Below are 57671 nucleotides of genomic sequence, written 5' to 3'. Positions count from 1 at the left end.
TGAGATAGCCGTTGGCGAAGATGTAGTAGAAGGCCAGCGGCATGGCGAACAGGAACGAGCAGAAGAAGAACACCAGGAAGTTTTTGTCGCGCAGCAGGACCAGCGCATCCAGCCCCAGCATCACTTTGAAATCCAGCTTGCCGGTACTTTTCGGCGGCGTGTTTGGCAGGAACAGGGCAAAGACGCCGAGCAGGGCGGAGCTGGCTGCGGTCATCAGCAGCGGAATATTGGTATCGGAAATATCGCTGTAGCCGAGCATCTGTGGCAGGAACCCGCACGCCAGCCCCGAGGCGATCCAGCCGATGGTGCCCATCACGCGGATACGCGGGAAATCAGCCTCAACGTCGTCCACGTTCGCGAAGGCAATGCTATTGGTCAGCGCGATGGTCGGCATATAGGTCAGGGAATAGACCAGCAGCAGCGGGAAGAAGGTGCTGAACTGGGTTTGCTGCGCGGCGAAGTACATCAGGATCGCGCCGGCGAACATCAGCACCGACAGTACTTTCTGCGCGGCGAAGAAGCGGTCCGTCAGCGAGCCGACCAGGATAGGAGAGAGGATCGCGGCAATCGCGGTACAGGCGTAAGACCAGCCAATTTCCCCGGCGGTAAACCCGCTTTTGCTCAGCCACAGCCACAATGGCACAAACCACGCGCCCCAGATAAACCATTCAACAAACATCATGAATGACAGTTGGACTTTCGTTTTCATTTTTTAATCCTGCATGTCAGATAAGGTACGCCTTTAACATACCACTCAATAATACCTTTTAAATACCTTTGTGGCGATTGTTTGATCAATGTAACAGTTTTGTTGTACACGAATCGAGCCAGCAGATTGTGCTGAAAAAAAATGCATATGGTGGAAAATCTGTTAAGTCGGTACCAGGCTTAGTCTGCCCATAAAAGATGGGACTGGATAAACACACACCGACACGACGTCGGATTTACGGGAGTATCACATGACTGATATTGCGCAGTTGCTTGGCAAAGACGCCGACAGCCTTTTACAGCATCGTTGTATGACCATTCCAGCCGACCAGCTTTACCTGCCTGGTCACGACTACGTTGACCGCGTGATGGTGGATAACAACCGTCCGCCTGCGGTTCTGCGAAACATGCAGACCCTCTACAACACCGGGCGACTCGGCGGCACCGGGTATCTCTCTATTCTGCCGGTGGACCAGGGCGTTGAGCACTCGGCGGGCGCCTCTTTCGCGGCGAATCCGCTCTACTTCGATCCGAAGAATATTGTTGAGCTGGCGATTGAAGCTGGCTGTAACTGTGTAGCCTCCACCTACGGCGTGCTGGCTTCGGTTTCGCGTCGCTATGCCCACCGCATTCCGTTCCTCGTGAAGCTGAATCACAACGAAACTCTCAGCTACCCCACCGAGTATGACCAGACCCTCTACGCCAGCGTCGAGCAGGCGTTCAACATGGGGGCGGTGGCCGTCGGGGCGACGATTTACTTCGGCTCTGAACAGTCCCGTCGTCAGATTGAAGAGATCTCCGCAGCGTTTGAGCGCGCGCACGAGCTGGGTATGGTGACCGTGCTGTGGGCGTACCTGCGTAACTCGGCGTTCAAAAAAGACGGGGTGGATTATCACGTCTCCGCCGACCTGACCGGCCAGGCGAACCATCTGGCGGCCACCATCGGCGCGGACATCGTGAAGCAGAAAATGGCGGAGAATAACGGTGGCTATAAAGCGGTGAACTTTGGCTACACCGACGATCGCGTTTACAGCAAGCTGACCAGCGATAACCCGATCGACCTGGTGCGCTACCAGCTGGCGAACTGCTATATGGGCCGCGCGGGGCTGATTAACTCGGGCGGCGCGGCGGGCGGCGATACTGACCTGTCCGATGCGGTGCGTACGGCGGTTATCAACAAACGCGCGGGCGGCATGGGGCTGATCCTTGGCCGTAAGGCGTTCAAGAAATCAATGGCCGACGGCGTGAAGCTGATCAATGCGGTTCAGGACGTCTATCTGGACAGTAAAGTCACAATTGCCTGACGTCTCCATCTCCCTCTCCCCGTGGGAGAGGGTTGGGGTGAGGGCATCATCGCGCACCGTGTGAAACATCAGCGCAAAAGCACACAGTCCGGCGGCAGCCTGCACTCCAGCGCGCCGGGCAATACCTCAATGCGGAACTGCGTCCCGCTAAGAGGCTCTCCGTCGAGGTTAAACGTCATCCCGTGCGGAGCATTCACCTCGAACCACGCCGATTTACCGTCAATGATATTCGGGCTCTCTTCCGGCTGCGTCAGCGTGGTAAACAGCGCGGGCAGCAGACCGTCGCCGGTGAAAATGCGCAGCTGTAGCTGACCATCGTTAATCAGCGCCTCCGGGCAGAGCTGCTGTCCGCCGCCTGCCTGACGTCCGTTGCCAATCCCAATTACCAGCGCGTCGCCCTGCCACTGAAAATCCTCACCGCGAATTTCGCATCGGTCCGGCTTGAGGGTGTCCATACGCATCAATCCGTGGATCAGGTACGACACGCCGCCCAGCGCCGCCTTCAGTTTTTCCGGCGTTTCGCTGGTAATGCGCGTGCCGAATCCACCCGTCGCCATATTGATAAAGCAGGTTTTGTCATTCACCTGGGCGATATCCACGGCGGTGGCTTTGCCGAGGATCGCCAGCTGAAGCGCCTTCTCTAAATCTTCTGGGATCCCGGCGCTGGTGGCAAAATCATTGGCGGTGCCGAGCGGTAATATGCCCATCACCGGGCGATCTGCCGGTGGCAGGTCGATAAGCGCAGAGGCGATCTCATTGATGGTGCCATCGCCGCCGCCGGAAATGATGGTGCTGATACCTAACGCTAAGCCTTCGTTGATATAGCGTGCCGCGTCGCCTTTTTCCCACGTCACGCGCACGTGGATACGTGCGCCGTCGTCACGCAAACCCATAATCGCCTGACGCAACGGATCGTTGCCTGCACTTTTGCCATTGAGAATCAATAAACTGTCTGGATAGGTTGCCATCCTCGCTGCTCCCTTTTTTAGCGTTAGTAAGAGTGTATAGCAGAGAGGGAAAAAGCGGGTAAGAACAGGATGAAAGGAACAAAATATGCCCGAAAGCGCGTTACACTCCAGCGATGATATTAACGTAATCACAGGAAAGTGATGATGAATAAAATTTTGGTAAGCGCGTGCCTGATGGGCTTCAGGGTCCGTTATAACGGAAGTGAAAAAGCGAGAATGAAAGCGCAACTCGCTCGCTGGCAACAGGAACAACGTCTGGTTATCCACTGCCCTGAATTGGCTGCCGGGCTGCCTGTACCGCGTCCTCCGGCAGAGATTATGTCCGCTGATGGCAAAGACGTAATGCGCGGCCAAGCCAGAATTATTGAAAATACCGGGCAGGACGTTACTGAGCAGTATCAGCTTGCAGCCTGGCTTGCGCTACGCGCTGCTCAGGAGTCGGGGTGTAGCGCTGCATTGTTAACCGATGGCAGCCCAACGTGCGGCAGTGAGTTTATTTATGACGGATCGTTTCGCGGTATACAGAAAGCGGGGATGGGGGTTGCTGCATCGTTGCTCGCTGAGAATGGGATCGCCGTGTTCTCAGAGAAGCAAATCGACGAACTCATTGCCTGGGTTGAGGAGAGAGAAGGCAAAAAATAAGCCCGCGTAAGGGAGATTACGCAGGCTAAGGAGGTGGTTCCTGGTACAGCTAGCATTTATGGGTTATGTTTTTCAGCGGGGGGATAATACCCGTATTGAACGAAGCGGTATGTGATCCGATTCTAAGAATTATCCCAGCGCGAAAAAATTTCCCTGATTGACTATTTGCCGTGTGGATTACGTGTGCTTTCACCGTTGAAGTTACGCATCAGCAGCGCGAACTTCAGCTCCACTTCTTCCGGAACCGGCAGCCAGACGGTATGCCCGTCGCCCGGCGCAACCTCAATCGCTTCGCCTTTGCCGTTTTCCAGATGCTCCAGCGTGAAGTTCATGTTGCCCTGCGGGGTCATCAGCTCCAGGCTGTCGCCTTTGGTGAACTTGTTTTTCACCGCCACGGCCGCCAGCGCGCCTTTGCGCTCGCCGGTGAAGTCGCCGACAAACTGCTGGCGCTCGGAAACGGAGTAGCCGTGCTCGTAGTTCTGGTAGTCGTCGTGGGTATGACGGCGCAGGAAGCCTTCGGTATAGCCGCGGTGCGCCAGGCCTTCCAGCGTTTCCAGCAGGCTGGTATCGAACGGTTTACCGGCGGCCGCATCGTCGATGGCTTTACGGTACACCTGTGCGGTACGCGCGCAGTAGTAATAGGATTTGGTGCGGCCTTCAATCTTCAGGGAGTGCACGCCCATCTGAGTCAGGCGCTCAACGTGGGCGATGGCGCGCAGATCTTTCGAGTTCATGATGTAGGTGCCGTGCTCGTCTTCAAAGGCGGTCATGTACTCGCCCGGACGTTTGGCTTCTTCAATCATAAACACGCTGTCGGTTGGCGCGCCGATGCCCAGCGTAGGCTCAACGTTGGTCACCGGAATAGGCTCGTGCTTGTGGACGATGTTGCCGATATCGTCCTCTTTGCCTTCCTGGACGTTATATTCCCAGCGGCAGGCGTTGGTGCAGGTGCCCTGGTTCGGGTCGCGCTTGTTGATATAGCCAGAGAGCAGGCAGCGGCCGGAGTAGGCCATGCACAGCGCGCCGTGAACGAAGATTTCAATTTCCATGTCCGGCACCTGAGTGCGGATTTCTTCAATCTCTTCCAGCGAAAGCTCGCGGGACAGAATGACGCGGGTCAGCCCCATCTGCTTCCAGAATTTTACCGTCGCCCAGTTGACGGCGTTAGCCTGTACGGAGAGGTGAATATCCATTTCCGGGAAGTTCTCCCGAACCAGCATGATTAAACCCGGGTCTGACATGATCAGCGCGTCCGGCCCCATATCCACCACCGGCTTCAGGTCGCGGATGAACGTTTTCAGCTTGGCGTTGTGCGGCGCGATGTTGACCACCACGTAGAATTTTTTACCCAGAGCATGCGCCTCGTTGATGCCGAGCTGCAGGTTCTCGTGGTTGAATTCGTTGTTACGCACGCGCAGCGAGTAGCGTGGCTGGCCCGCATACACGGCGTCGGCGCCATAGGCGAAAGCGTAACGCATATTTTGCAGCGTTCCCGCCGGGGAAAGGAGTTCCGGTTTAAACATGTTTGTTCTCGTTCTGATGACAGGTCAGATCCGCATGCACCAGGTGCAGCGGTAAGGGGAGATCCCCTACTTTAAGGGCGGGCATTGTAGCGCTGCGGGGCAGGGAGGTAAACCATAACTATGGTAGTATTTAAAAAACTAATACTCAGACGAGTTAGTATGATTAAATTTGATTTACAATTTAATGGGGCAAAATTCACCCCATTTATAATAAATTGATTTCAATCTAGTTTGGTAAGTAAAGTAGCGAAACTTTTTAAATATGTAGTCTTACTCTTTTCATTAAAACCAGAAACGATAGTGTGACTCAGTAAATCCACTAGGGTTTCTTTGTATTTTGCATCGGAAAATAGTTTTCTCACTTTTTTCATTTCATTTTTAAATTCTTTATGAGTAAATAAAAGCACTTGACTAATTATATTGTATTTTTCGATGTCTATTTCATTTTGGTCAATGTTTTCACCAATTACTTTACGTTTTAATCGGGTGATTAGATTAACTATTTCCCCTTGCTCAGCAGGGTTGTCACCTACAATGATTGAAAGAGTGTCGATCAAACTAGTTGTATTTTCTTTAAAGAAATACTCTTCTGAAATTGTAGCTAACACTCCATCTTTCAAAGATGATGGTGAAATTTTCATTCCAAGCATTGAAAGACGTTCTATTGCTCTTTGTGGTGTATACACCAACCATTCATATGATGGATAAAAACTTCGTACAACGTTTCTCAATTCATACTGTGTTGAATCTAGAGTTACAATCATTGGTGTACTGAAATAACCTTTATCATCACAGTGTAAACGGTTATCACCAAGAACTGCTGAGCAAATAACGTCATTTTCAATTGCCTTCGGAGCACGATTTTTTAAAGCAATTTCACGTGAAAATTTGCTCTTTACTTTGTAGAGATAGTCAGTTGGCAAATTATCAAAATAATCAATTATTTCAATGTTACATATCTGAAGAAAATCATGTACACAAGCAGCGTAGGCATCAAAACGATTTGTAATTGGTATATCTTCATCTTCAATCCCAATAAATTCAAACAAGAAATTATGAAACCCAAATCTATCAGGTTGGTCAGCCTTCCATTTTAAATATATATTTAAAAATACATTTTTGGTTCCGCCAAGCTCGTTGATTAAATCAGCTGTAGCGAATTGGCTAATTTTATCAGCCTGTTCGAGGTGTCTAACTGTTTCTTCAAAATGCTCAATAGTTGCCCTTATTTTTTTATTTTTAAGGCCATTGATGCTTTCTCGCATAATATTGACATTCTTAAGTGATCTATCTAATAACTCTTTCTTTGAAAATCGTGTTACTGCGAGATAAGGAATTAAGACGGGGGCATCTAGATAAATGAAGAACATTTTTTCTTCGATGTATTTCTCTAGTTTTCTATTGCTTAGCAAGTTTAAACAAAGTTTAGCAGAGCAGTGTTCAGATAAATAATTACTTTCATTGGCTAATTCTACTAAATGTTGTGATAATGCTTCAGCTGAAATATTATTAGAATCGAGATTGCAATGTTTGGTGATTAACACGCTTAATTCGTTAATAATTGTTTTTATTATTTGTGCTTTTGGTGGCTGGAAATCCAGTTCAGTTATTTGAACATCTACTGAAGCTTCATACGCTTTTTTTATCAAGTCAAGTATCTGCGTCGCTAGTTTTTCCCCTTTATACTGTGTAAGTTCCCGTTCAAGTAATTCTATTAGTTCTACTTCTTGGGCTGTCTCTCTTAGCAAGGTATTCTCAATTCTTATTTTTTCTTGTAAAGAAAGAGAGTAGTTAGGTGAGTTGAATATAATTCTGCCATTTTTTGAAAGATAATTTAATCTTCCAATTAGAGCTCCTCTTTTTATAGAGATGCCATCAATATTTTCAAGGATTTCATCGAGTGTCTTATCCCCTTCAGAAAGAAGGGATAATATATTGGCATCGGTGATTGAGTTTTTTAAATTGGCGCTATCTTTGCTTAATAGTAAATATTCATAAAAAGTTCTTTGTTTAATATCTAAGATTAAATCGGTGTTAGCACTTAGTTTATGTATGTCTTTGATTAGAAAATTAAGTAGATCAGGATAGTTATTTGTTATATCTTGTCCAAGTCGTTTTGCATCAAAAAATTCCAGTGTTATTCCATATTCTTTCTTTGCTTTTGTTTTTATTTTGTCCAATGTAAATTCGGATGCTGGGTGACTCCAAAAGAAATTCAGAGTGGCTGGGTAATTGTGTTCATCGACCAAAACGGTGATTTTCTTTAAATCGGCTTCGATTTTTTCCTCTAGTCGATTTTCTTGTATAGAAATCTGAGTTGCTTCTTTTATTTCTTTGTTTCTAATCTTGTAAACAAGATCTTTTCCATTATCCCAGGGGCCGCCAATGAGATAGGCTTCTACACCGAAAGCATGGCTAACATATCTCCGGACCAATTCTTCGAAATCTGTTTCATTTTTTATAGTACTAATAAATTTCTGATTGTTTTCCATTTTATTTCTCAGCTGTTTTTGTTATCAAAGTTGTCAATGCGTTATCTATTTAAAATATAACATTTTAAGAAAGAACTTCAATAAATGAACTATATATGTTAATGTCAGAAAAAAGGTAAGCCATCAAAGTCACACAATCCTGCACGCATCCGCTTCCCAGCGATATCCCACGCCATACACCGCGCGAATAAATGACTGCTCGGCGTCCAGCGCCTCCAGCTTGCGGCGCAGGTTTTTGATGTGGCTGTCGATGGTGCGATCGGTCACCACGCGGTAATCGTCGTACAGGTGGTTCAGCAGCTGTTCGCGGGAGAAGACTTTTCCCGGCTCGTGGGAGAGGGTTTTCAGCAGGCGGAACTCCGCAGGGGTGAGGTCCAGCAGCTTGCTGCGCCAGCTCGCCTGGAAGCGGCTCTCATCCACAATCAGCGGGCTTTCGGCGTCCAGCATCTGAAGCTCGCGCTTCGGCCTGCAGCGGCGCAGAATGGTTTTCACGCGGGCCACCACCTCACGCGGGCTGTAGGGCTTGCAGATGTAGTCGTCCGCGCCGATTTCGAGCCCCAGCAGACGGTCAATCTCTTCGATTTTAGCGGTAACCATGACAATAGGCACGTCGGAGAAGCGACGAATCTCCCGGCACAGGGTCAGGCCATCAACGCCAGGCAGCATTAAATCCAGCAGGATAAGATCCGGCGGGGTCTGGCGCACGTACGGCAGCACCTGGTCGCCGTGGCTGATCAGTGACGGGGCATAGCTGGCCGCGCGTAAATAGTCGATCAGCAGCTGTCCCAGCTTGGGTTCGTCTTCGACGATCATAATGCGCGGCGTGTTTTCGTCAATCGGTAACTCGGTCATACTTCTCTCGATAAATCCCGTTCCAGAGGTAACTCTACTGTAATGCTAACCCCGCCAAAAGGCGAATGGGCGGCGCGAATGGTGCCATTATGCGCCTCGACGATGTTAACGCAAATCGCCAGCCCCAGGCCGGAACCGCCGCTGGCGCGGTTGCGGGAGCCTTCGGTGCGGTAAAAGCGCTCGAACAATTTTTCCAGCTGCGCGTCCTGCACGCCGGGGGCGGAATCCGCGAAGGTGAGGGCGAAGCGCCCGTTGTCCTGCCTGCCGGAGATATGCAGCCCGCCACCGCTGTCGGTGTAGCGCAGGCTGTTCTCCAGCAGGTTGTTGAACAGCTGCATCAGCCGGTCTTTGTCGCCAAATACCACCGCGCTGTCCGGCAGGGAGAGGTCGATTTTCAGGTTGCGACTGGCAAAGCGCTCGCGGAAGGCGCCGCTGGCAACTTCGAGCACGTTAATCACATCAACGGGCGCCTTCTGGTAGGCCAGCGCCCCTTCGTCGGACATGGATAGCTGGTGGAGATCGTCCACCAGCTTGGTGAGCGTGCCCACCTCCGCCTGCAGAGAGGCCACCGATTCGGGCGTAAACTGGCGTACGCCGTCCTGAATCGCCTCCAGCTCGCCGCGCAGCACTGCCAGCGGGGTGCGCAGCTCGTGGGAAATATCGGCCATAAAGTCGCGGCGCATCTGCTGGTTTTTCTCCAGCGTGCTGGCGAGCTGGTTAAAGTCCTGCGCCAGCTTGCCCAGTTCGTCCTGGCTGCGGGTGTCGACGCGGGTGGTGAAATCCCCGGCGGCCAGCTTGTGCGTGCCTTCCACCAGCCGTTTCACCGGCGCGAGCAGACCGCGCGCCAGCGGGAAGGTGGCGAGCGCGGCGAGCAGGGTGGAGAGAGCGACGATCAGCCAGCTGGTCCGGCGCTGCTGGCGGTCAAAATTGATATCGGTGTTGCGCGTCAGGCGCTCCACCGGTGAGGCGATAACCCAGCCGACGGTCGCGTTATTCACCTTAATCGCCCGGCGGGTGCCGTCCGGCGGTATCGGGGCGCGCGGCCCAACCAGCGTGCGCATATCCTGATCGATTACCCAGAACTGGGTGCGCCAGCCGTGTGGCGGCATGCCCGGGCCAGGCCGATCGTCGCCGGCATCGTGCTCCAGCGAGCGCAGGATCTGGAAAATAAAGCGGTCGTTATTGCGCAGAAAACGCCAGTTGCCGTGCTGGGCGTACTGTTCACTCAGCGCATCGCTTAAGCCCTGTAAACGCTGTTCATTGCCATGCTTGATGTAATCAATAAAACCGCGCTCAAAGCTGATCCGCACCGCCCAGTGCATGGTGATCAGCAGGACGATACAGGTGGCGAAGATCGCCACGAAGAGCTTGCCGGTAATACCCGGACGCCAGAATTTCATGAGCCACTCCTTTTGCCGCGCCTAATCACGACGTTCTTGCTGGTATCATCCGGCACTCTGGCGAAGATGAAAGCGGGCAGGGCGATAATCACCGCCATGCTGAGATAGGTATACAAAAAGACCTGATGCGCCACCGGCGTGTCGACGCTGAGGTGATGCTGACCGTACATGCCGAGCAGTAACCCCGCGATAGTCACGCCCACGCTCATGGAGAGCTGCATGATCATCGACAGCAGGCTGTTGCCGCTGCTCGCCAGATCGTCCGGCAGGTCTTTCAGCGTCAGGGTATTCATCGATGAGAAGCGCATGGAGTTGATCATCCCCTGGCAGAACAGCACCAGTGGCAGGACGTAGTACCAGCCCATCAGCGCCACGGTCATAAACAGCAGGCTCACCAGCGACAGCCCCAGTGTGGCGGCCACCAGCACGTGACGGTAGCCAAAGCGGTTCACCACCTGCACCACGATGCGCTTCATCCCCATGCTGCCGAGCACCATCGGGATCATCATCAGGCCCGCGTGAAACGGCGAAAACCCCATGCCAATTTGCAGAAACACGGGCGTCATAAACGGCAGCATGCCGCTGCCGATACGTCCGGCGAAGCTGCCGAACAGGCCAAGGCGGTAGGTGGGATTTTTAAATAAGTTCAGGCTGAACAGCGCCTGGTCATTCCCGCGAGCGTGCCACAGATACCACAGAATGGCGGTGATGCCGATAACCACCAGCACCCCGAGCGTCAGGGCGGAGATCCCCAGCCCCTTTTGCCCGTCGAGCGCCAGGGTGAGCGTAGCCATGCCCGCCGCCAGCAGAATAAAGCCTAAGAAATCAAAGCGCCGCGTCTGCATTTTGTAATTCGGCATCAGCGTCAGGGTGGCGATGGCGCCGATGATGCCCACCGGCAGATTGATCAAGAAGATCCAGTGCCAGGAGGCGTACTCCACCAGCATCCCGCCCAGCGCCGGTCCCAGCAGCGGCCCCACCTGGCCGGGCAGGGTGACGAAGGTCATCGCCGCCATGTACTGCTCGCGTGGCACAATCTTCATCACCGTTAACCGCCCGACGGGCACCATCATCGCCCCGCCGACGCCCTGCAGCACGCGCGCCGTTACCAGCTGGTCGAGGGTGCTGGCCTGGGCGCAAAACAGCGAGCCAGCGGTAAACAGCACAATAGCCGTGAAGAAAATATTCCGCACGCCCACTTTGTCCGCCAGCCAGCCGCTGGCAGGCAGCATCACCGCAACCGTCAGCACGTAGGAGACAATCACCATGTGCATATGCAGCGGGCTCTCCCCCAGGCTTTTCGCCATGGAGGGGAGGGCGGTGTTGACGATGGTCGTATCCAGCGACTGCATAAAGAAGCCGAAGGCGACTATCCACAATTGCCAGCGAACGTTGCTGGGAAGCTCAGTCATTTACCCGGTCACCGTGGTTCTGTTTTTACGCGAAAAGCGCAGCCGCAGGCGGTCGAAGAACAGATAGACCACCGGCGTGGTGTACAGCGTCAGCAGCTGGCTCATCACCAGGCCGCCGACGATGGTGATCCCCAGCGGCTGGCGCAGCTCTGAGCCGTCTCCGCCCGAGATAACCAGCGGCAGTGCGCCAAACAGCGCCGCCAGGGTGGTCATCATGATCGGACGAAAACGCAGCAGGCAGGCCTGGAAGATCGCCTCCTCCGGCGAGAGGTTGCCGTTGCGCTGGGCGTCCAGCGCAAAGTCCACCATCATGATGGCGTTTTTCTTAACAATGCCGATTAACAGCATAATCCCGATAAGCGCGATCAGGCTGAACGGCGCGCCGAACAGCTCCAGCGCAAGCAGCGCTCCCACGCCCGCCGACGGCAGCGTCGAGAGGATGGTCAGCGGATGAACGTAGCTCTCATACAGGACGCCAAGCACAATATAGACCGTGGCGATGGCGGCCAGAATCAAAATCACCTGCGAGTTCATCGTCTCCTGGAATACCTGCGCGGTCCCGGCAAAGCTGCCGCGCACGGTGGACGGTACGCCAAGCTGCGTCATCGCGCGGTTGATCGCGTCGCTGGCCTCGGAAAGCGACGAACCGGCGGGCAGGTTAAAGGAGATGGTCGACGCCGCCGACAGCCCCTGATGGTTCACCGACAGCGGCGCGTTGGCTGGTCGCCAGCTGGCAAAGTAGGAGAGCGGTATCGCCTTGCCGTCGCTGTTAATCACAAACATTTTATCCAGCGCACTTATGTCCTGGGTGTAGCGCGGGTCAACCTCCATCACCACCTTGTACTGGTTCATCGGCTGATAGATGGTGGAGATCTCCCGCTGGCCGAAGGCGTTATTTAGCAGGCTGTTGGCGGCTTCAACGTTGATGCCCAGCCGCGACATGGTTTCACGGTCGTAGGTCAGGGCCATCTCCGCGCCGTTGTCCTGCTGATCGGAGTTCACGTCCGCCAGCTCCGGCAGGGCGGCCAGCGCCTTACGGATCTTCGGCTCCCACTCGCGCAGGGCGGCTAAATCATCTGAGAGCAACGTGTACTGATAGCTGGCGTTCGCCTGCCGCCCGCCGACGCGGATATCCTGAACGGCCATCAAAAACAGGTTTGCGCCCGGCTCTTTGGCGAGCTTCACACGCAGGCGGTCAATCACCTGCTGCGCCGTTTCGTTGCGCTCGCCGCGCGGCTTAAGGGTAATGAACATCATCCCGCTGTTAACGCGCGAGCCGCCGGTAAAGCCAGTGACGTTGTCTACAGCCGGATCCTCACGAATGATCTTCATAAAGTCCTGCAGCTTGCCGCGCATCGCCTGGAATGAAATGCTCTGGTCCGCCTGAATGCCGCCCATCAGCACCCCGGTGTCCTGCTCCGGGAAGAAGGTTTTCGGGATGGTGATGTACATCCAGACGTTGAGCCCAATGGTGGCGATCAGCACCAGGCCGACCAGCCGCGTGTGGTTCAGCACCCACTTCAGCGATTTGCCGTAGCCTTCCTGCATCGCCATCAGAAAACGACCAAAGCCTTTGCGGCGCGGCTGCGAGTGAGGCTTGCTGCGCTTGAGCATCCAGCCGCACATCATCGGCGTCAGCGTCAGGGAAATCACCAGCGAAATCCCGATGGCGACCGAGAGCGTGACGGCAAACTCCCGCAGCAGCCTGCCCGGCAGCCCGCCCATCAGCAGCAGTGGCAGGAATACCGCCACCAGCGACAGGCTCATGGAAAGTACCGTAAAGCCCACCTCGCGCGTGCCCTGCAGCGCGGCCTGCAGCGGTTTCACGCCCGCTTCAAGGTGGCGGGAAATGTTCTCCAGCACCACGATGGCGTCATCCACTACGAAGCCCGTCGCAATCGTCAGGGCCATCAGCGACAGGTTGTTAAGGCTAAAGCCACACAGGTACATGGCGGCAAATGTCCCAATCAGCGACACCGGCACGGCCACCGCCGGGATCAGCGTCGCGCGGCCGGAGCGCAGGAACAGGAACACCACCAGGATCACCAGCGCGACGGAGATAATCAGCGTTTGCTCCACCTCTTCAAGCGAGGCGCGGATGGTCGGGGAGCGATCCTGGGCAATCTGCAGATCGATTGCTGCCGGGATGGTCTCCTGTAGCTCCGGGAGGCGGGCGCGAATGCTGTTCACCGTCTCAATAATGTTCGCCTCCGGCAGCTTGCGGATCATCAGCAGGATGGCCGGTTTAGCGTTGGTCATCCCGGCGTTGCGCACGTCCTGCACCGAGTCGGTGACGCTGGCGACGTCGCTCAGGCGTACCGCCGCGCCGTTGTTGTAGTGAATAATCAGCGGCTGGTATTCCGCGGCGGTTTTTAGCTCGTCGTTAGTGTGGATCTGCCAGCGGTGGCTGCCGTCCTCAATCGCCCCCTGCGGTTTACGCACGTTGGCGCTGCTGATGGCGGAGCGCACGTCGTCCAGCGACACGCCCTGATTGAACAGCGCCTGCGGGTTCAGGCCCACGCGCACGGCGGGCAGAGAACTGCCGCCAACGCTCACGTCACCCACGCCGTTGATTTGTGAGATCGTCTGCGCCAGCTGGGTCGAGGCAAAGTCGTAGAGCTGCCCCTGAGAATAGGTGTCCGAAGTCAGCGTCAGGATCATGATTGGCGCGTCGGACGGATTGGCCTTGCGGTAGGTCGGACGGCTCGGCATCCCGCTCGGCAGAAGGCTTTGCGCGGCGTTGATGGCCGCCTGCACGTCACGGGCGGCACCGTTAATATCCCGGTCGAAGCTGAATTCCAGAATGATGCGCGTGCTGCCCAGCGAGCTGCTGGAGGTCATCTCGTTGACCCCCGCAATCCGCCCAAGAGAACGCTCCAGCGGCGTGGCAACGGACGAGGCCATGGTCTCCGGTGACGCACCCGGCAGCGAGGCGCTGACCATGATCACCGGGAAATCCACCTGCGGCAGGGGGGCAACTGGCAGCAGCCGGAAGCCCAGCACGCCGCACAGGGTAATGGCGACGGAGAGTAAAATCGTCGCCACCGGACGGTAAATGAAGAGGGCGAAAAACTTCACTTACGCCTCCTCTTCACGTTTCGGGAAACGGCTTTTGGTCCACAGCGCCAGGCGGTCAAACAGCAGATAGATCACCGGCGTGGTGAAGAGCGTCAGCACCTGACTCACCAGCAGGCCCCCGACCATACCGATACCCAGCGGGCGGCGCAGCTCCGCGCCGACGCCGGTGCTGAGCATCAGCGGCAGCGCCCCCAGCAGGGCGGCCAGCGTGGTCATCAGGATCGGGCGGAAACGCAGCAGGCAGGCCTGGAAGATGGCATCGCGCGGCGACATGTCCTGCTCGCGCTCGGCGGCCAGCGCAAAGTCGATCATCATGATGGCGTTTTTCTTCACGATCCCGATAAGCAGGATGATGCCGATGATGGCAATAACGTCCAGCTCGCTGCCCGCCAGCATCAATGCCAGCAGCGCCCCCACGCCCGCCGTTGGCAGGGTAGAGAGGATGGTGATTGGGTGGATAAAGCTTTCGTACAGCACGCCAAGCACGATGTACATCGCCACGACCGCCGCGACGATCAGCCAGACGGTGTTCCCCAGCGCGGCCTGGAACGCCAGCGTGCTGCCCTGGAACTGGGTCTGAATGTCGGACGGGAAGCTGAGCGCTTTTTCAGCAGCCTGGATGGCTTCCACCGCCTCGCCCAGCGAGTAACCGTCCGGCACGTTGAAGGAAATGGTGGTGGACGGGAACTGATCCAGGTGGTTAATCGACAGCGGGGTATAGCGCTCCTCCACCGTGGCGATGGCGCTCAGCGGCACAATGCCGCCGTCTTTGCTGGTCAGGCGCACCGAGTCCAGCGCGGCCAGGCCGGGGGTGTTCTCGGTGTTGTGTTCCAGCACCACGCGGTACTGGTTCGCCTGGGTGTAGATGGTGGAGATCAGGCGCTGTCCGAAGGCGTTGTACAGGGCGTTGTCCACATCAGACATGGTGATGCCCAGACGGCTGGCGGTGTCGCGGTTAACGTTCACGTACGCCGCCAGCCCTTTGTCCTGCCAGTCGCTGCTGACGTCGACGAGCTGCGGCAGGGTGTTAAGTTTTTCAACCAGCTGCGGCACCCAGGTGCTGAGGGCGTCAAGCGACGTAGCCTGGAGCGTGAACTGATACTGCGTGCGGCTGACCTGGGTATCAATGGTCAGATCCTGAATCGGCTGCAGGTAAAGCTCAACGCCCGGCACGCGGGCCACGGCGCTTTGCAGGCGCTCGATGACGGCGTTCACGCGGTCGTCGCGCTCATCCAGCGGCTTGAGGTTGATCTGCAGACGCGCGCTGTTGAGCGACGGATTGGTGCCATCCACCCCCACGTAGGACGTCAGGCTCTCCACCGCCGGGTCTTTCATGATGATCTCAGACACCTGCTGCTGGCGCTGCGCCATGTTCGCGAAGGAGACCGACTGCGGAGCCTGAAGCGTGCCCTGAATAATGCCGTTATCCTGGATGGGGAAGAAACCTTTCGGAATAAAAATCCACAGCATTACGCTGAGCGCCAGCGTGCCCAGCGCCACGCCAAGCGTTGCCCACGGATGGTTCAGCACTTTCGCCAGCACGCGACCGTAGGCGGCAATAATTCGCTCGAACATCCGCTCGGAGGCGCGGGAGAAGCGGTTTTGCTTGCGCAGGGACTCGTGGCTTAGCATGCGGGCGCACATCATCGGCGTCAGGGTCAGCGACACCACGGCAGAGATCAAAATGGCGACCGCCAGCGTCACGGCAAACTCGCGGAACAGCCGCCCGACGATGTCGCCCATAAACAGTAGCGGGATCAGCACCGCAATCAGCGAGAAGGTCAGCGAGATAATGGTAAAGCCGATTTCCCCTGCGCCCTTCAGCGCGGCGGCCAGCGGCTTTTCACCTTTCTCGATATAGCGCGAGATGTTCTCGATAACGACGATGGCGTCATCCACCACGAACCCGGTGGCGATGGTGAGCGCCATCAGCGTCAGGTTGTTAATCGAAAAGTCGAGGAACACCATCACCGCAAAGGTCCCGACCAGCGAGAGCGGCACAGCGACGGCGGGGATAATGGTTGCCGGAACGTTGCGCAGGAACAGGTAAATGATCATTACCACCAGCGCAATCGCCAGCATCAGCTCGAACTGGGTATCGGTGACCGACGCGCGAATGTTGGTGGTGCGGTCGGAAAGGACTTTTACGCTGACCGATTTCGGCAGGCTTTCAATCAGCTGTGGCAGCATGGTGCGGATGCTGTCGGCGGTTTCGATGATGTTGGCGCCCGGCTGGCGCTGCACGTTCATCACGATCGCCTGCTGCTTGTTCGCCCACGCGCCGAGCCAGCTGTTTTCCGCGCCTTGTTCCACGGTGGCGACATCGCCCAGGCGGATCGGCGCGCCGTTCTGGTACGCCACAATCAGCTGACGGTATTCGTCGGCGGACTGCATCTGGTCGTTTGCCGAGAGGGTGACCGCACGGGTCGGGCCGTCCAGCGAGCCTTTCGCCGAGTTGACGTTGGCACTGCTGATGGCGGTGCGGATGGTTTCGCTGGTCAGCCCCAGCGCGGCAATCGCCTGTGCGTTAAGCTTCACGCGCACGGCCGGGCGCTGGCCGCCCGCCAGCGTGACGAGGCCGACGCCGGAGACCTGAGAAATCTTCTGCGCCACGCGGGTTTCGACCATGTCTTCGACCTGGGTCATCGGCATGGCGGAGGAGGTAACGGCCAGCGTCATGATCGGCGGATCCGCCGGGTTCACCTTGCTGTAGACCGGCGGGTTAGGCAGGTCCGACGGCAGCAGGTTGGTGGCGGCGTTGATGGCGGCCTGCACTTCCTGCTCGGCGACGTCCAATGACAGCGTTAGCTGGAACTGCAGCGTCACGACGGATGCCCCGCCGGAACTCTGGGAGGACATCTGTTTTAACCCGGACATCTGGCCAAACTGGCGCTCCAGCGGGGCGGTAATGGCGGACGTCACCACGTCCGGGCTGGCGCCAGGATAGAGAGTGACAACCTGAATCGTTGGATAATCCACCTCCGGCAGCGCCGACACGGGCAGGAAGCGGTAGCCAATGATCCCGGCCAGCAGGATCGCCACCATCAACAGCGTGGTGGCGACAGGGCGGAGGATAAACAGGCGTGACGGCCCACCTGTAGAGCTCGGGGGCATAACCTGCATCAGGAGGTCGCTCCCTGTTTCGCAGGTTCAACCACCTCAACTTTCGCGCCTTCGGTGAGGCGGTCGATGCCGTCGGTGACCACGCGGTCGCCGGCGGAGAGCCCGGCGCTGATGACCACCGTCTGGCTGTCCTGAATCCCGGTTTTCACCAGATGCTTGCTCACTTTATTGTCGCTGTTCAGCACCCAGACAAAGCTTCCTTCGTTACCCATCTGCAGCGCTGCGGTGGGGATCACCACCGCGTTCTCTTCGGTAGCGACCAGCATTCGCGCGTTGACGAACTGGTTCGGGAAGAGGGCATCGTCCTGGTTGTTAAAGCGCGCCTTCAGCTTGATGGTGCCGGTGGTGGTATCGATCTGGTTGTCCAGACTGAGCAGGGAACCCTCGCTCAGCTTCTGCTTGTTGGTGCGGTCCCAGGCTTCCACCACCAGGCCTTTACCGGCTTTTTGCGCCTGCATGACGGTTGCGATATCGCTTTCCGGCAGGGTAAAGACTAAATCAATCGGGTGGGTCTGGGTGATCACCACGATGCCCGTGGTGTCGCCGCTGGAGATCTGGTTACCGATATCGACCTGCTTCAGGCCCACACGTCCGTCAATCGGCGCGGTGATGCGGCTCCAGTCCAGCTGCAGCTGCGCGCTGGCGACGGCGGCCTCGTCGGCTTTGATGGTGCCCTGCGTTTCGCTGACCAGCGACTGCTGGGTGTCCAGCTCCTGACGAGAAACGAGGTTGGTTTTCACCAGCTGCTGGTAGCGCGCCAGATCGCGACGGGCGTTGGCGAGGGTGGCTTTGTCTTTCGCGAGCTGCCCCTGCGCCTGAGCGAGGGCGACTTTAAACTGGCTCGGGTCGATTTCCGCCAGCAGATCGCCCGCTTTGACCTGCTGACCTTCCTGGAAGTGGATCGCGATGAGCTGACCGTCAACGCGGCTGCGCACCGTGGCGGTGTTGGCGGCGGTAATGGTTCCGAGCCCCGTCAGATAACGCGGAACGGCTTTGCTCACCGCCGTCGCCGCCTGAACCGGTGCCAGCGCGCCGCCGCGCATGCCGTGACGGCCGCCGCCAGCCGGGCGCTGGGCCTGGCTGCTGGCGCCAGCGGGAGCGGCGGAGTTCGCAGATTGACTGTGCCAGTACCAGGCGGCGGCAAGGACCACCACAATGATGCCAGCGGCGATTGCCCAGCGGGATTTGTTACTGCCTTTCATCGTTATACGTTCTCATCCTGAATACTTCGGGGAATGATACTAGTTTAGTCAGCTAACACAGCGGAAAAATGGAGGAAATATGGAAGACTGTCAGGAATGGTCTGAGTGTGGCGATCGTTTTAGCCGGGTAAGGCGAAGCCGCCACCCGGCACAACCGCATTAGCTAAACATCACCTGCGCCCAGCGCGCCAGCCCTGCGGTAACGGAGCCAAAGTCATCCCCACCGGCAATCGGAATGCCCGGCAGTTGTTCCGCCAGCGCTTTCTTGATCAGCGGCGAACGGGCGCTACCGCCGGTCAGGTAGATCACATCCGGCTTCTCTTTGCCGTTCTCCAGCGCCAGCTGGACCTGCTCCAGAATGCGCTGCAGCGGCTGAGCAAGCGCCGTTTCCAGCCCCTCCTGTGAAATCGCCGTGGCCAGATCCTCGCTGATAAACGGCAAGGAGACCGCGTGTTCAGGACGGTCGGAAAGGGCGATTTTGCACTCCTCCGCAGTTCGCACCACGCGGTAGCTCAGGCGCTGACGCCACACTTTATACAGCAGGGCGACCTTCTCGGCATCCTGCGCGTCGCGCACCAGATCGTTGAGGAAGCGCCCGTTCGCGGTGCTGTAAAAATCACTCTGCGCCGGAACGTCGTTGATGGCAATCGCGTTCCACCACGGCAGGATCGGCAGGGCGATGCCTTTTTCCGTTTGCCCGCCCATGCCCAGCAGCGGCATCAGGCTCTTAAAGGCCAGGGCGATATCCAGATCGTTACCGCCTACGCGGCAGCCGCTGTGCCCGAGCAGGCTGTTTTCTCGGTCACGACGGTGATGCCACTGCGGTCCCATTAGCAGAAGCGAGCAGTCCGTTGTACCGCCCCCGATGTCGACGACCAGCACGCGCTTCTCTTCCGTCAGCGTGGCTTCAAAATCCAGCCCCGCCGCAACCGGCTCGTACTGAAACACCACGTCGTGGAATCCCGCCCGGTGCGCCGCACGCTCAAGTATCCCCTGCGCCTGCTGGTTGGCTTCGTCACCGCCCAGCCCCTGGAAGTTGATCGGGCGGCCAATCACCGCCTGGGTGATAGTATCCGGCACCTGCGACTGCGCCTGATTGCGGATATGCAGCATCATGGCGCACACCAGATCTTCAAACATCGCCACCTGCTGCGGCTTCAGGCCGCTCGCGCCGAGGAAGGACTTTGGCGATTTAACGAAGTAGACCTCTTCCGGGTCTTCAATGTAATGCCCGAGCGAGGAGAGGCCAAACTGCACGCTTGAAGGGGTAACGTCGATGTCTTCCTCGCGGTTAAAGCTGACCGCCCGACGCAGCAGCGCCTGGGTCTCCGCCGCGGTAGCCGGAACCTGATGGTGGCGGAACAGCCACTCGCTCACCGCTTCGCGCGTCGGCGCGCAGAGCATTGACGGCAGCAGCGTGCTCTCTTTTTCCATTTTCAGAAGCTGCGGTTGGCCGTTTTGCATGATCGCAACCGAGCAGTTTGCCGTACCGTAGTCAAATCCAATAAACACGATTAATCCCCATGCCGGTGAGAAGGGGCGAGACTTTAACGAAATGTCTGCATCGCGACAACAGGAATATGAAAGCAAGGCAAAACAAGGTCTTTCCGTTTATGCTGATAAAAATAAAAAAGGAGCAGCGATGTATACCCTGACGTGGCAACCCCCTTACGACTGGCAGTGGATGTTTGGCTTTCTCGGCGCGCGTGCGGTGACGGGCATTGAAACCGTCACGAGCGACTACTACGAGCGCAGCTTTGCCTGCGACGGCCATCAGGGGATATTTCGCGTGACGCCGGATATCGCTACCCATACGCTGACCGTGACGCTCAGCCCGGGGTTGGTTCCGGTTGCGCAGACGTGTCTTGAACGCATCGGGCGCCTGTTCGATCTCGCCTGTAACCCGCAGCACATCGCGGATACGCTGGGGGATCTCGGCGCTGCCCGCCCCGGCTTGCGTCTGCCGGGGGCGATGGATGCGTACGAGCAGGGCGTCCGGGCCATTCTCGGGCAGTTGGTCAGCGTGGCGATGGCGGCGAAACTGGCTTCCCGCGTTGTCGCCCTGTGCGGTGAGCCGGTGAAGGATGCACCGGGTTATGTCTGCTTTCCCTCCCCGCAAGCGCTGGCCGCTGCCGATCCGCTGGCGCTCAAGGCGCTCGGGATGCCGGTAAAACGCGCGGAGGCGCTGATTCATCTGGCGCAGTCGGTTGTTGACGGGATGTTTCCGCTGACGCCGCCCGAGGACGTTGAGGCAGGCATGAAGGCGCTACAGCAGCGGCCGGGCATCGGGCGCTGGACGGCAAATTACCTGGCCCTGAGAGGCTGGCAGGCGAAAGATGTGTTCCTGCCGGATGATTATCTGATTAAGCAACGCTTCGCCGGGATGACTCCCGCGCAGATCCGTCGTTACGCCGAGCGCTGGCAGCCGTGGCGCTCCTACGCGCTGCTGCACATCTGGTATACCGACGGCTGGACGCCGTCAGTTGATGGCGAAATAACTGGTGTTGAGCAGTAGATCCAGCGGCTGCGGCTCGGCGATGGTGTCACCATAGATAAAATCAATGCCGATGCCGGAAAGCGTATCCATCATGATGGGCTGGTTGCAGGGGCCCGCGATGGTTTTCATCCCCAGACGCTGGGCGTGGCCCTGAACAATGGTCACCATCATCTCATCCATCAGATTACCATACACGTTGCTCACCACCTCGGCGTCGAGCATCAGATAATCGGCCATGTTCGGGCTCAGGTGGCTGAAGACGTTCATGTCGCGCCCTATCTGGCTGAAGATCACCCGGCAGCCCGCCTGGCGAAGCTTTTGCAGCCCTCGCTGCAGGTTCTCATCCGGATTACACACCACGTCGCTCGCGATAACCAGATGCAGCAGACGGCCCGGCATGGGGCTGTTATCGAGCAGGTCGAGGAGTTCATCGACCAGCGTTACGCTGGCTAAACCGGCGGCAGAAAGCGGCAGTGCTACCCCCATCCCTTTACGGGCGACCTGTGCGGCAGAGGTGCGGAAAAACTCACCAAAGATACGTCTGTCGAGGGCGTGCAGCAGTTCGGGCTCCGCCAGACCAGAACGGAAGGCGTGCTCCTCCTGGACTTCACCCTGGCTGGTCCACAGGCGTAGCGAAATCAGCCAGAAGTTACAGCTTTCCGGTATGCGCGGGGAGGCGACGCTGCGGGCTATCATCATCAGATGATTGTCTTTGATCATATGCCACTGTTCGTCCAGCGACATCATGCTGCGCGCGCTCCGATCCCGCTCCTGCTGCGGTTCGTACACCGTCACGATGCCGCGGCCGCTGTTTTTCGAGGCATAACAGGCAATATCCGCCTGCGACATCACTTCTGACGCCTGGTTATTATGCTCATCAATCAGCGTGATCCCTGCGCTGGCGCCAATCCGGTGCAGGCGACCTTCCCACATAAAGTGATAGTCATTGATGGTATGGATCAAACGCCCGGTGATATAGCGCGCGCTCTCAATATTGCAGTCCGGCAGCAGCAGCCCAAACTCGTCGCCGCCCAGGCGCGCCAGCACGTCGCTGGAGCGAAGCATGGTTAACATCATGGAAGAGAGTTCCCGCAGCAGGGCATCTCCCGCCGCATGGCCTGCGCTATCATTGACGGCTTTGAAGCGGTCCAGATCGATAAAGACCAGCGCATGACGCTGACGCGTCTCGCGAACGGTTTGCAGAAGCCGTTTGAGATGGTTTTCGAAGCTGACCCGATTTGCCAGGTGGGTGAGGGCATCGTGCGACGCGCTGTAGCTTAGCTGACGCAGCATTTTGCGCGACTCGGTGACGTCCTGAATAACGATCACCGAGCCAATACTGTGCCCATCAAGGGTACTGAGTGGCGTAATGCTGTAGTGGATATCAAACGATCCGCCGGTGCGGCAGTTCAGCACTACATCCTGGTCGATATCGGAGCGTGACATATCGCCGCTGTGAATATTCTCCATCAGCTGGCCCCGTTCCCCAAAGGTGATGTGTAACACCTTCAGGATCGGCTGGCCGATGGCCTCGGTCTGCAGCCAGCCGCTCATCTTCTCGGCGACCGGGTTCATAAAGGTGACGTTCATGTCGATATCGGTACAGAGCACCGCTTCGCCGATGGAGTCGAGCGTGATGTGCAGACGCTCTTTTTCCTGAAACAGCGCTTCGTTAAGCTCCTTCACCTCGGTCATGTCCATATTGATGCCGAGCAAACGTTCGACTTCACCCTCTTTATTCAGTACCCGGTTTGCCAGGGAGCGTATATGGCGCACGCCTTCCTTCACGCGGATACGGAATTCAAGCTTAAACGGCAGACGAGAAACCAGTGAATCCCGCAGTACCTGCTCCGCATGGGCGCGATCCTCCGGCAATATTCTTTCGTGCCAGAGCTGCCAGGTGGGCTTGATGTGCGGCGGAATTTCATACAGCTCAAACATCCGCTTATCCCAACTGATGATGTCTGGCTCCAGATCCCACTCCCAGATGCCGATGCCGCCCGCTTCGTTGGCCAGCGTAATGCGCTCCATCAGCCGTTTATTGACCCACTCGGTCTGCTTCAGGTCGTTAATGTCTTCAATCTGGGCGATAAAATAGAGCGGCGAGCCATCGGCATGGCGCACGACGGAGACGGCCAAAAGTGCCCAGACGACCTCTCCGTTGCGCGTGTAATAGCGCTTTTCAAGGGTGTAGGTGTTGATCTCGCCGTTGACCAGCTGCTCCAACTGTTCCAGGTCGGTATGCAAATCTTCCGGCCAGGTGAGCTGCTGGAAGGTGAGCGACTGTAGCTCGGTCTGGCTGTAACCGAGGAAATTGCACAGCGCCTTGTTGGCCTGAAGCCACTGGCCCTCCATGCTGACTAACGCCATACCGATGGCGGAATACTCCATCGCATTACGAAAGCGCTCTTCGCTCTCGGTGATGTGTTTGCGTTCGGCACGGAAGGCATACATCACCATGGTCATCACGTTAGCGGGGAGGAGGAGCATCAGGAACGGCAGCCACGGCGCGTTCATCATCGGCCCGGCATGTTGGGTGGTCAGCGCCGAAGGGTTATGGGCAATCATCAGTGAAACGACCATCACGGTAACCAGAAACACCATGAACGCTTCCATCCGCGGCAAGCGCACGGCGCTCCACATCAGCAGGACAATCACGCAGGTAAAGGGCCACGGCAGCCAGGTGATGGATGCCCAGCTGAGGGCCAGCGTTACGGCCATGGTAACCAGGGTTTCCAGCAGCAATCTCGGATCACGGTGGCGGAGCAGGTAATGGGATTTAAACAGCAGCCCCAGCGGCACCAGCGCCAGCGCGCCAATGGATTCAGATAGCACCCAGACGATGAAATTACGCAGCGGCTCAGGGCCGGGGATCAGAAGCGTCATCAGAATACCGCCCACCAGCGGCGGCACCAGCGCGCTGCCTATTGCCAGGCGGATCCAGTCGTTTAAATTTTGCAGCGGGTTGTACCACGGAAGCAGCTTGCGCAGTAACACGGCACCGATGATGGCCTCAATAACGTTTATTGCGGTGTAGGTGGGGTTTATCGACGCCCAGGAGAACACCATCCACGAGGCCAGAATATTGCCAAATGAACAGGCCAGGGCTATCCCGGGCCACATTTTTCCTGCATGGCGGTAAAACGCCACCATCATAATGGCGGTAGGAAACCAGAGTGGCGCCAGCAGGGTACCGAAGCGGGTAAGCTCCAGCGAAAATAAGGTAAAGATAAAGGTGACCAGGCCCAGACAGACAAGTCGTAATAAAGGATGTGGGGTGGTAACCAAAACCCGCTGGTATTGTTTATTCATTACCGCTTTATCCAGAGACGCCATGCCGTCAGGAGAGAAGTACGCACGAGTGAATTTGATAATTTGGTTTATGCTAGTACAAACAATTTACAATTCATATGGCGACTGCTCATAATTTGACATCATAGACTTATTAAATAGTTACTCGCTAAAAAATTCCTGTTAAACGCTGAAAAAACGGTCATTAAAATTTCTCTCAGGGATCAATGCGCCACTTTTCAGCCTGTCTCGCAGAACCTGCGCATTCGACTGGTATCACGCCCGCGAAATCCCTATAATTGCCGCGTTTGACGCTCCGGCGTCGTCCTTCCTTAACATCCAGGTTATTCAGGTCGCTAAATTTATGACTGATAAGTCTCATCAGTGCGTCATTATAGGCATCGCCGGCGCATCGGCTTCAGGTAAAAGTCTAATTGCCAGTACGCTTTATCGCGAACTGCGTGAACAGGTAGGTGATGAGCATATCGGCGTCATTCCCGAAGACAGCTACTACAAAGATCAATCCCATCTGTCGATGGAAGAACGTGTAAAAACCAACTACGACCACCCGAATGCGATGGATCACAGTTTACTGTTCCAGCATTTAGAAGCGCTTAAGAGCGGCCAGGCGATCGAACTGCCCGTTTACAGTTACGTAGAACACACCCGTACCCAGGAAACGATCCGCATCGAGCCGAAGAAGGTCATTATCCTTGAAGGCATCCTGCTCCTGACCGATGCCCGCCTGCGTGAATCCATGAACTTCTCCATCTTCGTCGATACCCCGCTGGATATCTGCCTGATGCGCCGCATCAAGCGTGACGTTAACGAGCGCGGCCGTTCGATGGACTCCGTCATGGCGCAATACCAGAAAACGGTCCGTCCGATGTTCCTGCAGTTTATTGAACCATCCAAACAATACGCCGATATCATCGTGCCTCGCGGGGGCAAAAATCGCATTGCTATTGATATCTTAAAAGCGAAAATCAGCCAGTTTTTTGAATAAGCCGCGCGAATTGTGTACCGTTCAGAGATAACCTGGTTTTACCCTGAGCGTTCAACGGCTCAGGGTACGATGCATGAAAGGAGAAAGTACCATGCGTCTTTGCGATCGTGATATTGAAGCCTGGCTGGATGAAGGCCGCTTGTCTATTACCCCACGTCCCCCCGTGGAGCGCATCAATGGGGTGACCGTTGATGTACGGTTGGGGAATAAATTCCGCACCTTTAGCGGCCATACCGCGCCGTTCATCGACCTCAGCGGGCCGAAGGATGAAGTCAGCGCCGCGCTCGATCGCGTCATGAGTGATGAAATCATCATTGACGAAGGCGAAGCTTTTTATCTGCACCCGGGTGAACTGGCGCTGGCGGTGACGTATGAATCCGTGACCCTGCCTGCGGATCTCGTCGGCTGGCTTGATGGCCGTTCTTCTCTGGCCCGCCTGGGGTTGATGGTTCACGTGACCGCGCACCGTATCGACCCAGGCTGGTCCGGCCGTATCGTGCTGGAGTTCTTCAATGCCGGTAAACTGCCGCTGGCGCTGCGCCCCGGAATGATGATCGGTGCGTTAAGCTTTGAACCGCTCACAGGCCCGGCAGACAGGCCTTATAACCGCCGCCAGGACGCAAAATACCGCGACCAGCAGGGTGCGGTTGCCAGCCGTATTGATAAAGACTGATCGTTAGTCCATTGAGGATGCCATGAGAAGAGTTCTGACAACGCTGATGATTTTGCTGGTAGTGCTGGTTGCTGGCCTTTCGGCGTTGGTTCTGCTGGTTAACCCGAATGATTTCCGCGCTTACATGGTGCGGCAGGTCGAGGCACGCAGTGGTTACCAACTGAAGCTTGACGGGCCGCTGCGCTGGCACGTCTGGCCGCAGCTCAGCATTCTCTCTGGCCGCATGTCGTTAACCGCGCCGGGCGCGGCACAGCCGCTGGTCTCTGCGGACAACATGCGTCTCGATGTGGCGCTGATCCCGCTCATCTCCCATCAGCTGCAGGTTAATCAGGTGATGCTGAAGGGCGCGGTCATTCAGCTTACCCCGCAGACCGAAGCCGTGCGCGACGCGAATGCGCCGGTTGCGCCGCGCGAGAATACCTTACCGGATGAACCGTCCGATACGGGCTGGTCCTTTGATATAGGCAAACTGAAAGTGGCCGATAGCGTGCTGGTGTTCCAGCATGAGGATCAGGAGCAGGTCACCGTTCGTAACATCAGCCTGCAGATGGAACAGGATGAACACCATCTTGCGTCGCTGGAATTTAGCGGACGGGTAAACCGCGACCAGCGCGATCTGTCCCTTTCGTTGAATGCAAACGTGAATGCGTCGGACTACCCGCATCAGCTGACGGCCGACATCCAGCAGCTTAGCTGGCAGCTGACGGGAGCGGATCTCCCGACCCAGGGGATCGCCGGGCAGGGGACGCTGCAGGCCGTATGGCGCGAAGAGCAAAAACAGCTGGCGCTGGAAAACCTTAATCTGCAGGCCAACGACAGCAGCCTGAAAGGGCAGGCGAGCGTCACGCTCGACGATAAGCCGAAGTGGGTGCTGAACCTGCAGTTTGACAAGCTCAACCTGGAGAACATCCTGCCACCGGTGCCGGCAAGCGCAACGGACAGCGATGCCGTGCAGACGGGGCAAAGCCAGTCACCGGTGTCGCGTCCGGTTATCTCATCCAACCTTGAACAGCCTGACTATAACGTGCTGCGCGGCTTCACGGCGGATATTCTGCTGAAAGCTAACAGCGTGCGCTGGCGCGGTATTGATTTTACCGACGTGAGCGGCCAGATGTTCAACCACAACGGGTTGCTGGTAATTTCAGAACTGAGCGGCAAAATGGGGGCGGGTCACCTGTCTCTTCCGGGTACGCTGGACGTGCGTAAGGACGTTGCCAGCGCTGAATTCCAGCCGCGTCTCGACAACGTTGAGATTGGCAGCATCCTCAAAGCCTTTAACTATCCGATATCCCTGACGGGTCAGCTGACGCTGGCGGGCGATTTCTCAGGCACCAAAATTGATGCCAACGCCTTCCGCCGTGAGTGGCAGGGCGAGGCGCATGTTGACCTGAAAGATTCGCGAATGGAAGGGCTCAACTTCCAGCAGCTGGTTCAGCAGGCGGTGGAGCGCAGCAGCGATGTTAAAGCCCAGGAAAACTACGATAGCGCAACTCGCCTCGACAGCTTCACCACTGACCTGACGCTGGATAACGGGGTGCTGACGCTGGCCGGGATGCAGGGAACTTCATCTATGCTGTCGTTAACCGGAGAAGGCTCGCTGGATCTGGTCAAAGAGACGGCGGACACGCGCTTTAACGTCCGGGTGCTTTCCGGCTGGCAGGGCGAAAGCAAGCTGATTGACTTCCTCAAAGAGACGCCGGTTCCGCTTAGCGTATACGGCAAATGGCAGGCGCTGAACTACAGCCTTCAGGTAGATCAGATCCTGCGTAAGCATCTGCAGGATGAAGCGAAGCGTCGGCTCAACAGCTGGGCGGATCGTAATAAAGATTCCCAGAACGGCAAGGATGTGAAGAAGCTTCTGGATAAGCTTTGACGGCGGTGCGGCCTGATGCCCTCACCCAGACCCTCTCCCACGGGAGAGGGAGCAAACACTAAAACGGCAACGGGGTTGCCGTTTTGGTTTACCTAGACCTCAAAATCCAGCTCTTCCTCATCCCTCAGTGGAATAAGCTGCACTTTCTGCACGCGATGGTTTTCAATCTGCAGGGTTTTAAGCAGATAGTCGCCCACCTGAACCTCTTCTCCCGGCTGCGGGATGCGCTGCAAATACTCCATCAGCAGACCGGCAATGGTGTGGTATTCCCGTTTTTCATCCAGCGGTAGCGGCACGTACTGCACAAGGTCTTCCAGCGGCATGTGGCCGTTGGCCGTCCACGAGCCGTCAGCGTTTTTCTGAATGTCGTGGCGGGCATCAATCTCATCCACCTCGTTTGGCAGATTACCGGCGATGGTTTCCATTACGTCGCTGAGCGTGACCAGCCCTTCCACCGAACCAAATTCATCCACCACAAACGCGAAGTGGGTGCGCGCGTTGCGGAACTGCTCCAGCGCGGAGAGCAGCGGAAGCGCTTCCGGGAAGACCAGCGGCTGGCGTACCAGCGCGCGCAGGTTGAGCGGCTCGGCGTGTAGCTGCTGCTGGAGCAGGTCAATCACGTGTACCACCCCCAGCAGATCCTCTTCCTCTTCACCGCCGGTGACCACCACGCGGGTGTGCTGGTTTTTATCCAGCAGGGCGCGGATCTGCTCTTCCGGTGCCGTGAGGTCAATATGCTCAATGTCATGCCGGGAGGTCATGATGCTGCTGACCGTGCGCTGATTCAGGTTGAGCACGCGCTCGATCATCAGCCGCTCCTGCGGGTTAAAGATTTGCCCGTCGCTGTGATCGGCCAGCAGGGCAGAGGATTCGGCGTCCAGCTCGGCATCCTCTTTCCTGCCGCTCAACAGGCGCATCACGGTGTCGGCCGTGCGCTGGCGCAGGGTCTGATTCGCGGAGAGAAACCGGCGGCGGTTAAATATCGCCAGCTGGTTGAGCGCTTCAATCATGACGGAGAAGCCAATGGCGGCGTACAGGTAGCCTTTCGGAATGTGGAAGCCGAAACCGTCTGCAACCAGGCTGAAGCCAATCATCAGCAGGAAGCTGAGACAGAGGATCACGATTGTCGGGTGGCTGTTCACAAAGCGGGTCAGTGCTTTGCTTGCCATCACCATCAGCGTGATGGCGATGATTACCGCGGCCATCATGACGGCGAGATGGTCCACCATCCCGACGGCGGTAATCACCGAATCCAGGGAGAAGACCGCATCGAGCACCACAATTTGCGCCACCACCGGCCAGAATCTCGCCCCGCGTCGCTGGGTCGGGTTCTCGCTGTCCTTGCCTTCGAGCCGCTCGTTAAGCTCCACCGTGGCTTTGAACAGCAGGAACAGCCCGCCGAAGAGCATGATCAGGTCGCGCGCGCTAAAGCTCAGACCGCGAACGGAGAACAGAGGCTGAGTGAGCGTGACCATCCAGGAGATAGAGGCCAGCAGCAGTAAACGCATCACCATCGCCAGCAGCAGACCCGTCACGCGCGCGCGGTCGCGCTGGGAAGGGGGCAGTTTTTCAGCGAGGATGGCGATAAACACCAGATTATCAATACCGAGCACTAATTCGATGACGACCAGCGTCACCAGCCCGGCCCAGATTGATGGATCGGCAATCCATTCCATAGTAATAGCAATACCTTCTGTTATATGACGAATGTCACACTTCGATCATGGATAAAGCTGGGGGAAAATGCAATGTCGGGCTGAGATTTCTCTTAATACGATGCGTAAAAAAGAGAGCAGTCTCAGATGAGTGTAAATAAGCAAAATACGTATATTTTATTATTTTGAGTGCTTTTTAGGATATATCGCAGATAATGGTTTTTACTCTCTTTTTGTCAATATAAAGAAAATCCTAAAAGGTCAAAACTTTGCTCTTAATATTAATCTTAAAAACAGATATTAGGACAGTTGTCTCCTTGCCTGCTATTAGGTTAGCTGCAACAATTCTCCCAGCATCAAATGTTAAATCTTGTTGTTGCTATTATTGTTTTGGTCTTCGGAATGGTCATTCATTATCCGTTGTGTATTTCAAGCGGCTGATATATTTCCAGAAGACCTTACTCAAGAGGGTGTCTATCCATAAAGCATTGTTTAGTCAGTGGATTGGTAACTGAAAGCCAAGGGCGGTAGCGTGCCTGAAAGCGTGTGAATCAGCCTCGATTATTCTGTCAATAGCCAATGGATGAATAAGCTTTTTTTAGGACTGATGCCAGTTATATTTCTATTTGATTAACTGCATGCTGAAACCCAATACGTCTCAGGCTTATTTAAATTGCACAGGATAATTACTCTGCCAAAGTGATAAATAATCAATGATGAAATCCAAAATGAAATTGATGCCATTATTGGTGTCTGTGACCTTGATGAGTGGTTGCACGGTCTTTCCCGGCAGCAATATGTCAACAATGGGTAAGGATGTGATCAAGCAACAGGATGCCGATTTTGATCTCGACAAAATGGTGAATGTTTATCCACTTACGCCACGTCTGGTCGAACAATTACGTCCACGTCCGAATGTTGCCCAGCCGAATATGTCTCTGGACCAGGAAATTGCCTCCTATCAGTATCGCGTGGGGCCGGGCGACGTGATCAACGTGACCGTCTGGGACCACCCTGAACTGACCACGCCAGCGGGCCAGTACCGTAGCTCAAGCGACACCGGGAACTGGGTACAGTCAGATGGCACCATGTTCTATCCGTACATTGGTAAAGTACATGTCGCCGGAAAAACGCTTGCCGAGATCCGTAGTGATATTACCGGCCGCTTAGCGCAGTACATCGCCGACCCGCAGGTGGACGTTAATATCGCCGCATTCCGCTCGCAAAAAGCCTATATCTCCGGTCAGGTGAACAAATCCGGCCAGCAGGCCATCACCAACGTTCCGCTCACCGTTCTGGACGCCATTAACGCCGCGGGCGGCTTAACCGACGGCGCCGACTGGCGCAACGTGGTGCTGACCCACAACGGCAAAGAGCAGCGCATTTCGCTGCAGGCGCTGATGCAAAACGGCGACCTGACCCAGAACCGCCTGCTCTATCCGGGCGATATTCTCTACGTACCGCGCAACGACGATCTGAAAGTCTTCGTGATGGGTGAAGTGAAGAAACAGAGCACCCTCAAAATGGACTTCAGCGGCATGACCCTGACCGAAGCGCTGGGCAATGCTGAAGGTATCGATCTGACCACCTCTAACGCGACCGGTATCTTCGTCATCCGTCCGCTGAAGGGTGAAGGCAGCGCGAAGGGCAAGATTGCCAACATCTACCAGCTGGATATGTCCGATGCGACGTCTCTGGTGATGGCGACGGAGTTCCGTCTCCAGCCATACGATGTGGTTTATGTCACCACCGCGCCGGTTGCCCGCTGGAACCGTCTGATCAACCAGTTGCTGCCAACCATCAGTGGCGTTCGCTACATGACGGATACGGCGCGCGACATTCATACCTGGTAATCCGCGATGTTTAACAAAATTCTGGTGGTATGCGTGGGGAACATTTGCCGTTCCCCCACGGCTGAACGGCTGTTGAAACAGTACCAGCCCGAGTTAACGGTCGAGTCCGCAGGGCTTGGCGCGCTGGTGGGCAAAGGTGCCGACGAGCGCGCCACGAGCGTGGCCCGCGATCACAACCTTTCTCTTGACGGGCATATCGCCCGCCAGGTCACCGGCCGCATGTGCCGGGAGTATGACCTGATTCTGGCAATGGAAAAACGGCATATTCATGCGCTATGCGATATCGCTCCGGAGATGCGCGGCAAGGTGATGCTGTTTGGTCACTGGGACAACGAACGCGAAATCCCCGATCCGTATCGCAAGAGCCATGAAGCCTTCGAGGCGGTTTACACCTTACTTGACCAGTCTGCCCAACAGTGGGCGCAGGCACTGAAAGCTCAGCAGGGATAACAATGACAGAAAAAACAAGACCTTCTGCCGCCCCGACTTCGGGCAGTGATGAAATTGATATTGGTCGCCTGGTCGGCACGGTTATCGAGGCAAAGTGGTGGGTGCTTGGCATTACTGCCGTGTTTGCCGCAGCGGCCGTCGTGTATACGCTGTTCGCCACACCTATCTACAGCGCCGACGCGCTGGTGCAGATCGAGCAGAATACCGGCAACTCGCTGGTGCAGGATATCGGCTCCGCGCTGGCGAACAAACCGCCAGCATCCGACGCTGAAATTCAGCTGATCCAGTCGCGTCTGGTGCTGGGTAAAACGGTTCACGACCTCGGACTCGACATCTCCGTCACCAAAAATACGTTTCCGATCTTCGGTGCCGGCTGGGACCGTCTGATGGGGCGCAGCAATGACACCGTAAAGGTCACTGACTTTGTGCTGCCGAAAGGGGCGGGGGATCAAACCTTTACCCTGACGGTGCTGGGCCCGAAACAGTATCAGCTGACCAGCGATGCGGGCTTTAGCGCACGCGGCGAAGTGGGGCAGATGCTGAACAAAGACGGCGTTAGCATGATGGTTAGCGCGATCCACGCCCAGGAGGGCGGTGAATTCACCGTCACCAAATTCTCCACGCTGGGAATGATCAACAATCTGCAGAACAACCTGACCGTCACCGAAAACGGTAAGGACACCGGCGTGCTGAGCATGACCTTTACCGGTGAAGATAAGGATCAAATTCGCGACATCCTGAACAGCATTACCCGCAACTACCTTGAGCAGAACGTCGAGCGCAAGTCGGCGGAAGCGGCGAAAAGCCTGGCGTTCCTCGCTAAACAGCTCCCGGAAGTGCGTGCCCGTCTGGACGATGCCGAGAACAAGCTGAACGCCTACCGTCAGGATAAAGACTCCGTCGACCTGCCGCTGGAGGCGAAATCGGTTCTCGACTCGATGGTGAATATTGATGCGCAGCTCAACGAGCTGACCTTCAAAGAGGCGGAGATTTCCAAGCTTTACACCAAACGTCACCCGGCCTACCGCACGCTGCTTGAGAAGCGCCGCACTCTCGAAGAGGAGAAGGCGAAGCTGAACGACCGCGTGACCGCGATGCCGAAAACGCAGCAGGAGATCGTGCGTCTGACCCGCGACGTGGAATCCGGACAGCAGGTTTACATGCAGCTGCTGAACAAACAGCAGGAGCTGAAAATCACCGAGGCCAGCACCGTGGGTGACGTGCGCATCGTCGACCCGGCCATTACCCAGCCTGGCGTGCTGAAGCCGAAGAAAGCGCTGATTATTCTCGGCAGCATTATTCTTGGCCTGATGCTCTCTATCGTTGGCGTCCTGCTGCGCTCGCTGTTCAACCGCGGCATCGAAAGCCCGCAGGTGCTGGAAGAGAGTGGTATCAACGTCTATGCCAGCATTCCGCTGTCTGAGTGGCAAAAATCCCGTGACAGCGTCAAGACCATCAAGGGCGTTAAGCGTTACAAACAGAGCCAGCTGCTGGCCGTGGGTAACCCAACCGACCTGGCGATTGAAGCGATCCGCAGCCTGCGTACCAGTCTGCACTTCGCCATGATGCAGGCTAAAAACAACGTCCTGATGTTAACCGGCGTCAGCCCGTCAATCGGTAAGACCTTTGTCTGTGCCAACCTGGCGGCCGTGGTGAGCCAGACCAACAAGCGCGTGCTGCTGATCGACTGTGATATGCGTAAGGGTTATACCCACGAACTGCTGGGCACCAACAACGTGAACGGTCTGTCGGAAATCCTGCTGGGTCAGGGAGAGATTAGCCAGAGCGCCAAGCCGACCTCGATTCCGAGATTCGACCTGATCCCGCGTGGTCAGGTGCCGCCGAACCCGTCTGAACTGCTGATGAGCGAGCGCTTCACCCAGCTGATTGAGTGGGCGAGCAAAAACTATGACCTGGTGCTGATCGATACGCCGCCAATTCTGGCCGTGACCGATGCCGCCGTGGTTGGCCGTCATGCGGGTACCACGCTGATGGTGGCGCGCTATGCGGTGAACACCCTGAAGGAAGTGGAAACCAGCCTGAGCCGCTTCGAGCAGAACGGCATTGAGGTGAAAGGGGTCATCCTGAACTCCATCTTCCGCCGCGCGACCGGGTACCAGGATTACGGTTATTACGAGTACGAATACAAGTCTGACAGCAAATAACAAAACACCCCCCCTCACCCTAACCCTCTCTCCTGAGGGGAGAGGGAACTGTCCGGTGCCGCCTTTCACCCTCTCCCCTCTGGGGGAGAGGGCCGGGGTGAGGGGTAGGAGGAAAAGATGACCACACAACGCCCTTTAGTTTCTATCTATATGCCGACATGGAACCGTCAGCAGCTGGCGATCCGCGCTATTAAGTCGGTCTTACGTCAGGATTACGATAACTGGGAACTGATCATCGTGGATGACTGTTCTTCCTCGTATGAACAGCTGCAAAAATTTGTCACCGAACTCAACGATCCGCGCGTGATGTATACCCATAACCCGATTAACTCCGGGGCGTGCGCGGTGCGTAATCAGGCGATTATGCAGGCCAAAGGGCAGTATCTGACCGGCATCGACGATGACGACGAATGGACGCCGAACCGCCTGTCCGTCTTCCTTTCGCATAAAGAGCAGCTGGTCACGCACGCTTTTCTGTATGCCAACGACTATGTTTGCCAGGGCGAGGTTTACTCGCAGCCCGCGAGCCTGCCGCTGTATCCGAAATCACCGTACTCTCGTCGCCTGTTCTACAAGCGCAACATTATCGGTAATCAGGTCTTTACCTGGGCGTGGCGCTTTAAAGAGTGCCTGTTCGATACCGAACTGAAGGCCGCGCAGGATTACGACATCTTCTTGCGGATGGTGGTGGAGTACGGCGAGCCGTGGAAAGTGGAAGAGGCCACGCAGATCCTGCACATCAACCACGGGGAGATGCAGATCACCTCCTCACCGAAGAAGTTTTCAGGCTACTTCCATTTTTACCGCAAGCACAAGGACAAGTTTGACCGTGCCAGCCGCAAGTATCAGCTCTTTACCCTGTATCAGATCCGCAATAAGCGCATGAACTGGCGCACCCTGCTGACGCTGCTGTCGGTGCGTAACGGCAAGCGTCTGGCTGACGGGCTTCGGGGGAAATAATGTTTCTGGAAGATTGCCGCGCAAACAGCTGGAGCCTGCGCCCGTGCTGCATGGTTCTGGCGTACCGCATCGCGCACTTTTGCTCGGTGTGGCGCAAGAAAAACGTACTGAACAATATCTGGGCGGCACCGATTCTGGTGCTGTACCGCATCATCACCGAATGCTTTTTTGGCTATGAAATCCAGGCCGCTGCCACCATTGGCCGCCGCTTTACCATCCACCACGGCTATGCGGTGGTGATCAACAAGTTCGTGGTTGCGGGCGATGATTTCACCATTCGCCACGGGGTGACGATCGGCAACCGCGGGCCGGACAGCCTGGCCTGCCCGGTGATCGGCAATAACGTCGAGCTGGGGGCGAACGTGGTGATGATTGGCGACATTACGATTGGTAACAACGTGACGATCGGGGCGGGCAGCGTGGTGCTGGACAGCATTCCGGATAACGCGCTGGTGGTGGGAGAGAAAGCCCGCGTGAAGGTGATTAAATGAACATTCTGCAATTTAACGTACGCCTCGCAGAAGGCGGAGCGGCAGGCGTGGCGCTGGATCTGCACCAGCGTGCCCTGCAAAAAGGACTTCAGTCCCGGTTTATTTACGGCTACGGCAAAGGCGGCAAGAAAAGCGTCAGCCATGATAACTTCCCGCAGGTGCACAAGCACACGCCGCGTCTGACCTCTGTTGCCAACATTGCGCTGTTCCGCCTGTTTAACCGCGATCTGTTTGGCAACCTGAACAGTCTTTATCGCACCGTGACCCGCACCAGCGGCCCGGTTGTGCTGCATTTTCACGTGCTGCACAGCTACTGGCTGAATCTGGAAGAGGTGGTGGCGTTTTGTCAGAAGGTGCAGGCCCACAAGCCCGACACCCGCTTCGTCTGGACGCTGCACGATCACTGGAGCGTAACCGGACGCTGCGCGTTTACCGACGGCTGCGAAGGCTGGAAAGATAGCTGCCAGAAATGCCCGACGTTGAGCAACTATCCGCCGGTGAAAGTGGATCGCGCGCATCAGTTGGTAGACGGAAAGCGTCAGTTGTTCCGCGACATGCTTTCGCTCGGCTGCACGTTTATCTCCCCGAGCCAGCACGTGGCCGACGCCTTCAACAGCCTGTATGGGGCAGGGCGCTGTCAGATTATCAACAACGGTATCGACGTGGCGACGGAAGCCATCCTGGCCGAGCTGACGCCGGTGGCGGAAACCGCGGGCAAACCGAAAATTGCCATCGTTGCGCACGATCTGCGCTACGACGGCAAAACCAACCAGCAGCTGGTGCGCGACATGATGGCGCTGGGTGACAAAATTGAACTGCACACCTTCGGCAAATTCTCGCCGTTCGAAGGCGCTAACGTGGTGAATCACGGGTTTGAAACCGACAAGCGCAAGCTGATGAGCGCCCTCAACGGCATGGACGCGCTGGTGTTCAGCTCCCGCGTGGATAACTACCCGTTGATCCTCTGCGAGGCGCTCTCCATCGGCGTGCCGGTGATTGCCACCCACAGCGATGCAGCGCGCGAAGTGCTGGAAAAATCGGGCGGAAAAACCTTCGCCGGGCACGAGGTCCTGCCTCTGGTGCAGCTGCCGAAGGCGCAGATCGCCGAGGCCGTTTTTGGCACTGACCTGGAATCGTTCCGCAACCGCAGCCGCAAGGCCTACAGTGGACAACAGATGCTGGAGGAGTATGTCTCGTTCTATCAGAATCTGTAGTTATCTGCTGCTGCCGCTGATCTACCTGCTGGTCAACGTCAAAATTGCCCAGCTCGGCGAAAGCTTCCCGATAACCATCGTGACTTTTTTGCCCGTTCTGCTTCTGCTGTATGTCGATAAAATCAACCTGAAGAAGCTGATGATTGCCCTGGGGCTGGGCACGGGCCTGACGCTGTTTAACTACATCTTTGGCCAGTCGCTGGATGCCAGTAAATACGTCACTTCAACCATGCTGTTTGTTTATATCGTTATTATTATTGGCATGGTCTGGAGTATTCGCTTCAAAACTATTTCACCGCACAATTATCGGAAAATCCTCAGGTTCTTTTATATTGCCGTTGCGTTAATTGTTATGCTTGCCGCACTGGAAATGGCGCAGATTATTTTGACCGGTGGCAGCAGCCTGATGGAGATAATTTCGAAATATCTCATTTACAGTAACAGCTATGTACTGAACTTCATTAAGTTTGGAGGGAAGCGTACAACGGCGCTCTATTTTGAACCGGCGTTTTTCGCTCTGGCGTTAATCTCAATTTGGCTCAGCATCAAACAGTTTGGTATCAAAACGCCTAAGACCGATGCTATGATTCTTGCAGGAATCGTTCTGTCTGGATCGTTCTCAGGGGTAATGACATTTATCCTGTTTTACCTGCTGGAGTGGGCGTTCCAGTACCTGAACAAAGATGCGATTAAGAAAAAACTGCCGCTGGCGATAATCTCTCTGACGGTATTTTTAGTAGGCGTCATATTCGCGTTTCCGTACATTTCAGAACGTCTGGGGGATTTGGGAACGGAAGGGTCATCGTCCTATTATCGCATCATTGGTCCGCTGGTGATGGTGGGTTATTCCTTAACCCATATCGATGGTGTAGTAAGATTCGGCTCACTTTACGAATATGTTGCATCATTCGGAATCTTTAACGGTGCGGATGTCGGTAAAACCATAGACAATGGTCTGTATCTGTTAATTATTTATTTTTCATGGTTCGCCGTACTGTTGACGCTGTGGTATCTGTTTAAAGTTTTCAAAATGATGATCAACGCGTTTGGTGATAACCAGAACTTTCGCGTGCAGCTTTATCTTTTTACGCCGGTGTCGCTGTTTTTTACCGGGTCAATATTTAGCCCGGAATATGCTTTCTTGATTGTCTGTCCGTTTATTTTGCGTAAGGCGCTTAATATTACGAACGTATGACGAAATGAGGTGATTTATGTTTCTTAGCGTCATTACTGTCGCTTTTCGTAATTACGAAGGGGTGGTAAAAACCTGGCGCTCGCTGCGCAACCTGGCGCGCGATCCAAGCCTCACCTTTGAGTGGATCGTGGTCGACGGCGGCTCGAACGATGGCACGGCGGAGTTTCTGGAAAAACTCAACGGTGAGTTCAACTTACGCTACATTAGCGAGAAAGATAAAGGCATCTACGATGCGATGAACAAGGGCATTACTATGGCCCAGGGCCGTTATGCCATCTTCCTCAACTCGGGCGATATTTTCCACGACGACGTGGCGCTGTTTGCTCGTCAGCTGGCGCGCCAGAAAGAGGATGCCATGTATATTGGCGATGCGCTGCTCGATTTTGGCGACGGGCATAAAGTCTGCCGCAGCGCCAAGCCAGGCTGGTATATCTACCACAGCCTGCCGGCCAGCCATCAGGCCATTTTCTTCCCGGTAAACGGTCTGAAAAAACAGCCTTACGATTTGCAGTACAAGGTGTCATCCGATTATGCGCTGGCCGCCAGCCTGTATAAATCAGGTTACCCGTTCCGTCGAATTAAAGGGCTGGTATCTGAATTTTCGATGGGCGGCGTGTCAACGTCTAATAATCTGGAATTATGCCAGGATGCAAAAAAGGTGCAGCGTCAAATATTACGCGTGCCGGGATTCTGGGCGGAATTGTCTTATTTATTACGCCTGCGTACGACAGGTAAAACGAAAACCTTATATAACAAAGCCTGAATATAAGGAAACGCAATGCAGGATTTAAAAGGTTTCTCCGTACCGAAAGGTTTTCGGGGCGGGAACGGTATTAAGGTACAGCTGTGGTGGGCGGTTCAGGCAACCTTATTTGCCTGGTCGCCGCAAATACTGTACCGCTGGCGAGCCTTTTTATTGCGCCTGTTTGGCGCAAAAATCGGAAAAAACGTAGTTATTCGACCTTCGGTGAAGATTACCTACCCCTGGAAATTAACCCTCGGGGATTATGCCTGGGTAGGGGATGACGCGGTGTTATATACCCTGGGCGAGATTACGATTGGCGCAAATTCGGTGGTTTCACAGAAGTGTTATTTGTGCACCGGCAGCCACGACTTTATGAGCCCGCATTTTGATATTACCGCTTCGCCTATTGTGATCGGTGAAAAGTGCTGGCTGGCAACGGATGTTTTTGTTGCACCAGGTATTTCTGTTGGCGATGGCACGGTAGTCGGTGCCCGCAGCAGCGTTTTTAAATCGCTACCGGCAAATAAAGTTTGCCGTGGCAACCCCGCAGTGGTGATACGCGAACGCGTTGAAACTGATTAAATTCATAAGTAGAGGAATATAAACATGTCTAAAGTCGCTCTCATCACCGGCGTTACCGGGCAGGATGGTTCTTACCTGGCAGAATTGCTGCTGGAGAAAGGGTATGAAGTGCACGGTATTAAGCGTCGTGCCTCTTCTTTCAACACCGAACGTGTGGATCACATCTATCAGGATCCTCACGCGGCAAACCCGAAATTCCACCTGCACTACGGCGACCTGACCGATACCTCCAACCTGACTCGTATCCTGCAGGAAGTACAGCCGGATGAAGTGTATAACCTGGGGGCGATGAGCCACGTAGCGGTCTCCTTCGAGTCCCCGGAATACACTGCTGACGTTGACGCCATGGGTACCCTGCGTCTGCTGGAGGCGATTCGCTTCCTCGGTCTTGAGAAGAAAACTCGCTTCTACCAGGCATCTACCTCCGAGCTGTACGGCCTGGTGCAGGAAATTCCACAGAAAGAGACCACGCCGTTCTACCCGCGCTCTCCGTATGCGGTAGCAAAACTGTACGCCTACTGGATCACCGTGAACTACCGTGAATCCTACGGTATGTACGCCTGTAACGGCATTCTGTTTAACCACGAATCTCCGCGTCGCGGCGAAACCTTCGTGACCCGCAAAATCACCCGCGCGATCGCCAACATTGCTCAGGGTCTGGAATCTTGCCTGCACCTCGGCAACATGGACTCCCTGCGTGACTGGGGCCATGCCAAAGACTACGTGAAAATGCAGTGGATGATGCTGCAGCAGGAACAGCCAGAAGACTTCGTTATCGCGACCGGCGTGCAGTACTCCGTGCGTCAGTTCGTTGAGATGGCTGCGGCGCAGCTGGGCATCAAACTGCGCTTCGAAGGCACGGGCGTGGAAGAGAAGGGTATCGTTGTGTCCGTGACCGGCCACGACGCGCCGGGCGTGAAGCCAGGCGACGTGATTGTGCAGGTTGACCCGCGTTACTTCCGTCCTGCTGAAGTAGAAACCCTGCTGGGCGACCCAACCAAAGCGCACGAGAAGCTGGGCTGGAAACCAGAAACCACTCTGCAGGAGATGGTTTCCGAGATGGTGGCCAAAGATCTTGAAGCAGCGAAAAAACACTCCCTGCTCAAGTCTCATGGCTACGAGGTTGCCATCGCGCTGGAGTCCTGAGAATGACAAAACAACGTATTTTTGTCGCCGGTCATCGCGGAATGGTGGGTTCCGCGATTGTCCGCCAGCTGGAACAGCGCGGTGACGTAGAAGTGATTGTCCGCACCCGTGACGAGCTGAACCTGCTCGACAGCCGTGCGGTACAGGACTTCTTTGCGAACGAACGCATTGACCAGGTGTATCTGGCGGCGGCGAAGGTGGGCGGCATTGTCGCTAACAACACCTACCCGGCGGATTTCATCTACGAGAACATGATGATCGAGAGCAACATCATTCACGCGGCGCATCTGCACAACGTGAACAAGCTGCTGTTCCTCGGTTCATCCTGTATCTACCCGAAGATGGCGAAGCAGCCGATCGCCGAAAGCGAGCTGCTGCAGGGCACGCTGGAAGCGACTAACGAGCCCTACGCGATTGCAAAAATTGCCGGGATCAAGCTGTGCGAGTCCTACAACCGTCAGTACAACCGCGACTATCGCTCGGTGATGCCGACTAACCTGTACGGACCGCACGACAACTTCCACCCGAGCAACTCGCACGTGATCCCGGCGCTGCTGCGTCGCTTCCACGAGGCGACTGCCGAAAACGCCCCGGACGTGGTGGTGTGGGGCAGCGGAACACCAATGCGCGAGTTCCTGCACGTGGACGACATGGCGGCTGCCAGCATTCACGTGATGGAGCTGGATCGCGAGGTGTGGCAGGAAAACACCGAGCCGATGCTGTCGCACATTAACGTGGGTACCGGCGTGGACTGCACCATTCGCGAGCTGGCGCAGACCATCGCGCAGGTGGTGGGCTACAAGGGCCGCGTAGTGTTTGACGCGACCAAACCGGACGGCACGCCGCGCAAGCTGCTGGACGTGACCCGTCTGCATCAGCTGGGCTGGTATCACGAGGTCTCACTGGAGCAGGGGCTGGCCAGCACCTACCAGTGGTTCCTGGAAAACCAGCACCGCTTCCGGGGGTAATGATGTTTTTAAGTCAGGAAGATTTTGCCACGGTAGTGCGTTCCACTCCGCTCATTTCGATTGATTTGATCGTGGAGAACGAACGCGGCGAGTTCTTGCTGGGGAAACGAACCAATCGTCCTGCACAGGGCTTCTGGTTCGTGCCCGGCGGGCGCGTGCAGAAGGATGAGACGCTGGTTGATGCATTTGAGCGTCTCACTCTGGCGGAGCTGGGCCTGCAGCTGCCGATGGCAGCGGGCCAGTTTTACGGGGTCTGGCAGCACTTCTATGACGATAACTTTTCGGGCACCGGGTTCTCCACGCACTACATCGTGCTGGGGTTCCGCCTGAAGGTGAGTGAGGCAGACCTGCGTCTGCCTGATTCTCAGCATGACGATTACCGCTGGCTAACGCCAGAGGCGCTGCTGGCAAGCGACAACGTCCATGACAACAGTCGGGCGTACTTCCTCGCGGAACGTCAGGCCGAGGTGCCAGGACTATGAAAATCCTCGTCTACGGAATTAACTACTCGCCGGAATTAACCGGTATCGGGAAATACACCGGCGAGATGGTGGAGTGGATGGCGAGCCAGGGACATGACGTGCGGGTGATTACTGCCCCGCCGTACTACCCGGAGTGGAAGGTAGGCGAACGCTATTCCAGCTGGCGCTATCGCCGCGAAGAGGGGGCCGCGACCGTCTGGCGCTGCCCTCTCTACGTGCCGAAACAGCCCTCGACGCTGAAACGTTTAATTCATCTGGGCAGCTTTGCCCTCAGCAGTTTCTTCCCGCTGATGGCGCAGCGTCGCTGGAAGCCGGATCGCATTATCGGCGTGGTGCCGACGCTGTTCTGCACGCCGGGCATGCGCCTGCTGGGAAAACTCTCCGGCGCGCGCACCCTGCTGCACATTCAGGATTATGAAGTGGACGCCATGCTCGGTCTGGGTATGGCCGGGAAAGGCAAGGGCGGCAAGGTGGCGAAGCTCGCCAGCGCCTTTGAGCGCAGTGGCTTACACAACGTGGATTACGTTTCGACGATCTCTCGCTCGATGATGAATAAGGCGCAGGAGAAGGGCGTCCCGGCGGAGAAGGTGATCTTCTTCCCGAACTGGTCCGAAGTGGCGCGTTTTCGCGACGTGACGGAGCAAGAGGCTCAGGCGCTGCGCGCCCGGCTCGGCTTGCCTGAAGACCAAAAAATCATTCTTTACTCAGGCAACATCGGCGAAAAGCAGGGGCTGGAGAGCGTTATTGAAGCGGCCCAGCTGCTGATCGAACAGCCGTGGACGTTTGTGATTGTCGGACAGGGCGGGGGAAAAGCGCGGCTGGAGAAGATGGCCAGTGAACGCGGCCTGACCAACGTGAAGTTTTTCCCGCTGCAATCGTACGACGCGCTGCCCGCGCTGCTGAAAATGGCGGATTGCCATCTGGTCGTGCAAAAACGCGGCGCGGCGGATGCGGTGCTGCCGTCCAAGCTGACCAACATTCTGGCAGTGGGCGGTAACGCGGTGATTACGGCCGAAGCCGAAACAGAATTAGGCCAGCTGTGTGACGGCTATCCGGGGATTGCCGTGTGCGTGGAGCCGGAATCGGTCCCGGCGCTGGTCACCGGCATTGAACAGGCACTCGCCATGCCAAAAGTGAACACGGTGGCACGTGAATATGCCGAACGCACGCTCGAGAAAGAGAACGTGCTGAGCCAATTTATTGCAGATATACGGGGATAAATCATGAGTCAAACCACTTTGTATCCGGTTGTGATGGCTGGTGGCTCTGGTAGCCGGTTGTGGCCGCTGTCCCGCGTGCTCTATCCAAAACAGTTCCTCTGCCTGAAAGGGGATCTCACCATGCTGCAGACGACGGTAAACCGTCTGCACGGCGTGGAGTGTGAAAGCCCGGTGGTGATTTGTAACGAACAGCACCGCTTTATCGTTGCCGAGCAGCTGCGCCAGCTGAACAAGCTCACGGAAAACATCATCCTGGAGCCTGCAGGACGTAATACCGCGCCCGCGATCGCCCTGGCGGCGCTGGCGGCAAAACGCAGCAGCCCTGACTGTGACCCGCTGATGCTGGTCCTGGCGGCAGATCACGTTATCCAGCAGGAAGACGCATTCCGCGACGCGGTGCGTGCCGCGATCCCTTACGCCGAGAGCGGCAAGCTGGTGACCTTCGGCATCGTGCCGGATCTGCCGGAAACCGGCTACGGTTACATCCGTCGCGGCAGCGTAACGCCGGGTGAGGGCGATAGCGTGGCGTTTGACGTGGCGCAGTTTGTCGAAAAACCGAATCTCGAAACCGCGCAGGCCTATGTCGCCAGCGGTGAATATTACTGGAACAGCGGGATGTTCCTGTTCCGCGCCGGACGCTATCTCGAAGAGCTGCGCAAATACCGCCCGGATATTCTGAACGCCTGCGAAAAAGCGATGGCGGTGGTGGACCCGGATCTCGACTTTATCCGCGTGGATGAAGAGGCGTTCCTCGCCTGTCCGGAAGAGTCTATCGACTACGCCGTGATGGAACGCACGGCTGACGCGGTGGTAGTACCGATGGATGCAGGCTGGAGCGACGTTGGCTCCTGGTCCTCCCTGTGGGAGATCAGCGCCCATACCCCGGAGGGTAACGTCCATCACGGCGATGTGATTAGCCACAAAACCGAAAACAGCTACGTTTACGCCGAGTCTGGCCTCGTCACCACCGTCGGGGTAAAGGATCTGGTGGTTGTCCAGACCAAAGACGCGGTGCTGATTGCCGACCGTAACGCCGTGCAGGACGTTAAAAAAGTGGTTGAGAAGATCAAGGCCGATGGCCGTCACGAACACCACATTCACCGTGAAGTGTACCGTCCGTGGGGCAAATATGACTCCATCGACGCGGGTGACCGCTATCAGGTGAAGCGCATCACCGTGAAGCCGGGCGAGGGGCTGTCGGTGCAGATGCACCATCACCGCGCTGAACACTGGGTGGTGGTGGCGGGTACGGCCAAAGTGACCATCGACGGCGAAGTGAAGCTGCTGGGTGAAAACGAGTCCATTTATATTCCGCTGGGCGCCACGCACTGTCTGGAAAACCCGGGGAAAATTCCTCTCGATTTAATTGAGGTGCGCTCCGGCTCGTATCTGGAAGAGGACGATATTGTGCGCTTCCAGGATCGCTACGGGCGCGTGTAGCACGCCGCATCATGCCCGGCGGCGCTGCGCCTGCCGGGCCTACGAATGACAAAAATAAATTTGGCCATTAAGTGGTCAGGGCCAACTGTTGCCTGAAAAAGGGGTCATCATGGAAAAATTAACCTGTTTTAAAGCCTACGATATTCGCGGCAAGCTGGGCGAAGAGCTGAATGAAGACATCGCGTGGCGCATCGGTCGCGCGTACGGCGAATATTTAAAACCTAAGACCATCGTGCTGGGCGGCGACGTGCGTCTGACCAGCGAATCCCTGAAGCTGGCGCTGGCAAAAGGGCTGCAGGACGCGGGCGTGGACGTGCTGGACATCGGCCTGTCCGGTACCGAAGAGATCTATTTTGCCACCTTCCACCTCGGCGTGGACGGCGGTATCGAAGTGACGGCCAGCCACAACCCGATGGACTACAACGGCATGAAGCTGGTGCGCAAGGGCGCGCGCCCGATTAGCGGCGACACCGGTCTGCGCGACGTGCAGCGCCTCGCGGAAGCCAACGACTTCCCGCCGGTGAACGACGCGAAGCGCGGCAGCTACAAACAGATTAACCTGCAGAAAGAGTACATCGACCACCTGCTGGGCTACATCAACGTGGCGAACCTCAAGCCGCTGAAGCTGGTCATCAACTCTGGTAACGGCGCGGCAGGCCCGGTTGTCGATGCGCTGGAAGCCCGCTTTAAGGCGCTGAACGTGCCGGTGACCTTCGTCAAGGTACACAACACGCCGGACGGTAACTTCCCGAACGGTATTCCTAACCCGCTGCTGCCGGAGTGCCGCGACGACACCCGTAACGCGGTGATTGAGCACGGTGCCGATATGGGCATCGCCTTCGACGGCGACTTCGACCGCTGCTTCCTGTTCGACGAGAAAGGGCAGTTTATCGAAGGCTACTACATCGTTGGCCTGCTGGCGGAAGCGTTCCTCGAGAAAAATCCGGGCGCGAAGATCATTCACGATCCGCGTCTTTCCTGGAACACCGTCGACGTGGTGAAGGCCGCGGGCGGCGAGCCGGTGATGTCTAAAACCGGCCATGCCTTCATCAAAGAGCGCATGCGCGAAGAAGACGCCATCTACGGCGGCGAGATGAGCGCGCACCACTATTTCCGTGATTTTGCCTACTGCGACAGCGGGATGATCCCGTGGCTGCTGGTGACCGAGCTGCTGTGCCTGAAGGGGCAGAGCCTGGGCGAGCTGGTGCGCGACCGCATGGCGGCCTTCCCGGCGAGCGGGGAGATCAACAGCAAGCTGGCGCAGCCGGCCGAGGCGATTGCCCGCGTAGAACAGCACTTTGCCATTCACGCGCTGGAGATTGACCGTACGGACGGCATCAGCATGGCGTTCCCGCAGTGGCGCTTTAACCTGCGTTCGTCCAACACCGAGCCGGTGGTGCGCCTGAACGTGGAATCCCGCGCTGATACGGCGCTGATGGAAGCCCGAACGAAGGACATTCTGGCGCTGTTGAATCAGTAACAATTGCCCCTCCCGGCGGGAGGGGGAACCGAATACAGGAACAACGATGACGAATCTAAAAAAACGCGAACGAGCGAGAACGAATGCATCGTTAATCTCTATGGTGCAGCGTTTTTCTGATATCACCATCATGGTCGGTGGATTGTGGGCGGTGTGTCGGATCAGCGGGCTGCCGTTCTTATATATGCATCTTCTGATGGCCCTGATTGCGCTGGTTGTGTTTCAGATGATCGGCGGAATGACCGATTTCTACCGCTCGTGGCGCGGCGTGAAAATGACCACCGAACTGATGCTGCTGCTGCAGAACTGGACTCTGAGCCTGATCTTCAGCGCCGGTCTGGTGGCGTTCAGCCATGATTTTGACAACCGCTTCGTGACCTATCTCTGCTGGTACCTGCTAACCAGCGTCGGCATGGTCGTGTGCCGTTCCCTGATCCGCTTTGGCGCGGGCTGGCTGCGTAACCGCGGCTATAACCGTCGTTTCGTCGCCGTAGCGGGTGATTTACCGGTCGGGAGAGTGCTGCTCGACAGCTTCCGCAAAGAGCCGTGGTTAGGGTTTGAAGTGGTGGGGATTTACCACGACGCGAAGCCGGGCGGCGTGCCTGCGGACTGGGCGGGCAATTACGCGCAGCTTATTGAAGACGCGAAGGCCGGAAAAATTCATAACGTCTATATCGCCATGCAGATGAAAGACGAAACCCGCATCAAGCAGCTGATGCGCGAGCTGGCGGACACCACCTGTTCGGTGATCCTGATCCCGGACGTGTTTACCTTCAACATTCTGCACTCCCGCATTGAAGAGGTGAACGGCGTGCCGGTGGTACCGCTGTACGACACGCCGCTGTCGGGTATTAACCGCGTGCTCAAGCGCGTGGAAGATATCGTACTCTCTTCCCTGATTTTACTGCTCATTTCCCCGGTGCTGTGCTGCATCGCTCTGGCGGTGAAGCTGAGCTCTCCCGGCCCGGTTATCTTCCGTCAGACCCGCTACGGCATGGACGGTAAGCCAATCATGGTGTGGAAATTCCGCTCCATGAAGGTGATGGAGAACGACAAGGTGGTGACCCAGGCGACGCAGAACGATCCGCGCGTCACCCGCGTGGGGAACTTCCTGCGCCGCACTTCGCTTGACGAGCTGCCGCAGTTCATCAACGTCTTTACCGGCGGCATGTCGATTGTTGGCCCGCGTCCGCACGCGGTGGCGCATAACGAGCAGTACCGTTCGCTGATTGAAGGCTACATGCTGCGCCATAAGGTGAAGCCGGGCATCACCGGCTGGGCGCAGATCAACGGCTGGCGCGGCGAGACCGACACGCTGGAAAAAATGGAAAAACGCATCGAGTTCGATCTGGAGTACATCCGCGAGTGGAGCCTCTGGTTCGATATCAAGATTGTTTTTCTGACCATCTTCAAAGGTTTCGTGAACAAAGCGGCGTACTAAGATGAGCTTACGTGAAAAAACCATCAGCGGCGCCAAGTGGTCAGCGATGGCGACCATCGTCATCATTGGTCTCGGCCTGGTGCAGATGACGGTGCTGGCGCGCATTATCGATAACCACCAGTTCGGCCTGCTGACCGTCTCGCTGGTGATTATCGCGCTGGCCGACACGCTGTCTGACTTTGGTATCGCCAACTCGATTATCCAGCGCAAAGAGATCAGCCATCTCGAGCTGACCACGCTCTACTGGCTGAACGTCGGGCTGGGCATTTTCGTGTTTGTGCTGGTGTTCCTGCTGAGCGACGTGATTGCCAGCGTGCTGCACAACCCGGATCTCGCCCCGCTGATGCGCACGCTGTCGTTTGCCTTTGTGGTGATCCCGCACGGGCAGCAGTTCCGCGCGCTGATGCAGAAAGAGCTGGAGTTCAACAAGATCGGCATGATCGAGACCAGCGCGGTGCTGGCGGGCTTTACCTTTACCGTGGTGAGCGCCCATTTCTGGCCGCTGGCGATGACCGCCATCCTCGGTTACCTGGTTAACTCTGCCGTGCGTACGCTGCTGTTCGGCTACTTTGGCCGCAAGATTTATCGTCCGGGGCTGCACTTCTCTCTCGCGTCCGTCTCGTCCAACCTGCGCTTTGGCGCGTGGCTGACGGCGGACAGCATTATTAACTATGTGAATACCAACCTCTCGACGCTGGTGCTGGCGCGCATCCTGGGCGCGAGCGTGGCGGGGGGCTACAACCTGGCCTATAACGTTGCGGTTGTTCCTCCTATGAAGCTGAACCCCATTATCACCCGCGTGCTGTTCCCGGCGTTCGCCAAGATTCAGGACGACACCGAGAAGCTGCGCGTCAACTTCTACAAGCTGCTTTCCGTGGTGGGGATTATCAACTTCCCGGTGCTGCTGGGGCTGATGGTGGTTTCCAGCAACTTCGTGCCGCTGGTGTTTGGCGAGAAGTGGAACGGCATTATCCCGATCCTGCAGCTGCTGTGCGTGGTGGGGCTGCTGCGCTCCGTGGGCAATCCGATTGGTTCTCTGCTGATGGCGAAGGCGCGCGTGGATATCAGCTTTAAATTCAACGTGTTCAAAACTTTCCTGTTTATTCCGGCGATTATCGTCGGCGGGCATATGGCGGGCGCCATCGGCGTCACGCTGGGCTTCCTGCTGGTGCAGATCGTCAATACCGTTCTGAGCTACTTCATCATGATCAAACCGGTGCTGGGCTCCAGCTACCGTCAGTACATCCTGAGCCTGTGGCTGCCGTTCTATCTCTCATTGCCGACCCTGGCGGTGAGCTACGGTCTGGGCATTATCCTCAGCGGGCATCTGCCGCTGGCCGCGCTGCTGGCGGTGCAGGTTGCCGCGGGCGCGCTGGCGTTTGGCGTGATGATTGTGCTGTCGCGCAACGCGCTGGTGGTAGAGATGAAGCGCCAGTTTTGCCGTAACGAAAAAATGAAAACGCTGCTTCGCGCAGGCTAGTTCTTTAAGAGGCCATTATGAAATTATTAATTCTTGGCAACCATACCTGTGGCAACCGTGGCGACAGCGCCATCCTGCGCGGTTTACTGGATGCAATTAACACCCTTAAACCTGAGACTGAAGTGGACGTGATGAGCCGTTATCCGGTCAGCTCATCCTGGTTACTGAACCGCCCGGTGATGGGCGACCCGCTTTACAGCCAGATGAAACAGCACAATAACGCCGCGGGCGTGATGGGGCGCGTGAAGAAAGTGCTGCGCCGTCGCTACCAGCATCAGGTGCTGCTTTCCCGCGTCACAGACACCGGCAGGCTGCGCAACATCGCAATCGCGCAGGGATTTACGGACTTCGTGCGTCTGCTTTCCGGCTATGACGCCATTATTCAGGTCGGCGGCTCGTTCTTCGTCGATCTTTACGGCGTGCCGCAGTTTGAGCATGCGCTGTGCACGTTCATGGCGAAAAAGCCGCTGTTTATGATCGGCCACAGCGTCGGGCCGTTCCAGGATCCGCAGTTTAACCAACTGGCAAATTATGTGTTTGGCCACTGCGACGCGCTGATCCTGCGTGAATCGGTCAGCCTCGACATGATGAAGCGTAGCGAAATTGACACCTCTAAAGTAGAACACGGCGTGGATACCGCCTGGCTGGTGGATCACCAGGACGATAACTTCCAGCCGAGCTACGCGGTGCAGCACTGGCTCGACGTGACGGCGAAACAGAAGACCGTTGCGATTACCCTGCGTGAACTCGCCCCGTTCGATAAGCGTCTTGGCACCACCCAGGCAGCCTATGAGAAAGCGTTCGCCGACGTGGTGAACCGCGTACTGGACAGCGGTTACCAGGTGCTGGCGCTCTCAACCTGTACCGGCATCGACAGCTACAACAAAGATGACCGCATGGTAGCGCTGAACCTGCGCAATCTGGTGAACGACCCGTCCCGCTACCACGTGGTGATGGACGAGCTGAACGACCTGGAGATGGGTAAACTGCTCGCAGCCTGCGACCTGACCGTGGGCACCCGTCTGCACTCGGCGATTATCTCCATGAACTTTGGCACGCCGGCCATCGCCATTAACTATGAGCACAAGTCCGCCGGGATTATGCAGCAGCTTGGCATGCCGGAAATGGCCGTGGATATTCGTCATCTGCTGGACGGATCGCTCGGTGCAATGGTGGGGGACACCCTGGGTCAACTGCCCGCGATCAATGAACGCCTGGCGGTGGCGGTGAAAGCCGAGCGCGAGAAGGGCATTGGAATGGTGAAATCGGTGCTTGAACGCGTGCGGGAGGGGAAATGAAGGTTGGTTTCTTCTTACTGAAATTTCCGCTGTCTTCTGAGACCTTTGTACTGAACCAAATCACCGCGTTTATCGATATGGGATATGACGTGGAGATCGTTGCCCTGCAAAAGGGCGACACCAAAAATACCCATGCGGCGTATGCCCAGTATGGGCTGGAGGCGAAGACCCGCTGGCTGCAGGACGAACCGGCCGGGAAGCTGAGCAAGCTACGCTACCGGGCCAGCCAGACGTTACGCGGGATCCACCGCGCGTCGACGTGGCGCGCGCTGAACGTTTCCCGCTATGGATCGGAATCTCGCAATTTAATTCTGTCGGCCATCTGCGGGCAAACGGCGCAGCCGTATCGTGCCGACGTGTTTATCGCCCACTTTGGCCCGGCGGGGGTCACCGCCGCGAAACTGCGTGAGCTTGGCGTAATTGACGGCAAAATTGCGACCATCTTCCACGGTATCGACATTTCCAGCCGCGAGGTGCTGAACCACTACACGCCGGAGTATCAGGAGCTTTTCCGCCGCGGCGACATGATGCTGCCCATCAGCGACCTGTGGGCCGGACGACTGAAAAGCATGGGCTGTCCGGGGGAGAAAATTGCCGTGTCGCGTATGGGCGTGGATTTAACGCGCTTCACTCGCCGCCCGGTTAAGGTGCCGGGAAAACCGCTGCAGATCATCTCCGTAGCCCGTCTGACCGAGAAGAAAGGTCTGCACGTGGCCATCGAAGCCTGCCGACAGCTGAAGGCGCGCGGGGTGGCGTTCCACTATCGCATTCTCGGCATTGGCCCGTGGGAACGTCGTCTGCGCACGCTTATCGAACAGTATCAGCTGGACGATGTCGTGGAGATGCCGGGCTTCAAGCCGAGCCATGAGGTTAAAGCCATGCTCGATGAGGCGGACGTGTTCCTGCTGCCTTCGGTAACGGGCGCCGATGGCGATATGGAAGGCATTCCGGTGGCGCTGATGGAGGCGATGGCCGTTGGGATCCCGGTGGTATCGACGCTGCACAGCGGGATCCCGGAGCTGATCAAATCTGATCATTCCGGCTGGCTGGTGCCGGAGAATAACGCGATGGCTCTTGCGGATCGATTGGCTGCCTTCAGCGACATCGACCAGCAGGCGCTGGAGCCTGTGCTCAAGAATGCCCGACAAAAAGTTGAAACCGATTTTAACCAGCAGGTAATCAATCGCCAGTTAGCGAGCCTGCTGCAAACGCTGTAACGCCGAGGTTGTATGCTGAAAAAGATTACCCGACGCACCTTTGTCTCTTCTCTGTCTGTTCTGGCGGCCTCGCCGCTGCTGTCGTCCCGCATGGCGCGGGCGGCAAGCGGAAAGACGGTCTCCATTAATCAGTACAATAACAACGACTGGATCGCCGCTTTTAAGCAGGCGTTTAAGGACGGTGACACCGTCGTTGTCCCGGCCGGACTTACCTGCGAAAACATCAATACGGGCATTTTCATTCCCGACGGTAAAACGCTGCTGATCCGCGGAGCGTTGACCGGCAACGGACGTGGGCGTTTTGTGCTGCAGGAAGGCTGCAAAGTGATCGGTGAAGGCAGCGGGCGCACGGAGAACATCACGCTCGACATTCGCGGCTCGGACTGCGCGATCAAAGGGCTGGCGATGAGCGGATTTGGGCCGGTGACGCAGATTTACATTGGCGGCAAGAAACCGCGCGTGATGCGCAATCTGGTGATTGATAACATCAGCGTGAGCCAGGCTAACTACGCCATCCTGCGCCAGGGCTTTCACAATCAGGTTGATGGCGCCCGGATCACCAACAGCAAATTCAGCCATCTGCAGGGCGATGCGATCGAGTGGAACGTGGCCATCAATGACCGCAATATTCTGATCTCCGATCATGTGATCGATAACATCAACTGCACCAACGGTAAGATCAACTGGGGCATCGGCATCGGCCTTGCCGGCAGCACCTACGATAACGACTACCCGGAAAAGCAAACCGTGAAGAACTTCGTGGTGGCAAATATCACCGGCAGCAACTGTCGCCAGCTGGTGCACGTTGAGAACGGGAAACACTTTGTTATCCGCAATATAAAGGCCAAAAATATTACCCCCGATTTTAGTAAAAAGGCGGGTATAGACAACGCAACGGTCGCCATTTATGGCTGTGATAATTTCATTATTGATAATGTCGACATGGTCAATAGTGCCGGAATGTTAATCGGCTATGGCGTAATTAAAGGCGATTATTTGTCCATCCCGCAGAACTTCAAGCTTAACAATATCCATCTGGATAATCGCCAGCTAGCGTATAAGCTGCGCGGAATTCAAGTTTCATCCGGTAATGCGACCTCCTTTGTAGCGATCACCAACGTGGAGATGAAGCGGGCGACGCTTGAGCTGCACAATAAGCCGCAGCATCTTTTCTTACGTAATATCAACGTGATGCAGGAGGCAGCTATTGGCCCCGCGCTGAAGATCAACTTCGACCTGCGTAAAGATGTGCGGGGTAAATTTATGGCCAAAGACGAAACCTTGCTGTCGCTGGCGAACATTAAAGCGGTGAATGAGAAGGGGCAGAGTTCGGTGGATATTGACCGGGTGGATCAGCAGGTAGTGAATGTGGAAAGGCTGAATTTTGCGCTTCCGCACAGATAATCGACAACTTTCTTTTTTGAGACTATTCCTGGCACAGAAGTGTGATCTATTCAGATTACAACTACAGAAATTTGTGGGGCTAAGGCGTAACATTGTCAGAGGATTACGGCAAATCATGCTGGCGAAAACAGGTTTAAGAGCTATAATTCGTCAACCATTTTAAGGTGGAAGAAATAATGATTAATTTGAAAGCAGTCATTCCGGTAGCAGGCCTGGGCATGCATATGCTGCCAGCCACTAAAGCCATCCCTAAAGAGATGCTGCCGATTGTCGACAAACCGATGATTCAATATATCGTCGACGAGATTGTTGCTGCAGGGATCAAAGAAATCGTCCTGGTTACCCATTCGTCCAAGAATGCGGTTGAGAACCACTTCGACACCTCTTACGAACTCGAAGCGCTGCTTGAGCAGCGCGTCAAACGCCAGCTGCTGGCAGAAGTGCAGTCAATCTGCCCGCCAGGCGTAACCATTATGAACGTGCGTCAGGCACAGCCGCTGGGTCTGGGTCACTCGATTTTGTGTGCCCGTCCGGTAGTGGGTGATAACCCATTCATCGTTGTTCTTCCGGACATCATCATCGATACCGCTTCAGCCGATCCGCTGCGTTACAACCTGGCGGCAATGGTGGCTCGTTTCAATGAAACCGGCCGTAGCCAGGTGCTGGCGAAACGCATGAAGGGCGATCTTTCCGAGTACTCCGTTATCCAGACAAAAGAAGCGCTGGAGACGGAAGGGCAGGTGAGCCGCATCGTTGAGTTCATCGAAAAACCCGATCAGCCGCAGACGCTGGATTCGGATCTGATGGCGGTTGGCCGTTATGTTCTGAATGCCGATATCTGGGCGGAACTGGAAAAAACTGAGCCAGGCGCCTGGGATCGTATCCAGTTGACCGATGCAATTGCAGCACTGGCGAAAAAACAGTCCGTTGACGCAATGCTGATGACAGGTGACAGCTACGACTGCGGTAAGAAGCTGGGATACATGCAGGCGTTTGTGAACTATGGGCTGCGCAATCTGAAGGAAGGGGCGAAGTTCAGAAACCGGATTGAGAAGCTGTTGGCTAACGACTGATATTCATTCCGCGTCCATAACAAACGGCAGTTATCATTTTTGGTGTTGAGACATAACCAAAATGATAACTGCCGTTTTTTGTTATTAATTTTAATGATTACATAGGGTTATCTGATTCAAATCTCAGCAGCTTTGTAGCGATTTGTGCTTGTTTCTCTGGTCGTTTAGGACGACAATTAACGCCAGTTTTTGTCTGTAACCAGACAAGCAAAATCATTAATCAAACATCGCTCAGTGCACTGGTAGCTGTTAAGCCAGGGGCGGTAGCGTGCTCAATTTCTGAAACCGTTATTAAACACTCAGGTTTCAGAACCCCAGTATCCAGACATATACACTAGACGGAACAGATAACGTGAAAATTCTTGTGACGGGCGGGGCTGGTTTTATCGGCTCAGCGGTTGTGCGACATATTATTAAAAATACACAGGACGATGTCGTCAATGTAGATAAGCTCACCTATGCCGGAAATCTGGAGTCGCTAACAGAAGTTAGTGATAGCAACCGATATGCCTTTGAGCATGCCGATATTTGCGACAAAGACGCCATGGATCGGATCTTTGCAAAACATAAGCCTGATGCGGTAATGCATCTGGCTGCTGAAAGCCACGTTGACCGTTCTATTACGGGCCCGGCAGCGTTTATCGAAACCAATATCGTCGGCACTTATGTGCTTCTGGAAGCCGCCCGTGCGTACTGGTCCACGCTTGATGAGCAGGCGAAGAAAGCGTTTCGTTTCCATCACATCTCTACCGACGAAGTGTATGGAGATTTGCCGCATCCTGATGAGCATCCTGCATCAACTGAGCTGCCACTCTTTACTGAAACTACCGCGTATGCGCCCAGCAGTCCGTATTCAGCGTCAAAAGCCTCCAGCGATCATCTCGTTCGTGCCTGGATGCGTACCTACGGTTTCCCGACCATCGTCACCAACTGTTCAAATAACTATGGCCCTTACCATTTCCCGGAAAAACTGATTCCGCTGGTTATCCTGAATGCATTGGACGGCAAAGCGCTGCCTATTTACGGCAAGGGCGATCAAATCCGCGACTGGCTCTATGTTGAAGACCATGCGCGTGCACTTTATACCGTGGTCACCCAAGGGAAACCGGGGGAGACGTACAACATTGGTGGACATAACGAAAAGCAAAACCTGGATGTGGTGCATACGATTTGCGATCTGCTGGATGAGATTGTGCCTAAAGAGGGGTCGTATCGCGATCAGATTACCTATGTTGCTGACCGTCCGGGGCATGACCGCCGCTATGCCATTGATGCACATAAAATTGCTACTGAGTTAGGGTGGAAGCCTCAGGAGACCTTTGAAAGTGGCATTCGTAAGACAGTTGAGTGGTACTTAAGCAATCAAGATTGGGTTAACAACGTGAAAAGCGGTGCTTATAAAAGTTGGATCGAGCAGAACTACGGGGAACGTTAATAATGAATATTCTTCTGTTCGGTAAAACAGGGCAGGTGGGGTGGGAACTCCAGCGTGCACTGGCCCCACTAGGTAACTTGGTAGCGGTCGATGTGCATTCAAAAGAGTATTGCGGGGACTTTAGGAACCCTGAAGGAATTGCGGAAACCGTTCGTATAATTAAACCAGACGTCATTGTCAATGCGGCGGCGCATACAGCAGTAGATAAGGCTGAATCTGAGCCTGATTTTGCCAGACTCCTCAACGCAATTAGCGTTGAAGCTATAGCTAAAGAAGCCGCAAAAATAGACGCATGGGTTATTCACTACTCTACCGATTATGTATTCCCCGGTGACGGTGAAAAGCCATGGCGTGAAACAGATTCGACTGCTCCGTTGAATGTATACGGTGAGACAAAACTTGAAGGTGAAAAGGCATTGCAGGCGCATTGTCCTAAGCATCTTATTTTCCGTACCAGTTGGGTATATGCGGGGAAGGGCAACAATTTCGCTAAAACGATGCTGCGGCTCGCAAAAGAGCGTCAGGAACTCTCCGTAATCAACGATCAAGTTGGTGCCCCGACGGGCGCTGAGTTGTTAGCAGACTGCACAGCGCATGCTATTCGCGTCGCAATGATAAAGCCTGAAGTTGCTGGTCTCTACCATCTGGTCGCGTCGAATACGACAACCTGGTATGACTATGCGGCACTGGTGTTTGAAGAGGCCAGAAAAGCAGGTGTCGAGTTGGCCATTGAAAAACTTAATGCTGTTCCAACATCGGCTTACCCAACTCCTGCACGTCGACCACAGAATTCACGCTTGAACACAGAGAAGTTTCAGTCGAATTTTGGTCTTGTACTCCCTTCCTGGGATATTGGCGTAAAACGGATGCTCGCTGAGCTCTTTACGACTCAATCAATTTAATGAGATAAATGTCCTTATATGGGCATTTGGTATTTATAGAGAAAAAATGATGGCTACGCGTAAAGGTATTATTCTTGCCGGTGGATCTGGCACTCGTTTGTACCCGGTGACCATGGCGGTGAGTAAACAGCTACTGCCAATTTATGACAAACCAATGATTTACTACCCGCTGTCAACACTTATGCTGGCAGGGATAAAAGATATTCTTATTATCAGCACTCCACAAGACACGCCACGTTTTGAACAATTGCTGGGTGATGGCAGCCAGTGGGGACTGAATCTGCAATATAAAGTACAGCCAAGCCCAGATGGCCTTGCGCAGGCATTTATCATCGGTGAAGAGTTTATCGGCGATGACAGCTGTGCTCTGGTGTTGGGTGACAATATTTTCTACGGACATGACCTGCCGAAGCAACTTGAAGCTGCAGTAAATAAAGATGATGGTGCTACAGTATTTGCCTATCATGTTAATGATCCTGAGCGCTATGGTGTGGTGGAGTTTGATAAGAACGGCACCGCAATCAGTCTGGAAGAAAAACCGTTAGAACCGAAGAGTAATTACGCCGTTACTGGTCTGTATTTCTATGATAATGGCGTGGTTGAAATGGCAAAAAATCTGAAGCCGTCTGCGCGTGGTGAGTTAGAAATTACAGATATTAACCGTGTATATCTTGAGCAGGGGCGCCTTTCTGTTGCAATGATGGGGCGTGGGTACGCGTGGTTGGATACGGGGACTCATCAGAGTCTGATAGAAGCAAGTAATTTCATTGCGACAATTGAAGAGCGTCAGGGTTTAAAAGTTTCCTGCCCGGAAGAAATAGCATTCCGTAAGGGATTTATCAATGCAGAACAAGTTAAAAAGCTAGCGATCCCTTTATCGAAAAATGTTTACGGGCAGTATTTAATTAAAATGATTAAAGGTTACTAATAATGAATGTAATCAAGACAGATATACCAGATTTATTAATTTTTGAACCGACAGTTTTCGGCGATGAACGTGGTTTTTTCATGGAAAGCTTTAATCAGCAAATATTTGAAAAGGCAGTAGGACGTAAGGTTGAGTTTGTTCAAGATAATCACTCGAAGTCAAGTAAGGGGGTGCTACGTGGACTGCATTATCAATTACCTCCCTTCGCCCAGGCAAAGTTGGTTCGCTGTGTTGTTGGTGAGGTATATGATGTTGCAGTTGATATTCGTCGTGAATCACCAACATTTACACAATGGGTTGGGGTAAAGCTATCAGCAGAAAATAAGCGACAACTTTGGATCCCAGAAGGATTCGCTCACGGCTTTTTAGTTTTAAGCGAAGTGGCCGAGTTTGTATATAAAAC

The 57671-nt window shown here is 55.6% G+C and carries 44 protein-coding genes (1 of these 44 running past the window's edge); 31 read left to right on the top strand and 13 right to left on the bottom strand.

The features are described 5' to 3' along the window. Positions 1-709: the 5' portion of a nucleoside permease gene (locus tag IM265_RS20825; protein WP_028013818.1), read on the bottom strand. The gene continues 569 nt to the left of window position 1, outside the view; the window shows 709 of its 1278 coding nt (coding positions 1-709); it begins with the start codon at positions 707-709; its stop codon lies off the left edge, out of view. A 250-nt stretch (positions 710-959) separates the two neighbouring features. On the opposite strand from IM265_RS20825, the gene fbaB reads away from it, so the two are divergent. Beyond that, positions 960-2012 (top strand): class I fructose-bisphosphate aldolase, encoded by a 1053-nt coding sequence (gene fbaB, locus IM265_RS20820; protein ID WP_008500869.1) that lies wholly within the window; start codon positions 960-962, stop codon positions 2010-2012. Positions 2013-2080: 68 nt separating this feature from the next. Here the strand turns inward: fbaB and yegS are convergent, their stop codons facing one another. Then, a complete protein-coding gene (gene yegS, locus IM265_RS20815; protein WP_088204811.1) occupies positions 2081-2980 on the bottom strand; it encodes a lipid kinase YegS in 900 nt (299 codons plus the stop codon). Between the two features lie 141 nt (positions 2981-3121). Here yegS and IM265_RS20810 point away from each other — a divergent pair, with 141 nt between their 5' ends. Next, positions 3122-3622, top strand: a complete 501-nt coding sequence (locus IM265_RS20810) for a DUF523 domain-containing protein (RefSeq protein WP_193030496.1) — start codon at positions 3122-3124, stop codon at positions 3620-3622. Between the two features lie 161 nt (positions 3623-3783). Here the strand turns inward: IM265_RS20810 and yegQ are convergent, their stop codons facing one another. The 9 genes from yegQ to yegD form a co-directional block, all read right to left on the bottom strand. After that, complete coding sequence (yegQ, locus tag IM265_RS20805) at positions 3784-5145, bottom strand: tRNA 5-hydroxyuridine modification protein YegQ (protein WP_008500866.1); 1362 nt, start codon at positions 5143-5145, stop codon at positions 3784-3786. Positions 5146-5366: 221 nt separating this feature from the next. Beyond that, a complete protein-coding gene (locus tag IM265_RS20800; protein ID WP_193030498.1) occupies positions 5367-7637 on the bottom strand; it encodes a hypothetical protein in 2271 nt (756 codons plus the stop codon). Positions 7638-7766: 129 nt separating this feature from the next. Continuing rightward, a complete protein-coding gene (gene baeR, locus IM265_RS20795) occupies positions 7767-8489 on the bottom strand; it encodes a two-component system response regulator BaeR (protein ID WP_193030500.1) in 723 nt (240 codons plus the stop codon). Then, positions 8486-9889, bottom strand: a complete 1404-nt coding sequence (gene baeS, locus IM265_RS20790) for a two-component system sensor histidine kinase BaeS (protein WP_028013813.1) — start codon at positions 9887-9889, stop codon at positions 8486-8488. The genes baeR and baeS overlap by 4 nt, the downstream gene beginning before the upstream one ends. Further along, positions 9886-11301, bottom strand: coding sequence for an MFS transporter (locus tag IM265_RS20785; protein WP_192979483.1), 1416 nt, complete (start codon positions 11299-11301; stop codon positions 9886-9888). The genes baeS and IM265_RS20785 overlap by 4 nt, the downstream gene beginning before the upstream one ends. Beyond that, positions 11302-14379 (bottom strand): multidrug efflux RND transporter permease subunit MdtC, encoded by a 3078-nt coding sequence (gene mdtC / locus IM265_RS20780; protein WP_193030502.1) that lies wholly within the window; start codon positions 14377-14379, stop codon positions 11302-11304. Then, complete coding sequence (locus IM265_RS20775) at positions 14380-17502, bottom strand: MdtB/MuxB family multidrug efflux RND transporter permease subunit (protein WP_193030504.1); 3123 nt, start codon at positions 17500-17502, stop codon at positions 14380-14382. Then, complete coding sequence (locus IM265_RS20770) at positions 17502-18704, bottom strand: MdtA/MuxA family multidrug efflux RND transporter periplasmic adaptor subunit (RefSeq protein WP_041909096.1); 1203 nt, start codon at positions 18702-18704, stop codon at positions 17502-17504. Before IM265_RS20770 ends, IM265_RS20775 begins: the two co-directional genes overlap by 1 nt. 159 nt (positions 18705-18863) lie before the next feature. Beyond that, entirely contained in the window at positions 18864-20216 is a 1353-nt protein-coding gene (yegD, locus tag IM265_RS20765; RefSeq protein ID WP_155026320.1) for a molecular chaperone, read from the bottom strand. Positions 20217-20346: 130 nt separating this feature from the next. Here yegD and alkA point away from each other — a divergent pair, with 130 nt between their 5' ends. Continuing rightward, entirely contained in the window at positions 20347-21219 is an 873-nt protein-coding gene (gene alkA / locus IM265_RS20760; protein ID WP_193030507.1) for a DNA-3-methyladenine glycosylase 2, read from the top strand. On the opposite strand, the gene IM265_RS20755 is transcribed toward alkA, so the two are convergent. Beyond that, the gene (locus tag IM265_RS20755) at positions 21184-24513 is read right to left on the bottom strand and encodes a diguanylate cyclase (RefSeq protein WP_100169984.1); all 3330 of its coding nucleotides are present in this window, start codon (positions 24511-24513) and stop codon (positions 21184-21186) included. The two genes, alkA and IM265_RS20755, sit on opposite strands and share 36 nt — an antisense overlap. 343 nt (positions 24514-24856) lie before the next feature. Here IM265_RS20755 and udk point away from each other — a divergent pair, with 343 nt between their 5' ends. The 3 genes from udk to asmA all read left to right on the top strand — a co-directional run bounded on the left by udk (position 24857) and on the right by asmA (position 28044). Next, positions 24857-25498, top strand: a complete 642-nt coding sequence (gene udk, locus IM265_RS20750; RefSeq protein WP_008500855.1) for a uridine kinase — start codon at positions 24857-24859, stop codon at positions 25496-25498. A gap of 91 nt (positions 25499-25589) precedes the next feature. Then, positions 25590-26171, top strand: coding sequence for a dCTP deaminase (gene dcd / locus IM265_RS20745; RefSeq protein WP_028013805.1), 582 nt, complete (start codon positions 25590-25592; stop codon positions 26169-26171). Positions 26172-26193: 22 nt separating this feature from the next. Further along, on the top strand, positions 26194-28044 hold the full coding sequence (gene asmA / locus IM265_RS20740; RefSeq protein ID WP_193030509.1) for an outer membrane assembly protein AsmA: 1851 nt from the start codon (positions 26194-26196) through the stop codon (positions 28042-28044). Between the two features lie 92 nt (positions 28045-28136). Here asmA and IM265_RS20735 read toward each other — a convergent pair whose 3' ends face one another. Continuing rightward, positions 28137-29720, bottom strand: a complete 1584-nt coding sequence (locus tag IM265_RS20735; RefSeq protein ID WP_193030510.1) for a TerC family protein — start codon at positions 29718-29720, stop codon at positions 28137-28139. A gap of 692 nt (positions 29721-30412) precedes the next feature. Between IM265_RS20735 and IM265_RS20730 the strand changes: the two genes are divergently transcribed. The 25 genes from IM265_RS20730 to rfbC form a co-directional block, all read left to right on the top strand. Beyond that, entirely contained in the window at positions 30413-31552 is a 1140-nt protein-coding gene (locus tag IM265_RS20730) for a polysaccharide export protein (protein ID WP_014170829.1), read from the top strand. Between the two features lie 6 nt (positions 31553-31558). Continuing rightward, positions 31559-32002, top strand: a complete 444-nt coding sequence (gene wzb, locus IM265_RS20725; protein WP_045629833.1) for a low molecular weight protein-tyrosine-phosphatase Wzb — start codon at positions 31559-31561, stop codon at positions 32000-32002. 2 nt (positions 32003-32004) lie between these two features. Continuing rightward, a complete protein-coding gene (wzc, locus tag IM265_RS20720) occupies positions 32005-34167 on the top strand; it encodes a tyrosine-protein kinase Wzc (RefSeq protein WP_041909110.1) in 2163 nt (720 codons plus the stop codon). Between the two features lie 117 nt (positions 34168-34284). Further along, a complete protein-coding gene (gene wcaA, locus IM265_RS20715) occupies positions 34285-35127 on the top strand; it encodes a colanic acid biosynthesis glycosyltransferase WcaA (protein WP_028013800.1) in 843 nt (280 codons plus the stop codon). Beyond that, entirely contained in the window at positions 35127-35618 is a 492-nt protein-coding gene (wcaB, locus tag IM265_RS20710) for a colanic acid biosynthesis acetyltransferase WcaB (protein WP_045260418.1), read from the top strand. Before wcaA ends, wcaB begins: the two co-directional genes overlap by 1 nt. Then, positions 35615-36832 carry a colanic acid biosynthesis glycosyltransferase WcaC gene (wcaC, locus tag IM265_RS20705; RefSeq protein WP_126345314.1) on the top strand — a complete coding sequence of 406 codons (1218 nt, stop codon included), beginning with the start codon at positions 35615-35617 and terminating at the stop codon, positions 36830-36832. The genes wcaB and wcaC overlap by 4 nt, the downstream gene beginning before the upstream one ends. Beyond that, positions 36807-38027 carry a colanic acid polymerase WcaD gene (gene wcaD, locus IM265_RS20700; protein ID WP_014884505.1) on the top strand — a complete coding sequence of 407 codons (1221 nt, stop codon included), beginning with the start codon at positions 36807-36809 and terminating at the stop codon, positions 38025-38027. Before wcaC ends, wcaD begins: the two co-directional genes overlap by 26 nt. A gap of 16 nt (positions 38028-38043) precedes the next feature. Beyond that, positions 38044-38790: a colanic acid biosynthesis glycosyltransferase WcaE gene (wcaE, locus tag IM265_RS20695; protein WP_028013796.1), complete on the top strand. Its 747-nt coding sequence runs from the start codon at positions 38044-38046 to the stop codon at positions 38788-38790. Between the two features lie 15 nt (positions 38791-38805). Further along, positions 38806-39354, top strand: a complete 549-nt coding sequence (gene wcaF / locus IM265_RS20690) for a colanic acid biosynthesis acetyltransferase WcaF (protein ID WP_045260414.1) — start codon at positions 38806-38808, stop codon at positions 39352-39354. 24 nt (positions 39355-39378) lie between these two features. Next, on the top strand, positions 39379-40500 hold the full coding sequence (gene gmd, locus IM265_RS20685; RefSeq protein WP_003863514.1) for a GDP-mannose 4,6-dehydratase: 1122 nt from the start codon (positions 39379-39381) through the stop codon (positions 40498-40500). Positions 40501-40502: 2 nt separating this feature from the next. After that, positions 40503-41468, top strand: a complete 966-nt coding sequence (locus tag IM265_RS20680) for a GDP-L-fucose synthase (protein ID WP_024908102.1) — start codon at positions 40503-40505, stop codon at positions 41466-41468. Positions 41469-41470: 2 nt separating this feature from the next. Then, on the top strand, positions 41471-41950 hold the full coding sequence (locus IM265_RS20675) for a GDP-mannose mannosyl hydrolase (RefSeq protein ID WP_074135958.1): 480 nt from the start codon (positions 41471-41473) through the stop codon (positions 41948-41950). Next, positions 41947-43170 (top strand): colanic acid biosynthesis fucosyltransferase WcaI, encoded by a 1224-nt coding sequence (gene wcaI / locus IM265_RS20670; RefSeq protein ID WP_048999741.1) that lies wholly within the window; start codon positions 41947-41949, stop codon positions 43168-43170. The genes IM265_RS20675 and wcaI overlap by 4 nt, the downstream gene beginning before the upstream one ends. A gap of 3 nt (positions 43171-43173) precedes the next feature. Next, positions 43174-44610 (top strand): mannose-1-phosphate guanyltransferase, encoded by a 1437-nt coding sequence (gene cpsB / locus IM265_RS20665; protein ID WP_028013792.1) that lies wholly within the window; start codon positions 43174-43176, stop codon positions 44608-44610. 109 nt (positions 44611-44719) lie between these two features. After that, positions 44720-46090, top strand: a complete 1371-nt coding sequence (gene cpsG, locus IM265_RS20660) for a colanic acid biosynthesis phosphomannomutase CpsG (RefSeq protein ID WP_041909126.1) — start codon at positions 44720-44722, stop codon at positions 46088-46090. A gap of 46 nt (positions 46091-46136) precedes the next feature. After that, on the top strand, positions 46137-47531 hold the full coding sequence (gene wcaJ / locus IM265_RS20655; protein ID WP_041909129.1) for an undecaprenyl-phosphate glucose phosphotransferase: 1395 nt from the start codon (positions 46137-46139) through the stop codon (positions 47529-47531). A gap of 1 nt (position 47532) precedes the next feature. After that, positions 47533-49011 carry a colanic acid undecaprenyl disphosphate flippase WzxC gene (gene wzxC / locus IM265_RS20650; RefSeq protein WP_193030512.1) on the top strand — a complete coding sequence of 493 codons (1479 nt, stop codon included), beginning with the start codon at positions 47533-47535 and terminating at the stop codon, positions 49009-49011. A 17-nt stretch (positions 49012-49028) separates the two neighbouring features. After that, positions 49029-50309, top strand: a complete 1281-nt coding sequence (wcaK, locus tag IM265_RS20645; RefSeq protein ID WP_047363165.1) for a colanic acid biosynthesis pyruvyl transferase WcaK — start codon at positions 49029-49031, stop codon at positions 50307-50309. Further along, on the top strand, positions 50306-51526 hold the full coding sequence (gene wcaL / locus IM265_RS20640) for a colanic acid biosynthesis glycosyltransferase WcaL (protein ID WP_193030514.1): 1221 nt from the start codon (positions 50306-50308) through the stop codon (positions 51524-51526). Before wcaK ends, wcaL begins: the two co-directional genes overlap by 4 nt. A gap of 12 nt (positions 51527-51538) precedes the next feature. After that, positions 51539-52930: a colanic acid biosynthesis protein WcaM gene (gene wcaM, locus IM265_RS20635; RefSeq protein ID WP_193030516.1), complete on the top strand. Its 1392-nt coding sequence runs from the start codon at positions 51539-51541 to the stop codon at positions 52928-52930. Between the two features lie 176 nt (positions 52931-53106). Further along, a complete protein-coding gene (galF, locus tag IM265_RS20630) occupies positions 53107-54003 on the top strand; it encodes a GalU regulator GalF (RefSeq protein ID WP_048957548.1) in 897 nt (298 codons plus the stop codon). Between the two features lie 352 nt (positions 54004-54355). Next, a complete protein-coding gene (gene rfbB / locus IM265_RS20625) occupies positions 54356-55438 on the top strand; it encodes a dTDP-glucose 4,6-dehydratase (protein ID WP_193030518.1) in 1083 nt (360 codons plus the stop codon). 2 nt (positions 55439-55440) lie between these two features. Then, positions 55441-56340 (top strand): dTDP-4-dehydrorhamnose reductase, encoded by a 900-nt coding sequence (gene rfbD, locus IM265_RS20620; protein WP_193030520.1) that lies wholly within the window; start codon positions 55441-55443, stop codon positions 56338-56340. A gap of 49 nt (positions 56341-56389) precedes the next feature. Further along, a complete protein-coding gene (gene rfbA / locus IM265_RS20615) occupies positions 56390-57268 on the top strand; it encodes a glucose-1-phosphate thymidylyltransferase RfbA (protein ID WP_193030547.1) in 879 nt (292 codons plus the stop codon). Between the two features lie 2 nt (positions 57269-57270). Then, positions 57271-57671 (top strand): dTDP-4-dehydrorhamnose 3,5-epimerase (rfbC, locus tag IM265_RS20610; protein WP_193056017.1); only part of this gene is annotated, 401 nt, incomplete at its 3' end.

Source organism: Enterobacter cloacae complex sp. P17RS (genome assembly GCF_014895885.1).
Lineage (GTDB): Bacteria > Pseudomonadota > Gammaproteobacteria > Enterobacterales > Enterobacteriaceae > Enterobacter > Enterobacter bugandensis.
This window is presented reverse-complemented; position numbering and strand designations above follow the sequence as displayed.

What these genes read in the sequence shown, in the direction of transcription:
- fbaB (WP_008500869.1), top strand. Translation starts at nt 960, where the DNA reads ATGACTGATATTGCGCAGTTGCTTGGCAAAGACGCCGACAGCCTTTTA.
- yegS (WP_088204811.1), bottom strand. Translation starts at nt 2,980, where the DNA reads ATGGCAACCTATCCAGACAGTTTATTGATTCTCAATGGCAAAAGTGCA.
- IM265_RS20810 (WP_193030496.1), top strand. Translation starts at nt 3,122, where the DNA reads ATGATGAATAAAATTTTGGTAAGCGCGTGCCTGATGGGCTTCAGGGTC.
- yegQ (WP_008500866.1), bottom strand. Translation starts at nt 5,145, where the DNA reads ATGTTTAAACCGGAACTCCTTTCCCCGGCGGGAACGCTGCAAAATATG.
- IM265_RS20800 (WP_193030498.1), bottom strand. Translation starts at nt 7,637, where the DNA reads ATGGAAAACAATCAGAAATTTATTAGTACTATAAAAAATGAAACAGAT.
- baeR (WP_193030500.1), bottom strand. Translation starts at nt 8,489, where the DNA reads ATGACCGAGTTACCGATTGACGAAAACACGCCGCGCATTATGATCGTC.
- baeS (WP_028013813.1), bottom strand. Translation starts at nt 9,889, where the DNA reads ATGAAATTCTGGCGTCCGGGTATTACCGGCAAGCTCTTCGTGGCGATC.
- IM265_RS20785 (WP_192979483.1), bottom strand. Translation starts at nt 11,301, where the DNA reads ATGACTGAGCTTCCCAGCAACGTTCGCTGGCAATTGTGGATAGTCGCC.
- IM265_RS20775 (WP_193030504.1), bottom strand. Translation starts at nt 17,502, where the DNA reads ATGCAGGTTATGCCCCCGAGCTCTACAGGTGGGCCGTCACGCCTGTTT.
- IM265_RS20770 (WP_041909096.1), bottom strand. Translation starts at nt 18,704, where the DNA reads ATGAAAGGCAGTAACAAATCCCGCTGGGCAATCGCCGCTGGCATCATT.
- alkA (WP_193030507.1), top strand. Translation starts at nt 20,347, where the DNA reads ATGTATACCCTGACGTGGCAACCCCCTTACGACTGGCAGTGGATGTTT.
- IM265_RS20755 (WP_100169984.1), bottom strand. Translation starts at nt 24,513, where the DNA reads ATGAATAAACAATACCAGCGGGTTTTGGTTACCACCCCACATCCTTTA.
- udk (WP_008500855.1), top strand. Translation starts at nt 24,857, where the DNA reads ATGACTGATAAGTCTCATCAGTGCGTCATTATAGGCATCGCCGGCGCA.
- dcd (WP_028013805.1), top strand. Translation starts at nt 25,590, where the DNA reads ATGCGTCTTTGCGATCGTGATATTGAAGCCTGGCTGGATGAAGGCCGC.
- asmA (WP_193030509.1), top strand. Translation starts at nt 26,194, where the DNA reads ATGAGAAGAGTTCTGACAACGCTGATGATTTTGCTGGTAGTGCTGGTT.
- IM265_RS20735 (WP_193030510.1), bottom strand. Translation starts at nt 29,720, where the DNA reads ATGGAATGGATTGCCGATCCATCAATCTGGGCCGGGCTGGTGACGCTG.
- IM265_RS20730 (WP_014170829.1), top strand. Translation starts at nt 30,413, where the DNA reads ATGATGAAATCCAAAATGAAATTGATGCCATTATTGGTGTCTGTGACC.
- wzb (WP_045629833.1), top strand. Translation starts at nt 31,559, where the DNA reads ATGTTTAACAAAATTCTGGTGGTATGCGTGGGGAACATTTGCCGTTCC.
- wzc (WP_041909110.1), top strand. Translation starts at nt 32,005, where the DNA reads ATGACAGAAAAAACAAGACCTTCTGCCGCCCCGACTTCGGGCAGTGAT.
- wcaA (WP_028013800.1), top strand. Translation starts at nt 34,285, where the DNA reads ATGACCACACAACGCCCTTTAGTTTCTATCTATATGCCGACATGGAAC.
- wcaB (WP_045260418.1), top strand. Translation starts at nt 35,127, where the DNA reads ATGTTTCTGGAAGATTGCCGCGCAAACAGCTGGAGCCTGCGCCCGTGC.
- wcaC (WP_126345314.1), top strand. Translation starts at nt 35,615, where the DNA reads ATGAACATTCTGCAATTTAACGTACGCCTCGCAGAAGGCGGAGCGGCA.
- wcaD (WP_014884505.1), top strand. Translation starts at nt 36,807, where the DNA reads ATGTCTCGTTCTATCAGAATCTGTAGTTATCTGCTGCTGCCGCTGATC.
- wcaE (WP_028013796.1), top strand. Translation starts at nt 38,044, where the DNA reads ATGTTTCTTAGCGTCATTACTGTCGCTTTTCGTAATTACGAAGGGGTG.
- wcaF (WP_045260414.1), top strand. Translation starts at nt 38,806, where the DNA reads ATGCAGGATTTAAAAGGTTTCTCCGTACCGAAAGGTTTTCGGGGCGGG.
- gmd (WP_003863514.1), top strand. Translation starts at nt 39,379, where the DNA reads ATGTCTAAAGTCGCTCTCATCACCGGCGTTACCGGGCAGGATGGTTCT.
- IM265_RS20680 (WP_024908102.1), top strand. Translation starts at nt 40,503, where the DNA reads ATGACAAAACAACGTATTTTTGTCGCCGGTCATCGCGGAATGGTGGGT.
- IM265_RS20675 (WP_074135958.1), top strand. Translation starts at nt 41,471, where the DNA reads ATGTTTTTAAGTCAGGAAGATTTTGCCACGGTAGTGCGTTCCACTCCG.
- wcaI (WP_048999741.1), top strand. Translation starts at nt 41,947, where the DNA reads ATGAAAATCCTCGTCTACGGAATTAACTACTCGCCGGAATTAACCGGT.
- cpsB (WP_028013792.1), top strand. Translation starts at nt 43,174, where the DNA reads ATGAGTCAAACCACTTTGTATCCGGTTGTGATGGCTGGTGGCTCTGGT.
- cpsG (WP_041909126.1), top strand. Translation starts at nt 44,720, where the DNA reads ATGGAAAAATTAACCTGTTTTAAAGCCTACGATATTCGCGGCAAGCTG.
- wcaJ (WP_041909129.1), top strand. Translation starts at nt 46,137, where the DNA reads ATGACGAATCTAAAAAAACGCGAACGAGCGAGAACGAATGCATCGTTA.
- wzxC (WP_193030512.1), top strand. Translation starts at nt 47,533, where the DNA reads ATGAGCTTACGTGAAAAAACCATCAGCGGCGCCAAGTGGTCAGCGATG.
- wcaK (WP_047363165.1), top strand. Translation starts at nt 49,029, where the DNA reads ATGAAATTATTAATTCTTGGCAACCATACCTGTGGCAACCGTGGCGAC.
- wcaL (WP_193030514.1), top strand. Translation starts at nt 50,306, where the DNA reads ATGAAGGTTGGTTTCTTCTTACTGAAATTTCCGCTGTCTTCTGAGACC.
- wcaM (WP_193030516.1), top strand. Translation starts at nt 51,539, where the DNA reads ATGCTGAAAAAGATTACCCGACGCACCTTTGTCTCTTCTCTGTCTGTT.
- galF (WP_048957548.1), top strand. Translation starts at nt 53,107, where the DNA reads ATGATTAATTTGAAAGCAGTCATTCCGGTAGCAGGCCTGGGCATGCAT.
- rfbD (WP_193030520.1), top strand. Translation starts at nt 55,441, where the DNA reads ATGAATATTCTTCTGTTCGGTAAAACAGGGCAGGTGGGGTGGGAACTC.
- rfbA (WP_193030547.1), top strand. Translation starts at nt 56,390, where the DNA reads ATGGCTACGCGTAAAGGTATTATTCTTGCCGGTGGATCTGGCACTCGT.